Annotated in this window: 35 protein-coding genes, 1 rRNA gene and 1 pseudogene; 13 read left to right on the forward strand and 24 right to left on the reverse strand. The window is 55.8% G+C overall.

Annotated features, from left to right (window positions below; genetic code table 11):
* Positions 1-122, forward strand: a 5S ribosomal RNA gene (gene rrf, locus N5098_RS16030).
* Positions 123-243: 121 nt separating this feature from the next.
* On the opposite strand, the gene N5098_RS16035 is transcribed toward rrf, so the two are convergent.
* The 3 genes from N5098_RS16035 to eif1A form a co-directional block, all read right to left on the reverse strand.
* Complete coding sequence (locus N5098_RS16035; RefSeq protein ID WP_267638856.1) at positions 244-1,194, reverse strand: ROK family protein; 951 nt, start codon at positions 1,192-1,194, stop codon at positions 244-246.
* 1 nt (position 1,195) lies between these two features.
* Positions 1,196-2,053: a serine/threonine-protein kinase Rio1 gene (gene rio1, locus N5098_RS16040; RefSeq protein WP_267638857.1), complete on the reverse strand. Its 858-nt coding sequence runs from the start codon at positions 2,051-2,053 to the stop codon at positions 1,196-1,198.
* Positions 2,054-2,163: 110 nt separating this feature from the next.
* Positions 2,164-2,451 carry a translation initiation factor eIF-1A gene (eif1A, locus tag N5098_RS16045; RefSeq protein WP_267638858.1) on the reverse strand — a complete coding sequence of 96 codons (288 nt, stop codon included), beginning with the start codon at positions 2,449-2,451 and terminating at the stop codon, positions 2,164-2,166.
* 96 nt (positions 2,452-2,547) lie between these two features.
* Here eif1A and N5098_RS16050 point away from each other — a divergent pair, with 96 nt between their 5' ends.
* Positions 2,548-2,736 (forward strand): DUF7470 family protein, encoded by a 189-nt coding sequence (locus tag N5098_RS16050; RefSeq protein ID WP_267638859.1) that lies wholly within the window; start codon positions 2,548-2,550, stop codon positions 2,734-2,736.
* Between the two features lie 45 nt (positions 2,737-2,781).
* Positions 2,782-4,086 carry a hypothetical protein gene (locus N5098_RS16055; protein WP_267638860.1) on the forward strand — a complete coding sequence of 435 codons (1,305 nt, stop codon included), beginning with the start codon at positions 2,782-2,784 and terminating at the stop codon, positions 4,084-4,086.
* Between the two features lie 18 nt (positions 4,087-4,104).
* On the opposite strand, the gene N5098_RS16060 is transcribed toward N5098_RS16055, so the two are convergent.
* Positions 4,105-6,075: a DUF460 domain-containing protein gene (locus N5098_RS16060; RefSeq protein WP_267638861.1), complete on the reverse strand. Its 1,971-nt coding sequence runs from the start codon at positions 6,073-6,075 to the stop codon at positions 4,105-4,107.
* 145 nt (positions 6,076-6,220) lie between these two features.
* Between N5098_RS16060 and N5098_RS16065 the strand changes: the two genes are divergently transcribed.
* Positions 6,221-8,659, forward strand: coding sequence for a heavy metal translocating P-type ATPase (locus N5098_RS16065; protein ID WP_267638862.1), 2,439 nt, complete (start codon positions 6,221-6,223; stop codon positions 8,657-8,659).
* A gap of 12 nt (positions 8,660-8,671) precedes the next feature.
* On the opposite strand, the gene N5098_RS16070 is transcribed toward N5098_RS16065, so the two are convergent.
* Positions 8,672-9,433: a dolichyl-phosphate hexose transferase gene (locus tag N5098_RS16070; RefSeq protein ID WP_497007452.1), complete on the reverse strand. Its 762-nt coding sequence runs from the start codon at positions 9,431-9,433 to the stop codon at positions 8,672-8,674.
* Between the two features lie 235 nt (positions 9,434-9,668).
* Between N5098_RS16070 and N5098_RS16075 the strand changes: the two genes are divergently transcribed.
* A complete protein-coding gene (locus tag N5098_RS16075; RefSeq protein WP_267638863.1) occupies positions 9,669-10,580 on the forward strand; it encodes an ABC transporter ATP-binding protein in 912 nt (303 codons plus the stop codon).
* Entirely contained in the window at positions 10,573-11,358 is a 786-nt protein-coding gene (locus tag N5098_RS16080) for an ABC transporter permease (RefSeq protein WP_267638864.1), read from the forward strand. The genes N5098_RS16075 and N5098_RS16080 overlap by 8 nt, the downstream gene beginning before the upstream one ends.
* Before the next feature lie 25 nt (positions 11,359-11,383).
* On the opposite strand, the gene N5098_RS16085 is transcribed toward N5098_RS16080, so the two are convergent.
* Both N5098_RS16085 and N5098_RS16090 read right to left on the reverse strand, forming a co-directional pair.
* Positions 11,384-12,976 (reverse strand): GMC family oxidoreductase, encoded by a 1,593-nt coding sequence (locus N5098_RS16085; RefSeq protein ID WP_382231261.1) that lies wholly within the window; start codon positions 12,974-12,976, stop codon positions 11,384-11,386.
* Between the two features lie 22 nt (positions 12,977-12,998).
* Positions 12,999-13,502, reverse strand: coding sequence for a gluconate 2-dehydrogenase subunit 3 family protein (locus tag N5098_RS16090; RefSeq protein WP_368408035.1), 504 nt, complete (start codon positions 13,500-13,502; stop codon positions 12,999-13,001).
* A 168-nt stretch (positions 13,503-13,670) separates the two neighbouring features.
* On the opposite strand from N5098_RS16090, the gene N5098_RS16095 reads away from it, so the two are divergent.
* From N5098_RS16095 to N5098_RS16110, 4 genes are all read left to right on the forward strand, one after another.
* Positions 13,671-15,284, forward strand: a complete 1,614-nt coding sequence (locus N5098_RS16095) for an ABC transporter permease (protein ID WP_267638867.1) — start codon at positions 13,671-13,673, stop codon at positions 15,282-15,284.
* Positions 15,285-15,423: 139 nt separating this feature from the next.
* Entirely contained in the window at positions 15,424-16,593 is a 1,170-nt protein-coding gene (locus N5098_RS16100) for an alpha-1 4-glucan-protein synthase (protein WP_267638868.1), read from the forward strand.
* 15 nt (positions 16,594-16,608) lie between these two features.
* On the forward strand, positions 16,609-17,793 hold the full coding sequence (locus N5098_RS16105) for an extracellular solute-binding protein (protein WP_267638869.1): 1,185 nt from the start codon (positions 16,609-16,611) through the stop codon (positions 17,791-17,793).
* Between the two features lie 2 nt (positions 17,794-17,795).
* The gene (locus N5098_RS16110; protein WP_267638870.1) at positions 17,796-19,979 is read left to right on the forward strand and encodes an ArnT family glycosyltransferase; all 2,184 of its coding nucleotides are present in this window, start codon (positions 17,796-17,798) and stop codon (positions 19,977-19,979) included.
* A gap of 15 nt (positions 19,980-19,994) precedes the next feature.
* Here the strand turns inward: N5098_RS16110 and N5098_RS16115 are convergent, their stop codons facing one another.
* Complete coding sequence (locus N5098_RS16115) at positions 19,995-20,837, reverse strand: S24/S26 family peptidase (RefSeq protein ID WP_267638871.1); 843 nt, start codon at positions 20,835-20,837, stop codon at positions 19,995-19,997.
* A 157-nt stretch (positions 20,838-20,994) separates the two neighbouring features.
* Here N5098_RS16115 and N5098_RS16120 point away from each other — a divergent pair, with 157 nt between their 5' ends.
* Complete coding sequence (locus tag N5098_RS16120; RefSeq protein ID WP_267638872.1) at positions 20,995-22,560, forward strand: DNA-directed DNA polymerase II small subunit; 1,566 nt, start codon at positions 20,995-20,997, stop codon at positions 22,558-22,560.
* Position 22,561: 1 nt separating this feature from the next.
* On the opposite strand, the gene N5098_RS16125 is transcribed toward N5098_RS16120, so the two are convergent.
* From N5098_RS16125 to N5098_RS16150, 6 genes are all read right to left on the reverse strand, one after another.
* Positions 22,562-23,851 carry a cytochrome P450 gene (locus tag N5098_RS16125; RefSeq protein ID WP_267638873.1) on the reverse strand — a complete coding sequence of 430 codons (1,290 nt, stop codon included), beginning with the start codon at positions 23,849-23,851 and terminating at the stop codon, positions 22,562-22,564.
* 99 nt (positions 23,852-23,950) lie between these two features.
* Positions 23,951-24,817 (reverse strand): dihydrodipicolinate synthase family protein, encoded by an 867-nt coding sequence (locus tag N5098_RS16130; protein WP_267638874.1) that lies wholly within the window; start codon positions 24,815-24,817, stop codon positions 23,951-23,953.
* 118 nt (positions 24,818-24,935) lie between these two features.
* Positions 24,936-25,382 carry a DUF2391 family protein gene (locus N5098_RS16135; RefSeq protein WP_267638875.1) on the reverse strand — a complete coding sequence of 149 codons (447 nt, stop codon included), beginning with the start codon at positions 25,380-25,382 and terminating at the stop codon, positions 24,936-24,938.
* A 61-nt stretch (positions 25,383-25,443) separates the two neighbouring features.
* Positions 25,444-26,370 carry a phosphotransferase family protein gene (locus N5098_RS16140; protein ID WP_267638876.1) on the reverse strand — a complete coding sequence of 309 codons (927 nt, stop codon included), beginning with the start codon at positions 26,368-26,370 and terminating at the stop codon, positions 25,444-25,446.
* A gap of 121 nt (positions 26,371-26,491) precedes the next feature.
* On the reverse strand, positions 26,492-26,929 hold the full coding sequence (locus N5098_RS16145; protein WP_267638877.1) for a transcription elongation factor Spt5: 438 nt from the start codon (positions 26,927-26,929) through the stop codon (positions 26,492-26,494).
* The gene (locus N5098_RS16150) at positions 26,929-27,102 is read right to left on the reverse strand and encodes a protein translocase SEC61 complex subunit gamma (RefSeq protein WP_267638878.1); all 174 of its coding nucleotides are present in this window, start codon (positions 27,100-27,102) and stop codon (positions 26,929-26,931) included. The genes N5098_RS16145 and N5098_RS16150 overlap by 1 nt, the downstream gene beginning before the upstream one ends.
* A 409-nt stretch (positions 27,103-27,511) precedes the next feature.
* On the opposite strand from N5098_RS16150, the gene N5098_RS16155 reads away from it, so the two are divergent.
* Complete coding sequence (locus tag N5098_RS16155) at positions 27,512-29,467, forward strand: methyl-accepting chemotaxis protein (RefSeq protein ID WP_267638879.1); 1,956 nt, start codon at positions 27,512-27,514, stop codon at positions 29,465-29,467.
* 38 nt (positions 29,468-29,505) lie between these two features.
* Positions 29,506-31,887 (forward strand): heavy metal translocating P-type ATPase, encoded by a 2,382-nt coding sequence (locus tag N5098_RS16160; protein ID WP_267638880.1) that lies wholly within the window; start codon positions 29,506-29,508, stop codon positions 31,885-31,887.
* A 17-nt stretch (positions 31,888-31,904) separates the two neighbouring features.
* On the opposite strand, the gene ftsZ is transcribed toward N5098_RS16160, so the two are convergent.
* From ftsZ to N5098_RS16210, 10 genes and pseudogenes are all read right to left on the reverse strand, one after another.
* On the reverse strand, positions 31,905-33,056 hold the full coding sequence (ftsZ, locus tag N5098_RS16165; protein ID WP_267638881.1) for a cell division protein FtsZ: 1,152 nt from the start codon (positions 33,054-33,056) through the stop codon (positions 31,905-31,907).
* 147 nt (positions 33,057-33,203) lie between these two features.
* Positions 33,204-34,580 (reverse strand): D-aminoacyl-tRNA deacylase, encoded by a 1,377-nt coding sequence (locus N5098_RS16170; protein WP_267638882.1) that lies wholly within the window; start codon positions 34,578-34,580, stop codon positions 33,204-33,206.
* A gap of 520 nt (positions 34,581-35,100) precedes the next feature.
* Positions 35,101-35,891: pseudogene (locus N5098_RS16175) on the reverse strand (IS6 family transposase).
* Positions 35,892-36,010: 119 nt separating this feature from the next.
* Positions 36,011-36,529 carry a hypothetical protein gene (locus N5098_RS16180; protein ID WP_267638883.1) on the reverse strand — a complete coding sequence of 173 codons (519 nt, stop codon included), beginning with the start codon at positions 36,527-36,529 and terminating at the stop codon, positions 36,011-36,013.
* A 245-nt stretch (positions 36,530-36,774) separates the two neighbouring features.
* Positions 36,775-37,314, reverse strand: a complete 540-nt coding sequence (locus N5098_RS16185; protein WP_267638884.1) for a hypothetical protein — start codon at positions 37,312-37,314, stop codon at positions 36,775-36,777.
* 65 nt (positions 37,315-37,379) lie between these two features.
* Positions 37,380-38,045, reverse strand: a complete 666-nt coding sequence (locus tag N5098_RS16190; protein ID WP_267638885.1) for a hypothetical protein — start codon at positions 38,043-38,045, stop codon at positions 37,380-37,382.
* A 2-nt stretch (positions 38,046-38,047) separates the two neighbouring features.
* Positions 38,048-38,650 carry a hypothetical protein gene (locus tag N5098_RS16195; RefSeq protein WP_267638886.1) on the reverse strand — a complete coding sequence of 201 codons (603 nt, stop codon included), beginning with the start codon at positions 38,648-38,650 and terminating at the stop codon, positions 38,048-38,050.
* Positions 38,651-39,090: 440 nt separating this feature from the next.
* Positions 39,091-39,594: a hypothetical protein gene (locus N5098_RS16200; RefSeq protein ID WP_267638887.1), complete on the reverse strand. Its 504-nt coding sequence runs from the start codon at positions 39,592-39,594 to the stop codon at positions 39,091-39,093.
* An 81-nt stretch (positions 39,595-39,675) separates the two neighbouring features.
* Complete coding sequence (locus N5098_RS16205; RefSeq protein ID WP_267638888.1) at positions 39,676-40,170, reverse strand: hypothetical protein; 495 nt, start codon at positions 40,168-40,170, stop codon at positions 39,676-39,678.
* 87 nt (positions 40,171-40,257) lie between these two features.
* The gene (locus tag N5098_RS16210; RefSeq protein WP_267638889.1) at positions 40,258-40,926 is read right to left on the reverse strand and encodes a hypothetical protein; all 669 of its coding nucleotides are present in this window, start codon (positions 40,924-40,926) and stop codon (positions 40,258-40,260) included.
* Between the last annotated feature and the right edge of the window lie 374 nt (positions 40,927-41,300).

A 41,300-nucleotide genomic window follows, 5' to 3' on the forward strand; every position in this document is an offset into this window, starting at 1 on the left:
TAAGGCGGCCATAGCGGTGAGGTTCCACCCGTACCCATCCCGAACACGGAAGTTAAGCTCACCAGCGTTCCGCTGAGTACTGGAGTACGAGAGTCTCTGGGAAAGACGGTTCGCCGCCTCTATTCATCCTATCATTACCCTCATCCAGCAACAGCGCTGGATGGGGGTTTTTTGCATATGTACAGCGTGAGTATATTGTACGGTTACAGTCTCGACACCGTTCTTTAACACCAACGTCGGTTGCTATCCAGAGCCATCAACACAGCGCTGGGCCGCGAGTAGGGCACCAGTTAGCACGATATCAGTCTCACACGCTGCGAGCCCCAGCTGTGGCAGTTCACCGAACACATACTTCGGGAGGCGGTCTCGAACTGGCTCAAGGACTGCTTTCGGATGATTCCGGGCGACTGCACCGCCGACTGCGATGGATGCGGGGGCATAAGCCTGTATGAGGTTCGCGATGCCAATTGTATTCCAGCGTGCGACCCGCTCGACGACAAGCGTCGCGAGTGCGTCCGAACCTGCTTGCTGGAACACATCTTTTGCGGTGCACGCGTCGTTGAGTGTGAGGGCAGTGTCGATCGATTCAGTTCGGGATAGCAAGGCCGCATACCGCGGAATATTCGCTCCGCCACAGTAGGCCTCCCAGTGTCCATTACGGCCACAGCCACAGGCCATTGTCCCCGCTGGGTCAACAGTCATATGTCCAATCTCACCCACGTTCCCGCCGGTTCCGTGTATCAAGTGCCCATCAATGACGATGCCAGCGCCGATACCGGTTGACAGCGTGAGATAGAGCATATTCTCAGGCACCACCTCAGCGATATGTCGCTCCGCAATAACACCACAGACTGCGTCATTGTGGAGAACGACTGCCTCAGTATCGAGTTTCTCTGCCAGTGGCTTGACGAGCTGGATATTTTCACCAGAAATGTTTGCCGGTCCGGTAACAGTCCCGGCCACTCGGTTGAGGGGGCCGACCGACCCGATGCCTGCCGCTGTAATCATCTCTGGTCTGACCCCACTCTCCTCACACACTCTTTTGACGCTGTCAAGAACCGCATTGGTAACTGTTTGGCCGTCTTTGGCCTGTGGCGTCGGGACGACGTGGGTAGCAAGTCGGTCAGTATCGTCAGCTGCAATTGCTGTTTTAATTGTTGTCCCGCCGACATCAATGCCGACAAAATAAGCCATGTTACGTTGCGGGGTCAGCGTTTTCTTTGATGTACGCACGAAGCCGTTCACCGCTGGTTTCGATACCTTGGCTCTCAAAGAAGCGTGCGACATTTTTGCAGTCGCGGTTAAGAAAGTCGTCACTGTTTGGATGGTGGATTGTCACTGCTTGTCCAACGTCAATAACGTATAGCTGTGACTCTTGGACGACAATATTGAACTCCGAGAGGTCGCCGTGGATGATACCAGCGTCGTAGAGGCGGGTCATATACTCTCGAATCACTTCGTAGGCAGTCTCGGGATTTTCGATATGGACTTCGGTAAGCCGTTTAGCCCGGCCTTCCACGGTCCCCAGATACTCCATGATGAGAACGTTCCGCTCGACGGCAACTGGTTCTGGAACGCGGACACCGGCTGCGAGTGCACGATCGAGATTCGAGAACTCTTTTCGGACCCACGCCATCACGATCGCTTTCTTGTCGTTGGCAACCTTCTCGAAACGTGGGTCGCCTTCGAGGTAGACTCCCATCTCGCGGAAATCGGACGCATTGATGCGGTAAATCTTTACTGCAACTTCGTTCTCTCCCGAAAGAGCGCTGTAGACGTTCGCTTCTTTCCCTGTCGAGATTGGGCCACCAAACGCGTCGATGTGTCCGTCCTGAACCAATTTGTACAGCGCGCCGTAGGTCGCCTCGTCAAAGACAGAATCTTCCACCTTAAACTGGTCTGCATCTTTGATCCGGTCGCGGAACTGGCTGAACTTCCGGTCACGCTTGCGTGCGATACGGTCGGCTTCTGTGTCGGCGTAGTCGATTTCTTCCCACTCGTCGCCCGGTGTCTCTGTTCCGTCCGTATCGAGCAGGCCGTACTCCTGGTCCATCTATCACTGGTTAGCAGGGCGAGGATTAAAAGGATAGGCTCTACGAGATACCCGAAAGACTACACGCTTTGGCTTACAGCAACGTGACCTGCGGGACGGAAGAACTGCGATTACTCTTGAATGTGGCCTTCATCACGGAGCTGGTCGGCTTCCTGTTTCTCGTAGCGCCACGTGATATCAGCCTTCTCGTCTTGCCAATCCCATGGCTCGACGAGTACAACGTCGTCTTCGCGTATCCAGATACGCTTTTGCATCTTCCCGGGAATGCGTGCCGTCCGTTCGACGCCATCCATACACCGTACCTTGACTCGATTCGCCCCGAGCATGTTCGTCACGACTGCAAATACTTCATCATCGTCTGGCATCCGAAGGTTCTTCCGTCCCTCGTTGTCGCTCATATTTGGCATTTGGTGATGGGTCCTGTTTAATTCTTCCACTTTTCGATGCGCGGTCGGAACGGCGACGTTTATACTGCCGGACGCTCACATGCCAATATGCTCAAAAACCTCGGCATCGTCGGCATTTTCGGTCTCGTCCTGATGCTTGCCGGCGTTGGAGTTGCAGCGTCTGTGAACCTCCTCCTTGGTGGCGCATTCGCACTGATTATCGCTGGCCTTGGTCTCATCGTCTATGGGATGGTCACGAACCTCCTCAAGTCGATGGGGATGGGCCAAATGATGTAGGTCGAAACCGAACCTTTTTCATTCGTGACTTGTTTTTCGGCATATATGTCTCCACAGTCGTTTTCCCGTCGCCGTGTTTTGAAAAGCGGTGCTGGTATGGCGTCGGCTATCGCCCTCGCAGGCTGTCTCGAATCGTTTTCTGACGAGAAATCGACCACTTCGTTCGATGCTGTCCCGGCCGACGCCACGTTCATCACAAGGGTTGATATCAATCGTGCTCTCGATGATGAGTTGTTCCGTGACAGAATCAAGACTGTGACCGAAGCTGGTGGGCTAGTCGTTCCCGACTCGATGTCGGTTCAGGAGATGCTCAATGCCGTCGAGGCTAATATTGGTCTGGACCTCCGCGATGCTCAGGAGATCGTGGCGTTTGGAAACGAAACTGGGTTTGCTTTTATTATTGTGGCCGACTGGAGTGAAGCCGATATCACAGCGGCTGTCGAGGACGCCCGTGGCGAACTCACGTCGACCACACATGCGTCCCAGTCTATCTACAAGAGTTCTCGCTTCGCGGTCGGCGTAGTGCCCGACGGACGATACGTGATAGGGAATCTGGGTCTTGTTCGTACATCTCTCGATGTCGCGGCCGGTAATGATAACGCACTCTCAGGCAACCTTGCGGAAGGTATGGAGGCGACACCGGATGGATATCTTCAGTTCGCGTTCGAACTATCGCCCGAGATGGTCCCTGAGCAGAGCGGACTGGACTCGTTTGTATTAGACGATATCATGTACGGCTACGGTGGACTCTACAGGTCCGGTGACTCTCGTGGTGGCGAACTCATATTCGAAACGACTGGTACGGATAGTGCTTCCACCCTCGTGGACGACCTTACAGTTGGCCTACAGAATGCCCGTACAGCGGTTGCCGATGACCAAATCGACGAGATATTTGATGGTGACGTGACAGCCGTACTGGAGGCAACGACTGTCACACAGGACGCTGCGACAGTGACACTCAAAACCGACGACGGGCGAGGGCTGCTGGCGAGTGTCCCTCCAACGGTACTTTTGACATACTTCCTTGAGCTTGGCTCTAGTTCTGGACCCGTCCCGCCAACCGCAAATCTCCAGCTCACCTATGACAAGAGCACTGAAAGCCTAACAATCACGCATGAAGCTGGCGATGCGATACCTGCGTCGGATATATTTGTTAGAGGTACTGGAGTCCCCACCGGCTCGTGGGCTGCCCTCGGCGGCGAGACGGATGACCGGAACAGCGAGGCGCTGGTCGTCGCTGGCTCGCAGCTGCAACTCACTGCTGAGAGTGACTTCGACGTGCGTGTCTTTTGGAACGCTGAGGCCTCTGATCCCGTTCTTCTGGGACAACGGGCCGGCCCGGACGCTTGATTCACAGGTGTGTCCAATTCACCCCGGCCGATCCGCTCTGTGTTCGCTGATAAGCCGGTCGACCATCTCGGCGCTTTGCTGTCGCTGCCGCTCCTCGGCGCGCTCCTGCCAGTCAATGATGGCGTCCTCGACCTCTGACTCGCGGGCAACGGCGAGTTCGTCAACTTCTTGAATGGTTACGAGATCTACGGGCGCGACAGGTATCTCGTGGTCGAACAACACTCTGTCGGCCATATCGGAGAGATCTCCGTTCCGAAGGACGATTTTCGGCTCGAATTCCGCCAACAAGTCCGCTGTCGAACGTCCCGCGCCGCTTGCATCCCGGAGCATGACAACGTCGTCCTCGGCAAGCCCAAACTGTTCGTGAGCGTTGTTTATCCCGTCTCGTGTGAACTGCTCGACGACCTTTACTGGGACAAGTCCCGCCTTCTTTTCGGCAACGTCGGCGAAATTTGAGTGGTCGAGCTTCCAGAGCGCTTTCAGCCGTTCGAGCTTGTTCTCAAGCGATTCGACTGTTTCGTATGCCTCGTCACGCTCGCGTTCAAGTCGCCGGCTTTCACGCTCTAGCCGGGTCACTTCGCGGCGCTCGCGTGCCTCTCGTCGCTCCTGTTTGCGTTCTGTTGAGAGTTCGTCTTCGAGTTCCTCAATTCGCTCGTCTTTTTCATTGACGGTCGTTTCGAGAGTTTCAACGTGGCGTTGCAGGCGCTCGACTTGTGTTTCGAGCTGTCGGATCCGGCGTTCCTCCTCGGTAAGTTCGCGCTCGACGTGCTCGCTTTCTTCTTGTTTTTCACCGTTATCGTCAGTGAGGTCCGCGAGTACTGTCTCGACCGATTCTTCATTGGCGACGACGCGGGCAACGACTGTCCCAAGGTCCTGTCTTGGTGGCACCTTGGCGGCGATGCGGTCGAACTGGTCGCTGTGGGCATCGAACGCCCCGAGTGCCGCGGCGGTCGCATCGCGCTCGTGGTCATTATCGTAGCCTGTCTCGCGGGTCCGGTGTTTTTTAGCATCGATTGGGAGGTCACGGTTTGGCTTCCAGCCAGCGGCGTCGAAACTTCGGCGAACTTTCTCGACAGTCTCGGGCATAGGCGTCACGTCGGCAGCGACGATAATTGGCCGCCCACGCTCGATAATCCATTCGATTATGGCGGCCATATCAGCTGTGCGCGTGCTCAGCGTATCGAGTACTTCACCTTCGAGACCGACCGTGGCGGCGGCCGTTGTCGTTCCAGGGTCGATACCGACGATAATCGGGTCGCGCCGCTTTGCAAGCGGGCGAAACTCGATACCGTCTCGTCGAACGCGCTCGATTTCGACACGAATATCGCCTGACCGTTCTGCGGAGACAGGGATATTCTCGGGTCGGGCGTCGACAGTGAAAACAGCGTTCGAAAAGCCGCCATATTTCTCAGTCGCGTCTCGCTCGTAGTCCAGCGCAGCGTCGTCGAGTGTGGATTCAATCTCACGGGTACGTCGCCTAACCGAGCCATGGATACGCCGAGTGTAGCGGTCCTCGCTCCACCCTCCGCTTCCAGTCGACCGACCACGGGACACTTTCACCTCCGTCGTATCGGTAAATGCGGTGACCTCTTGGCCGACGTTTGCGGCAGCTAAGCGGGCAGCGGCTTCTGCTTCGGCCATTGGCTCTTTCGCGTACGGCACGCCATGGCGCGAGGCGACCCGCGAGAGTGGTTCTGGTTCCTCTGCACCGGTGACTTGGACAAGCCGTGTTCCGTCAGGCAGAGAGCCAAGTAGGTGGACTAACGAACTTTTGTCCTCGGCAAGCTCGTACATGTTGTCAGTCGCCACCATTGCTGGGCGCTCGCTGTCGATGCGGCGGCGAAGCTTGCGGTAGCTAACCACGTCACGCTCGATGTGGTCTCCGTCGAACGTCACGACGGCATATGATGGTGCATCACCTCTCACATCTCCGCTCTGGATGTCGACGCCGAAGATGACGGCGTCCAGTGCGGTCGTGCGGTTGCTCACTACCGCTGAATTGGTACGCGATTCTCATTAACGCTACGGGGCAGTGGGTTTCTATGCTATGGCCGGGAGCGTTTTTATCCTCGACTGTGTAGCACAGGCATACTGTTTCACACCACTGTGGAACACCCAACGGGAACGACTCTAGATGACCGAACACACAACAGAGAACTGCCAGTTCTGTGGCCGACCAGTTGGTAAAGTATCCGTCGAGACAGCTGACAACAGCTACTGCTCGTCAGGTTGTCGAAATGCTGAGGAGGCACTCGACGAAACAGCTGACACGTTGGCTGCTTCTGAACCGAGCGCTTCTGACGTGACCGACAGCAACAGCGTCTTTTTTCACGTCGCTGGGATGCATTGTGTGACCTGTGAGACGTTCCTCGAAAATATAGCACGTGACCAGCAAGGCGTCTCCGACGCTAGTGCGAGCTACGTCTCCGAAAGTATCCGTCTCAGCTACAACTCCGACGAGACCGACCCCGAGACGCTCGCTGATATGCTTTCAGTCGCCGGCTACCGTGTTGCCGACCGCGAGCAGACGGGGCAAGAATCGGTAACAACGGAGTTATCTCGGGAGGGTGGGGCCGCGACACGGGACCTCGAAGACCTACTTGGATACCGGTACGCTGCGGGCGTCCTTTTCGGGCTCTTTCTTATGTTTCCGTACGCTATTGTCTTCTACCCGTACCAGCTCTCGGGTCTGTTGGGGTGGTCATTACAGGGGTTCGAGGGTGGCACGGTTGAAAGCGGGCTGATTTTGCTGTTCCCACTGTTTGCGAGTGTCACGAGCGTCGTCGTCTTTTTTACTAGCCTTCCATTGCTTCGGGGTGCATACGTTAGCCTCCGGACACGCCAGCCAAACACTGACCTGCTGGGTGCGCTGATGCTCCTGACCGCCTACGTATACAGCATCGTCGCGTTGCTGCTTGGCCGATTGGATATGTACTTCGACCTGACGATCTTCGTTGGTGCAAGTGTTGTTGCCGCCAGCTTCTACGAGTCAGTTACCAAACAGCGTGCGATGGACCACCTCACTGACTTGACACTCTCTCAGACCGAAACCGCGACACTCTATCGGGAGGGTGACACTGAACCGGTTGCCGTCGAGACGCTTTCTCCAACGGACCAGATCCTCGTTGGCCAGGGTGAGCGGGTTCCGGTCGACGGTACCCTTGTCGAGGGTCCATGTACTGTCGACGAATCGGTTGTAACTGGTGAGTCACTGCCAGTCGTCAAGGAAGCCGGCGACCGGCTTGTCGGTGGCTCTATCGTGACCGACGGCGGGGCTGTTATCAGCGTTGCTGACCCACCGACGAGCAGCATCGACCGACTGACGACGGCGGTTTGGCACCTCCAGAGCGTGACTCATGGTCTCCAACGAGGGGCTGACAGACTCGCTGCCCGGGTCCTCCCGGTGTTAGCTAGCGTGGCGGTCATGGCTGTTGCTGTCGCGGTGGCGCTTGGACACGGAGCAAAAACCGCAGTACTCTGGTCACTGTTGGTCGTCTTAGTTGGCTGTCCGTGGGGACTTGCGCTCTCGACGCCGTTGTCTGTCGCAGCAAACATTCAGGAAGCGATTGGGCGGGGTATCGTCGTCTTCGACGAGACGGTCTTCGAGCGCATCCGCGAAACTGATGTCGTCGTTTTCGATAAAACGGGGACGCTCACACGGGGCCGGATGACCGTCACGTCAGCCGATGCACCGACCGAGGACCTCGCTGCCGTCGCCGAACTCGAACGACGAGCAGCGCATCCGGCAGCCGACGCTATCACCGACGCGTTCGGGACCGCACAGACAGATGGTGGAACACAGGAAACACCGACGGATTCGTCGGCCAAGACGCTCACTGTAACTGACTTTGAGACACACGGCCTCGGTGTGTCTGGGACTATCGACAGCGACGAGTATCTCGTGGGCCACCCAGACCTATTCAGAGAACGGGGCTGGACGCTTCCTCCCTCGACGAAGGCACAGGTTGTGTCGGCACAGGATGATGGAGCGCTTCCGGTTGTTGTCGGCCGCGACGGCGAGGCACGCGGTGTTATCGTGCTAACTGACGAGCCACGAGAGGGGTGGGCAGAAATGCTCTCTCGACTCAGCGAGCGCGATATCGAGGTTATCGTGTTGACAGGCGATGATGAGACTGCGACACGGTTCTTTCGTTCCCATTCGGACGTAACACGCGTTTTTGCCGGAATTCCACCCGAAGGAAAGACTGAGACGGTGCGCCGCTTACAGGATGGGCAAACGGCCACGATGGTCGGTGACGGCACGAACGACGCGCCGGCACTCGCACAGGCCGACCTTGGCATCTCACTTGGCAGTGGGACAGCGCTTGCATCTGACGCTGCGGATGTCGCGATTGCCGACGACGACCTCGCTGGCGTCGAGACGACGTTCGACCTCGCCAGTGTGGCCGGAAAACGTGTCAAACAGAACACTGCGCTCGGTTTACTCTACAATGTACTTGTCATCCCGGCGGCGCTGTTTGGGGTGCTGACGCCAGTTATTGCGATGGCGGCGGCGGTCCTAAGCGGCTCGCTTCTTGCAGTAAATGCTCATCGGACGGTACTCCAGGAGTAATTGCCCGCTGATTCAGAACCGCCGGAACTGCTCTTCGAGACAGACTGTAACAATCGACTTTGCGATAGCCAGTCCACCCTCGATGGGGTCGAGTTTGGAGTCCCCAGCGCGTTCGCCGTAGTTGATTGGCCGTTCCTGAATGTTGTAGCCTCGCATCAGCGGTCGAATCAGCAACTCGGCGGAGAGGCCGGTATTTTCTGTCCAGTCGATTGACTCGATGACCTCACGTCGGTACGCACGCATTCCTGTGGTCGTATCGTGGACACGCTCGCCCATCAGGACACTCGCGGTGAGCGCAAACAGGTGATTCCCGAGGCGGTTGAACGCTGGCATCGCCTCGGCTCCGTGATAGAGTCGGTCGCCGCTGACGACGTCGTACCCTTCGTTGATAGCGGCAAGGAACTCGGGGAGTTGCTCCATTGGATAGGTATCGTCACAGTCGGTGGTCACGACAACTGGCCGGTCGGGCGTCCGAATCGCTTCCTCAACTGCGACACCGTACCCCTGTGGCTCCTGTTCGATGACCCGAGCACCGTGCTCGCGGGCAATCTCTGCGGTCCGGTCTGATGAGCCGTCGACACAGACGACCTCAGCCTGTCCATCGGTTACCTCCTCGATATCTGTGATTACCGTTTTGATTGCTTCTTCCTCATTGTAGGTCCCCATTACGACGCTCATATCTTCGAAAGTAAACCGGTCGCTTTGTTTCTCGCTTACTGCCACCTCGTCGTTTCTATCTTCGTCACTACCGCTGAGACGCTCGTTTTGGCTCATTACGTAGCTGTCACAACTGCTGGGGTTTATGTTTTTAGGTTTGCCTAAATAGAAAAGCCTCAAACTGTCCCAATCACAACTTCGTGGGTTTGTCTCCTTGGTTTTGGCTTATCTGATTGTCGGTCTGGCGATACCGGCTGCCCCAATTTCTGTCTGTCTCATCTCAAAACTACCATCTTTCCCACTCATCTCATGTGCCAAAATGATTATTTACTCATAGCAAGCATAATTTGGTATGGCTCCAATCGAGGTAGAGAACTTGACAAAAGAGTACGGGGGCGTTCTTGGGGTAGATACTGTTTCGTTCACCGTCGAGGATGGGGAAGTGTTTGGTTTTTTGGGGCCAAACGGAGCCGGGAAGACGACGACGATTCGGGTACTGCTAGGGTGTATTGCGCCGACAACTGGGACGGCGACGGTCCTCGGCGCGGATGTCCACGATGAGGACGCTCTTGTCGAGGCCAAACAGCGAATTGGCTATCTCCCGGCTACGCTCGGTTTTGATGAGGAGGTAACGGGTACGACGGTGCTGGACTACCACGAGTCGATAAAAGGTGGGCAGCGCCGCGACGAACTCCTCAATATGTTCACGCCGCCGGTCGACCGGCCAGTTCGTGAGTATTCTAGCGGAAACAAGCGCATGCTCGGTATTGTTCAAGCGTTCATGCACGACCCCGATTTGGTTATTATGGACGAGCCAACCTCCGGGCTTGACCCGCTCAAACAGGAGCGGTTCAATGAGTTCCTCAGGGCCGAGCGCGACCGAGGCAAGACGCTGTTTTTCTCATCGCACGTGTTGAGTGAGGTCCGACGTGTCTGTGACCGTATCGGGATTCTCCGTGACGGTAAGGTTGTCACGGTTGAAGATGTGGATACCCTACTGAACAGGGGTGGCAAACAGGTACGAGTGCAGACAACAGACGCAGGTCGGGCCGCGCTCGCTGACCTCGACGACGTCATCGAGACAACCCAGTTCCCCGATGGCATCCAGTTCATTTACACTGGCGAGTACAACACACTGCTCACTGAGTTGTCTCGATACGACGTCCAGGATGTCGATATCAGTGAGCCACCGCTGGAAGATATCTTTCTCCATTACTACGAGACAGATGCCAACGCACGCGAGGTGGCTGAAGCTGATGTTTGAAACCCTCCGATACGAGTCGCGTCGCCGAGTTCGTGGCACAGCAATCATGACAGCCGCAATTAGTCTGTATGCTGGATTTACTGTCTGGTACTTTTCGGCATTGGAAGGAGTCGATTACGAGCAGCTTGTCCAAGAGGCTCCAGCGACCGTAAAACAGGCCTTTGGGATTGAGTCGCTCACTACTATCGAGGGGTTTCTGAGCGCCCAAGTATTCAATTTCGTGTGGCTCCTCGGTCTCGGACTGTACTTTGCGTACGCAGCGGGAGCACTCATTGCGGACGATATCGAAAGCGAGCGGATGGATCTGTTGCTTTCGTTTCCAATCTCTCGAACACAGCTCCTCGCTGAAACGTTTGCCTCGCTACTGGTACCACTACTCGCCGTCAACATCGTCACAGGGGGCGTTATTTACCTGCTTGTTGGGGCAATCGGACAGACAATCGCTCCGGCCCACCTTGTGGTGGCCCACGTATTCTCACTCCCGTATCTTCTCGTCTGTGCAGCAATTGGTGTCGTCGCGTCAGTACTTGCTGAGCGGGCCGCCATCGCTAAGCGAGCAGCCGTTGGCATCGTCTTTGCTCTCTATCTGGTCGAATCGGTTGTCGGGAGTAACACAGCGTTTGAGTGGGTACAGTATATCAGCCCGACACACTACTACAAACCGACACAGATTCTCGTCCACGGTTCGTTTAATGTGACTGACCCGCTCGTGTTGCTCGTCACGTTTGTCGTCCTTTTGGCTCTGGGTCAGTTTCTGTTCCAGCGGCGAGATATCTAGCGAGTCGTCTACTGTTGGCTCTCGGTTAGAGCGCCTCGGCAAGTGAGTCAGCCGCTCGCACCGCGAGTGCGGCGATAGTTAGGGTCGGATTCATCGCACCGCCGGTGGGAAAGACACTGCTGCCAACAAGCCAACAGTTCGCGAGGTCATGTGTCTGCAGGGTTGGGTCGACAACGCTCTCTGCTGGGTTGGTTCCCATCCGCGTCGTACCCATGTGGTGGTAGGCTGGACCAGTCGAGTCTGGGCCGGCTTGCCACGTAATTTCTGCACCGAGCTCTCTGAGTATCCGTTCTTGAACCTCGTTTGCCCGCTCGATGGTTTGCAGCGCCCGCTCGCCGACGTTCCAGTGCACGTCAGGTACCGGGTTGCCGTGGCTGTCAGTCTGCTCGCGGTCCAGTCCGATGTAGCTGTCCTCGCGGGGGAGTTGCTCGACAAGTCCACCCACCGCAACGTGGTTGCCGTACTCCTCGCCCAAGCGTCCCAGCAGGTCGTCACCCCAGTCGTCGCCCGACAACGCCAGCTCAACCGGCGAAGGGCCAGCGTAGTTGAAAAACTCTAGCTTGAACGGCCCCACATCCTCGTCGGCATCGTCGTAAAACTGGTGTGACCCGCTCGTGAGAAAGCCGACGTGGTTCTGTCTGGTTGGCTCGTCGAGGACACCGCCGGTCCCTGCAAAGAGGTGGTCCATGAAGTATTTTCCAACTAGACCGCTCGAATTCGCCAGCCCGTTGGGGTACTGTTCTGATTCCGAAAGCAAGAGCAGGCGCGGTGTCTCGACACCACCACAGGCGACGACGAACATCTCTGCTTTCTGCCGGTGACGCTCTCCCTCGGGCGTCACGTAGACGGCTGCCTCCACGCTCTCGGACCCGTGGTCCAGCCGCTGGACTGGCGCGCGGTCGATAACAGTCGCGCCGTGGGACTCGGCACGCTCGATATGGACCGTGGCGTCGTATTTGGCGCCTGAAGGACAGACCGGTTGGCAGGTCCCATAGGCAACACACTCGCTGCGTCCGTCGTAGGGTTCGGAGTTGCGGGCGTTTGGAACCGAATGCATGTCGATACCTAGCTCCGCGCAGGCCTCAGCGAACAGACTGTCGCTGTAGGAGGGTTCGAATGGAGCCATCGGGAACGGTCCCTCGCGTGGCGGTGCATAGGGGTTGTCCATCCCGCCGGCAACACCCAACTCCTGTTCAGCCTCGGCGTAGTAAGGCTGTAGGTCCTCGTACTCAATTGGCCAATCGACGCCAGCCCCCCGCTCGCTTGCGGACGCGAAATCGTCTTGATGCAGGCGCATCACCATCCCTTGCCAGTGAAGCGTCGACCCACCGATACCCTTGACACGAGCGTGATTCAGGGGATAGAACCACTCGCCACTGGCGGTGTGGGCATCGCGCTTGGGGTCACCGTCCCACACAGCCGGTCGGTCGTACGCCGGCCGGAGTGCCCGCTCTTGTCGTTTGAGTCGGTCCTCGGGGTTAAACCGTGGGCCGGCATCGAGGACGACCACCTTATATCCTTGCTCGGCCAATCGCGCGGCCACAAGCGCACCCGCTGGTCCAGCACCCACGACACAGACATCCACGTTCTCGCTGGGCTGGCGACGCCGACTCACCACCGGGCACCTCGCATGTCCCTTATCATCTCGACGGCCCCCGTTGGTAGGTATCCGTCCCACCGGGGTGTCCCTGTGGATTCTCGATACCAACCAGTTCTCCGCCCGTCGGTGAACTGTACAGTGCCAACAGGAGTTCGTTAACAACGTAGAACCGAACCCGGGCTGATACTGTTCCGTCAGGGTCCTCATCGGCTTCATCCACACCGAGTTCTCGTAACAGGCTGTCGCGGGTTTCTGGCGCTAGTGACTCGAAGCTACTGTCGTACCACTCGTCGGCGACAGTCTGCAGTTCCGTGACCGCATCCCGCATCGCAGTTCCGCGCTCCTCGCGGTCGAGGCGTGCCGCGATGAACGAGCGAACGAACGTCTCGATGCCTGACAATGTGGTGGGGTAGACAACCTCTGCAACGGCGACGTAGGTCTGGACTGTGGACTCAACTTCCATTCTCCTCTTATTTTCTTTGCCGCCCTCGTCGTCGGAACCCCCTTGAGGAGCACGAGCGCCACATCCGGCTGTCGCACTCATCCCGAGCGCTGACAGTGCGGCCAGTGCGTCACGTCTCGACAGCGAGGACTCTGACCTCGACAGCGAGGACTCTGACCTCGGCTGTGAGGAGTCAGACTGGGACTGTTCCATGACCGAGCCTAGGCAAACCTAAACCTTATAATCGTTGGAGCGACTTCGTTTTACTAGATGCGAGGTCCTCTGACGGTACTTCGCGGGACATCAGCACGCTTTTTGCCGTCCGATATGCCGATTGGGTTAACGTTGCTTTGCGGGGCGATAGCAGCCACCATGGTGTTTCCGGTTTCGTGGCTCTTAATCAGGGCCAGGGATGTCAACCAATCCCGGGCCGTTGACCTCATTGTTCAACAGGAGACGCTCGATATTCTAATCAATAGCCTACTGTTGATGAGCGCTGTCACGGCGTTTTCAATTGTGCTTGGCGTCCCGCTGGCGTATCTCACAACTCGGACGAATCTCCCATTCCGTCGGTTCTGGACAATCGTGGTTGCCTTGCCACTCGTTATTCCCAGTTATATCGGCGCATTCACGTTTGTGTCTGCGTTTGGGCCTCGCGGTGAGTTTCAGGAACTACTCGCACCGCTTGGCGTCGAAGAGATACCCGAAATCTACGGGCTCGGCGGGGCGACGCTCGTTATTACGCTATACACGTACCCATACGTCTATCTAACTGCCCGCTCGGCGTTGTTGACGCTCGATACATCACTCATCGAAGCGGCTCGCACGCTCAATCACTCACGCTGGGAAGCCATTCGCCGTGTTACGCTCCCTCACATTCGCTCGGCAACTGCTGCCGGTGGATTGCTTGTTGCTCTGTATGCTGTCTCCGATTTTGGAACGCCCGCAATCATGCGCCTTCCCGTGTTTACCCGCCAAATTTATGTTGAAAACAAATCCTTTGGACAGGATTACGCAGCGTTGCTCGCATTGCATCTCTTAGCTATTGTGCTGGTGGTGTTGGCGATTGAACGACGGGTTCGCTCCGACGAGAATCTCGATGGCGACACAAGCAACCCTGCGCCGCCAGTTGACCTGGGTCGGTGGCGCTGGCCGGCGCTTGCCCTTCCGATATCTGTCACCGGCCTTGCACTCGTCGTCCCGGTCTGGATTCTATCACTCTGGGTTGTCCGAGCCGACAGCAATACCGGGCGCTCGGAGTTGGCCTTCGAATGGACGTACGCCCTCAATTCTGTTCAGGTTGCGACTGCTGCTGCCGTCCTCGCGGCGGTTGCGGCACTGCCTATTGCCTATTTTGTCACCCGTCACGATTCGTGGCTCGCAGAGTTGTTCGAGCGGAGTACCTACATCGGCTTTGCCGTTCCGGGCATCGTCCTTGCTTACGCGCTTGTTTACTTCGGCACAGACCTGGCCCCCGCTATTTACCAGACACTCCCGTTGCTCATCTTCGCTTACGTTGTCCGGTTCATGTCTCAGGCAGTCGGTATCATCCGTTCCGGTACTGGACAGGTTGACCCCACGCTTGTTGAGGCCGCACGAACGCTCGGTGAGTCCTCGTTTGGCGCCTTCCGACGGATAACATTCCCGCTTATCCGCTCAAGTGTCGTTGCTGGGATGGCCCTCGTTTTCCTGACGACGATGAAAGAGTTGCCGGTCACGCTTGTGCTCCGCCCGACCGGCTTCGAAACAATTGTGACGCAAGTTTGGCGCGCACAAAAGGCCGTTGTCTACCAGTACGCCGCCATCCCCGCGCTTCTGTTAATTGTTATCTCTGGCTTCTCGATGATAATCCTCCTCTCCCAGGACGGACAGGAAGGGTTGTAACAATCACTCAAACTACATTTCCACTCACCGGTCAAACACGCCTGCCCGGGAGCTGACCGCTCTGCAGGCGATTGACAAGTGTTAGAAGAACCTAAATCAACACTCTTTTAGGCAATCCTAAAAAATGGTAAATAGCACGATGAGCGAAGACATTTGCGTCATTGTCCCGACGATACGGGAGTACGAGTGCATTCGTGCGTACGTTGAAAACGCCCGAAAACACGAGTTCGACCTGTCGCGGCTGCATTTTGTCCTCGTGACGGAGGACTTCTGTGAGACCGACGAGATGGAGACGATACTTAACGAGGAAGGCGTCTCCGGGGAAGTTTACGATGGGAGCCGCAGAGAGGAGTTCTACGAACAACACGGCATTGGGGAGTACAGCCACATCGTTCCGGCGGCAAGCCACGCAGAAACAAGCTTTGGGCTGATATATATGTGGGCACATCCCCGGTTCGAGTACGGGGTCTTCATCGACGACGACACACTGCCACACGAGGCCGACGACTTCTTCGGTCGACACCTCCAGAACCTTGCCTACGAGGGGGAAATCGAGTCCGTCTCCTCAGACGAACAGTGGGTCAATGTCCTCTACCAGCAAGCCGATGAACACGGGCTCTATCCGCGCGGGTACCCTTACGCGGCGATGGACGAGCACGTCGAGACAGCGATCACCCAGGTCGACGACATAGTCGCTTCTCAGGGACTGTGGACGAATGTGCCAGACTTGGATGCGGTTCGTATCCTGATGGATGGTGATCTTGAAGGGCAAGCACAGACCCGGACCAGCCGCGAGGACTTCACCGGTGACTTTGTGGCTGCTCCCGACCAGTACCTGACGGTCTGTTCGATGAACCTTGCGTTCCGCCGTGAAGTTATTCCGGCCTTTTACCAGCTTCCGATGGACGACAACGAGTGGGATGTCGGCCGGTTCGACGATATCTGGAGCGGTGTTTTCCTCAAGCGGGCCTGTGACGTGCTCGGCAAGCAAATTTACAACGGCTACCCGCTCTGTGAGCACAACAAAGCTCCGCGCTCGACGTTCGACGACCTCACCAACGAGGTTGCGGGGCTCGAACTCAACGAGCACCTCTGGGAGCTCATCGACGATGCAGGTTCCCACGCAACCACCTACGCCGGCGTCTTCGAAGCGATGGCACACGAACTTGCCGCTGGCGACTTCTCGTCGTACAACAACGGTGCGTTCTTCAATCACGTCGGCGAACACATGCTCGACTGGCTTGATTGCCTTGACCAACTTGACGGGCTGGACCACGGTGAGCCCGTCGCGACGACTGCAGACGACTAAACTGAGGACAATACGATGACATCACAAAACCCTGACGACGGACACGACAGACGGCGGTTCATTGCAGGACTCACTGCACTTGGCGCCACCAGTCTTGCAGGATGTACAGACCTTCTGGGCGATGACAGCAACGACGAGAACAACGACAGCGAAGAAAGCAGTGACGGAGAAGACAACAGCAACGGCAGTGACGGGACTGACAGCGATATCGGACAGATTGGGTCAGGCCGTGCCGGCCGTGATGCACCCGGCGGGATGTCAATGGAAGAACTGCCAGACCTCTCCGGTGAGTTGACTGTCTACTCTGGCCGCGGTGAGTTCCTTGTTGGCCCGCTTGTCAACTACATCGAGAACCTCTACGACGACTTCGAGTTGACGCCTCGCTATGCTGATTCGACGGACCACGTCAACGCCATTCTTAACGAGGGCCAGGGCACACCGGCGGATGTCTTCTACTCCGTCAACTCCGGCTCTCTCGGTGCATTGGCCGATGAGGGCCGCACTCAGGCGCTCCCGAGTGAGGTCGTCGATATGGTTCCTGACGAGTTCCACACAGAGCAGTGGACTGGCACCTCTGGCCGAGCACGAACGGTTCCGTACAACACGGATGCTTACGCTGAGGAGGACCTACCCGACAGCATCATGGCCTACCCCGACTTTGAGGGAGACCTCGGCTGGGCTCCCTCGTATGGCTCCTGTCAGGCCTTTGTAACTGCGATGCGTATTCTCGAAGGCGAAGAGGCAACCAGCGAATGGGTTGAAGGTATCATCGACGGTGGTGTCCAGACCTACCCCAACGAGTTTGCCGCCAGCCAGGCTGTCGCCGACGGCGAAATTGACGCCGCGTTCACAAACCACTACTACATTCAGCGTGTTCTCGACAGCAACCCCAACGCGTCAATCGCGACATCGTTCACCAGCGGCGACGCCGGCTCGGTGTTCAACGTCGCTGGCGCGACGATTATCGACGCTGCAGATAACGCTGACCTTGCGGCAAAGTTCATCCGGCACCTCCTCTCGGCGGAAGCACAGGAGTTCTTCGCCGTCGAAACCTTCGAGTACCCGCTTAACCCCAACGTTGAGCCAGTTGGTGACCTGCCAACGACCGACGAACTTGACGTGCCCGAACTCGATCTTTCGGAGCTTTCAGACCTCGAAGCGACCGTCGACCTCCTTCGAGAGGCTGGCGCGAACGTCTAACCGTGACCGGCGGCGACAGCACACAGCGAAGTCGTGACCAACGCTCCGATTTGTTGGCACGCATCGGGTCGGTTCGCGACCGACTTCGCTCGCTGCCGCCAGAGACGGTTGCTGTGGCAGTAGTCGCGCTTGGAACGGGTGTCGCAGTGTTTGTTCTTGCCTCGACTGTTTTTGAGTACCACTCCAGTAACCACGACGAGGCAGTCTATCTCCAGCAGGCGGCAATGTTGCTAGACGGGCAACTCAAGATGGCTGCTGGCGACCTCACCGATGCGTTTCACCCTTGGTTTTTCATCGAGGATGGCGGTCAGCTCTATCCAAAATACTCACCCGTGCCAGCGGCGATGTACGCCCTCTCGATGGCACTTTTTGATGAGCCACGGGTGACACTCGCGGTTGTCGCCGCTGCTAACACCGGGTTAGTCTACTTGCTCGGAACGGCTGTCGCCGACAGGCGCGTTGGGTTAGTCTCGTCTGTGTTGTTTGCTCTGTCGCCAATGGCGGTTCTTACTGGCGCAACCTTTCTGCCCTACGCCCCGACGACGCTGTTCAACCTCATCTTTGCGGTTGCCTACCTTCGTGGTGTTAAAACGGGCCGACTCCGATGGGGGGTTGCCGCCGGCACCGCTATCGGGATTGCGTTTTTTGCCCGGCCATACACGGCAGTCCTGTTCGCAGTTCCGTTTATACTTCATGCCGTCTACACTGCAGTTCGCGCGCTGTCTCGTGACGGTGTCCGACCGCTCCCTGCAGTCGTTGCCCGACAGGGGGCGACTGCGCTTTCGGGGCTCGTATTCGTCGGCGTTACACTCGCCTACAACGCCCGGCTGACGGGTGACCCGATTCGGTTCCCGTACGAGGAGTTCGCCCCGCTCGATGGCCCCGGATTTGGCCGTCGCCGAATTCTCGGCCACTCTCTTGAGTATACCCCGGAGGTTGCACTCCGCGCGAACGGCTTTGCTGTTCGATATCTCACCACACGGTGGGTTGTTGCGGGCCTCCTCGGAACGCTTCTTGCGGTGTGTGGAGCCGGACTCTTCGTGAGGACATGGCGTCGTCGCAACTCTGGAGCTGTAGCCAATCATCGTCTGTTCACCTCCCTTAGTGAGTTGAACCTCACTGCGGGGACGCTCCTTCTCGGAACGGTCCCCACAGTGGTACTGGGGAACGTGCCGTTCTGGGGGAATTACAACGCTCTTGGGACGCTTTCGGACCCGACCGACGGACTTGTCGCACAGTTCGGTCCGTTCTATCACTTCGACTTGCTCGTCCCGGTCGCGGTGTTTGCTGCGTTTGCTCTCGTGGCTGGCTGGCGGTTGCTTGGACCAGCTCTCGCCGCACGTGTCCCTGCGATTTCCCCGCAGCGGGCCGCTGTTGTCGGCATACTGGTAAGCCTGCTCGTCGTCAGCGGTGTCAGTGTCGCCCTCGTATCCACGCCACTGGACCGAAACGCCGGGCACGCCGAGAAGTACGATATCGCCTACGAACCAATCGAGTCGACGAACTTCGAGAATGACCTTGTCTTCGTCCCAACGCCGTACGGCGAATGGCAGAATCACCCGTTCCAGGTGTTCCGGAACGACCCCGGCTTTGATGGGCCTGTTGTCTACGCTCTTAACCGTGACCCTGCCGAGAACTTTGCCGTACTTGATGCGTACCCGGACCGTGAGTACCACCGCTATACGTACCGTGGCGAGTGGACACCCAACCCCGACAACTATGTCCAGCCAAAACTCGAATCTCTCTCAGTGCGTCACGGTAAGACACTCGACGGTAAGACAACGGTTGGCGTTCCAGCGCGTGTCGAGTACGCTCACGTCAGGCTGACGACTGACGGCGACGGTGTCGCCCGGTACACCGTCGATGACCCGTCCGAATCAGTCGCTACCGCTTGGTCACTTACCGGACAGGAAGCAACCCTCGCCGCGACTGGTGAGTCAGTGCCGGTCGATGAGACCGATACCGTGGTTGTAACTGTAACGCTCGTTCAGCCAGACGGCGCGACGCTCACCTACCGACAGGAAGCGACCGTCCGAACAATGGGCGACCGTGTCGAGGTAATCTGGCCACCCGAACGAATGGTCTGTCCACTGACGACTGATTGTGGGCTGGAAGGAACGTACCTAGCAGATGAGACGCAGTTCGATGGCGTCGGGTTCAAAGTAACGCTGGAAGCTCGCGAGTAATCACAACCGCCCAAATCACTGCGTCTGCAGTCGGAACCAGCCGAGATGCGGTATCCGGACTTCGGCAGTCCCAACAACCCACTCTGGCTTGACTGGATTCTCCGCCTGTATCGAGGCCTGGTCGTACCGGTTGTTGTTGTCCCCTTTCGTGATGAAGCCAGCGTTAGCGGCGACACACTTTTTATCGTCAGTATCGAGGCTGCCGAGATACTCGGGGTTTGCCTGTGCACACCAGTTGTCTCCCGCCCCAACCCAGAACATTGCTCGATGGATTATTGGTGTGGTATCTCCGTTGCCATCAGGAGTAAAAACGATAACATCACCGCTATTTCCGTAACTGCTGTAGCCGGTCTCGTTTCCGACGGCGGCAGTTACAACCCCTGTTTCCTCATGTGCCTCGTCGGGATGGAAGCGGTCAGCGTCCATCAGGAAGACGAGGTCATCGATCTCCATATGTGGCTCCATGCTCCCGCTCTCGATTGCGACCATTGGCGGCCAGACCCCACTTATTGCAAAGAGGTACGCACCAAGTAACAGCACCGCCAGCACGCTGGTGACGAGGTCTCGGGTGAATAACTTCCACGTCGCCCCCGACTCACCGTCTGCTGTTACAGACTGTTGTTCTCTCTGACCGATTGCGGGCGGTCGATGTTTGTCATCCTGTTTGTGCCACTCTGTGATATCCACGGAGTCATTTTGTGTCTCCTGTCTCTCTGTGGACTCCGTGGCGGTGTGCTTGCGTTCGGGCCCGATATCGGCGGATTCGGTGGCGGAATCGTCTTGGTCTGCTGGTGACAGTCCCGTGTCTTCGTTTCTGGATGTGGGGTCGGACTCGCTGTCGTCACCGGGCGCTGTCATTTTCCTACTGTTCTGTGCTCTTGCGTTTGAATGTTCTGGAGTGTGTCCGCACGCGCAACGCCGATGACTGTAACAACATCTGAGACTCTGTCCTTTTTATCACAGCCCAGACGTTGGCTTCGCTATCCTTTTGATGCCGTCGACCCAGTACTGAGATGTGCCTCTCGAAGCGAGTACCCGCATCGTCCATGCGCTCGCCGAGCGTGGTTACAACGCTGACCGTGAAGCAGTCACGCTTCTAGCTGGCGCATCCGACCCACAGGCCGCCATCAACCGTGCAGTTGAAGCGGTCCCTGAGGGGACTGTTGTCGTGACTGCAGCCCATGTCAAAGAGTCCCTTGAAACGCCAGCAGACGAACGTGTACACACACCAACTGGCCAGACCGACGCTGCACAAGATACGGACGAACAACACCCCTCTGTTTCATCTGGAAACGAGCCTGACAATTCGGATGATATGGCCGGTACTGTTCCAGTTGAAACGGAGGGGTCTTCTCGCGGCGCACGCTCGGCAACTCGCTCACCACCCGACCCCGAGTTAAGCGGAGATATCCAGAGTACCGGCACCGGCGAATACGGTGATTTCGTCTCGGTGTTCCGTGACCGCTACGAGAAACTCGCCGACCAGCTCCGTGGTCGCGTCAACCATCGGCCAACGGACGCAGTAGCTGAGATGTCCGGCAATAGCGACGCCGCCATCATCGGGATGGTCTCTGATATCCGGACAACTGCTAGCGGCCACTGGCTGGTCGAACTCGAAGACACGAACGGGACCTTTCCATGCTTGGTGATGAAAGACCGCGACTTTGCCGACGACGCACGGACATTGCTTCCTGACGAGGTCATCGCCGTCGAGGGAACGCTTGCCGACGACGCGGGTATCCTTTTTGTCGACTCCTTGTTTTTCCCTGAAGTACCGCGAACCTACACGCCTTCGACGGCTGACCGTGAGGTCGAGGCCGCGCTCGTCTCGGACGTCCACGTTGGTAGCGAAGAGTTTCGCGGCGATGCTTGGGACCGTTTTGCTGACTGGCTTCATACGGAGGAAGCTGAGTCTGTGGAGTACCTGCTTATCGCGGGCGACATGGTCGAAGGTGTTGGCGTCTACCCCGGCCAAGACGAGGAACTCGATATCGTAGATATCTACGACCAGTACGAAGCGTTCAACGAGTACCTCAAAGACGTACCCGGCGACATGGAAATCGTCATGATTCCGGGCAACCACGACGCCGTCCGGCTAGCTGAACCACAGCCGGCCTTCGATGAGGAACTCCGTGATATCATGTCCGCCCACGACGCCCGAATCACAGCGAATCCATCGACAGTCACTGTCGAGGGCGTTTCGGTACTCATGTATCACGGCACCTCCTTCGACGAAATCATCGCCGAGTTGCCCGACGAGTACGCCGGCTACGACAACCCCGAGGGAACGATGGCACAACTACTCCGCAAACGCCACGTTGCACCGAAGTACGGTGGAATGACCCGCATCGCACCCGAAGAGGAGGACCACCTCGTCATCGAGGAAGTCCCCGATATCGTCCACACCGGTCACATCCACAAACTCGGCTACGGAACGTATCACAACGTGCTCACAATTAACTCCAGTTGCTGGCAGTCCCAGACAGATTTTCAAGAGAGTGTCAATCTTGAGCCTGATGTCGGCTACGCGCCGATTGTCAACCTCCAGACGCTCGACTTGACAATTCGGCAGTTCGTGTAACTCACTTAATTTGGAGTTTGAGGGTTTCATCGACCGACAGTGTTGGCCCTGCAGTAACGGACACTGGCGTTGGTGAGTGAAACTCCGTCTGCTGGCAGATGACGGCAACAGTTAGCTTGAGTACTCTATCAGCCATAGTTGCCCCCAGACAGTACCGGGGTCCGCCGCCGTACGGGATATACGCATATTCGGGTCTGTCCGGCGTACTACCGAGCCAGCGCTCTGGCCGGAACGTTGAGGGCTTCTCCCAGACTGTCGGGTCCCGATGGAGAATCCATGGTGGCACCACAATAGTCGCTCCTGCCGGTACCTGATACCCACCGACTGTTGTCTCAGTCGTTGGCTCCCGGAAAATAAGATACTGGGGCGGGTACAACCGAAGGCTCTCTTTGATGATTGCGTCTAACAGCGGTAATTCTGGCAGCTCCGATGGCGTTGGGGGGCGGTCGTCAACAACGGCATCGAGTTCGTTACCGAGAGCAGACTGCACGTCTCTGTGGTTCCCAAGTAGTCCAAGCGTACACGCTAGTGCAGTCGCCGTCGAGTCATAGCCAGCAAACAGCAGGGCAATTAACTCGTCTCTAATCTCTTCGGCTGCTAGACCGCTGGCGCGCATCAATCCTAGCAGCGACTCCGCCGGTGGTTCGTTCTGTTGTTCAACAATGGTGTCAAGTCGGTCGTGTAGCGTCGAAACTGCCCGCCGAAAGCGTATGTTTGTCGGCGTTGGGACCCACTCGGGAAGATACAGTGAGACCGACCGTACGTCGAGTCGCGACAGAATGTCTCCTGCTGCCTCATGGATTGGTGTCTGTTCGCCACGGAGGTCTAGCCCGAACAGCGCTTTTGCTAGCACTGCAAGTACGAGGCTTCGTGCCGCGTCGACAACCGGGACCGATGTCCCCGAGGTCCATCCGTCGACAACTTCGCGGGCATAGGTGGTCATAAGCGACCCAGCATCTGTTAGTCCGCGTGAACCGAACCCTTCCTGTAGTAGCTTCCGACGCTCGCTCCATTTTTCGCCTTCGAGAAGAACCAGACTATTTCCCTGCAGTGTCCCGAGGCGGTCCCGGACAATATCGGCTTTCTTGTATCGGTCACTCTCTGCTGTGAGGACCTCCCGTACCGCGTCAGGGGACGTGATTAAAGACAGCTGTTGATTTGCAATCCGTACACGAACGAGCGATTCGTCGGTTTGTCCCCACTGTTGTAGTGAGGTAAGCGGCGACCGCAAGACGTGTAGTGTGTGTCCAATGACCGGCTGTCTGCCTGGGGCTGTTGGGGGATTATTCATGCCTCGCCCTGGCCAGCCCGGGAGTGCTGTTGGGTTGGTTGCCTGCTGTCTGTGTTTGCGTCTCCGACGGTCGTGTCGGTCGGAGAACAAGTCCCCCGCTCACGTCTTACTCACCTCGGCAAGCAGGGATGCGAGGTGTTGTTTTGCGTGCTCGTCGGGTGGTTGCTGTGGCGAGCGGGGGTAGCCAGCAGGCGCACCACGCTGTCGCATCGCCCACTTCAGGCCCGGGATACCGTACATGGTAGTCACTGCCGTGTTTATATCCACCAGCTCCGCGTTCAGGGACTGTGCTCGCTTTGGTGTGCTCTCGTACAGTTCGTGAATCTTGACACATTTGCGTGGGTAGAGGTTTGCAAGCGCGAGGACGCCACCACGCGCACCAGCCGACAGCGCCTGACTGAGGATATTTGCCGTCCCGATTAACAGGTCGAACGTACCGTCAGCGACGCGCTGTTGTGTCCTGATAAACGACCCCAGTGACCCGTTGGTGTCTTTCATCCCCGCAATGTTTGGGTGAGATGCCAGCTCCGCAACCGTTTTGGGCGTAAGCTGTACGTCGGTATAGCCTGGGACGGAGTAGAGATAGACCGGTATCTCGGCGCTGTCAGCGACCGCACGGTAGTACGACACGAGTGTATCGTGCCCGTGGTTGTAGTAAAAAGGCGTAACAACGAGTGCTGCATCTGCACCGGCATCGACTGCAGCGGCGGTCGAATCGAGTGTCTCCCGGAGACCGGGATGTCCGGTACCTGCAAGCACCGGCACCGACGCTTCCTCAACAACCGTCTCGACCACACGCTTGCGTTCGGCAGCGGTCAACAGTTCTGCCTCACTGGTGGAGCCACAAGCTAAAAGAAAGTCGACGCCGCGGTTCTCGACCCAGCCGACGAGTTCTCGTAGCGCCGCGTAGTCGACATCCCCCTGCTCCGTACATGGCGTCACGAGCGGTGGCCCGATACCGTGCATAACTGAATCTTGCTCCCTGTAATCTTGAATTGTATGGGAAACTCATCTTTCACATCTCTTTTTGTCAGTTCGCCGCCGGTAACACAGAGTCTCTGTCTGACTACAGAAGGCAGGCTGATTACCGTGAGAAGACGCTATCTGCTGTCGCCGCTCCGACAACGCTAAAAATCGACCCGATACTGATTGCGTTGAACGTAATCCGTGCCAGCTCGGCAGTATCGCCGCCGGCGTTGACGAAGGTTGCCGGCGCGCCAAACAGCACCGCTAGAATGGTGACTGACCCGAATGAGACAGCCATCAAGGAGAGAAACCTAACTGGAATCCCCACAACTGTCTGCTCCTCGTCGGAATCACGTTTTGTATCTGCCTTGTACAGCGTTGCGTATCCAATTGCAAATACAACGGCAACGGTCGCAAATGCCTGCACCAGACGCATATTCTTTGCGAGGGCCCAGACCTCCTCGGTGACGACGAATGGTCCTGCAAGCAAAAAACCGCCGACGACCTGCTGTGCGGAATCAGCTAACCGAAACCGTCGGGGACGCCCGGGTCGTCGTAATCTCATGGTCTGCTGTTCTCTCCCGGGTATGAAATAGCTCCCGGGTACTCTGTTGCCCGGCGAAGAGCTACCTGAGAGTGTTGAGTGTATCGGTTATGTTAGAACGAAGACGCTGGGCAATTTCGTCGGTTTCGACGGGTGTATGCTGGTTCTGGACGTACAGCGACTCGAAAAAGTAGACCAAATGGAGCACCACGTACAACTGCTGTCGGTCAGCAAAGTCATCCGAAAGTGAGCGAACTGACTCGTAGCCAGTCCGAAATGCTTCGACCGGCCCATCCGGTCCAAATGCCGGCATGACCGTCCGCCAGTAGTCGAACTCGCCGGGGGCCGCGATGGCGTGTTCGAAATCGACCAAACAGGCTACTTCGCCGTCCTGTACGGCAACGTGTTCCGGCGTCGCCCAGCCGTGACAGCAGACCGGTTCGCCCGCGCCGGCGAATACGTCGGGGTGGCCCTGCAGGAACCCGATTACGTCGTCCGCGATGTCGGCGTGGCCATACTGTTCGAGTGTCGGTCGGTAGTGACGAACGTAGTCGAGTGCTGCCGCGTGCCACTCTTGATGACCGGTCGTGGCGATACTGCCACAGTCGCTCTTGTCGTCTGGTAGTTGGAACTGACCGTACCCATCGAGGTGGTGGGCCGTCTCTTCGTGGAGTTGTGCCATTCCACGGCCTGCCGCCGTCGCCCACCGTTCGTCAGGGTCGAACTCCCCCTCGGGTTCGGGTGCGTCCGGATGCCACGCGGCGACGTAGTAGTCCCTTCCGCAGTCGAAGACTGCTGGGACCGGAACTGTCGTCTTCTCGCCGACGAAGGCGGTCACCCGTCCCTCCATGCCCGCGCTCCCGGTCGGCCCGGTGTCAAGTTTGCAGACAGCTCGGTCCCCGTCGACGGTCACCTCGTACACTTCGTGGGGTGGCACGTCGTGAAGCTGAGCGACGACGCCGTAGCTGTCGAACTCTGCGTCGAGTCTGTCGCGAATCTCCTCTCTCATGTGTTGGGTGCCACGTGACGGCTGGCTACCGGTCGGAGGATGCTGTAGCTCCGACCGTCCAAACTGAGAACAGGCTGCTTTCAGTTGCTGCCCTTTTCGAGCTTTTCGGGTCTGTTCTTGCTTACCGCTCTTCGCTATCTAACACACGAATCTGGTCGCCGCGCACGGTGACGGGAATCGGGACTGTCGCCTCATAGAGTTCGACGGTCACCTGGTCTTTCCCTTCGTCGATACGCTGGACCTGAGCCTTCTCACCTTTGAACGGACCGGCGATGAGTTCGACGATGTCGCCTTCGGCGATCCCCTCGACATCGGGTGTCGGCGAGAGGAAATGCTCGACTTCGGCCATCGAGGTCTGCCCAGGGACAATCCCATTTGCGTGTGGTATCTCATCGAGGATGCGCTCGAACACCGAGGAGTCCTCGGCTTCGACCATCACGTACGACGTGACCGAGTCGGGGGCCAGCGCCGCATGGATTTCCGGCTCTTCGCGGTTGATAATCATGTCTGCGACCGTCTGTTCTTGACTTGCAGTCGTTTTGACCGCGTAGATTCCCATTACGGACCACCCGGCACGAACGTCATGAACGCGAATATGACGAAGCCGATGAATCCGACCAGCATGATTCCCAGACCCGCAATCTTCGCGACCTGACTGAACTCTTCCCACGCAGGCGTACTTGCCAACTTGAGGACGCGGATGTACGAGCTGAGGTCTGTTGGCGTGTTCATGTCACGCTGTTTCAACTCCGTGCTTTTTTATCTATTGGTACGGGGTGGCCCAACTCCGAACACAAAGCCGTCCACAAAAACACTATCAGAGGTTTTCTGTCCGTTTCTGCTGTGTTCTCCGCTCTTAGCTGTCGTTTTGGCCGCTATCTACTCCGTATTAGTCGGGACAGACACCACGAATCCGAAAAAACAAAGCAATTGAACGCCGCCACAATCCATTCCAAGCCGGCTATCTTGTCGTCTTGCGTTCTTTCGCTCTCGGACGGCGGTATCGTGGCCATGTATCTGGCTCACACTGACGTCTCTAACAACCGGTTACTGTGATGGACTAGTCGTGTCTCGGTTTTTGGGCTATCATCTCTGATAATATCCACACAACGATTAATTACTCCGAAAACGCTGTATTCGTATGAGCGGGACAGACAACTCAGGTATCTTTTCATCGCTGTCCGAACGGGGGGCGACCGTTTACAGGGACTTTGTCCGATATGTCCCACGAGGGACGTCGATTCCCGAAGAGACGTGGCGGGCACGTCATCGTGGACTTCTCGTATTGTTGGTGGCACACCTTCCGTTTTTATTCCTGCTTGGCCTATTCGACGGGCACGACCCATACCTCACCGGAGCCACATTTGACGCCGAGCCTTTCGGCGTTGTCTTGTTCGAAGTTGCCAGCATCGGCGGGTTCGCACTGCTTGCAAGCATTTCCCGTCTTGACCGGCGCGTCCGGACATTTATTGCCGCGTTGGGCTTGATGACCGCTTCTGCGGCGCTGGTCCACTTCTCGGGTGGCTTTATTGAAGCACACTTTCATTTCTTCGTGATGGTTGGCGTCATCGCCATCTACGAGGATTGGCTCCCGTATATTCTGGCAATTCTCTACGTCGCACTCCAGCATGGCGCTGCCGGGATGTACTTCCCGGAGGCCGTCTACAACCACGCTGCCGCCATTGGCAACCCATGGCGCTGGGGGGTTATCCATGCGGTATTCATTCTTGGACTCGCCGGCGCAATCGTGATGCACTGGCGCTCTATCGAGCGCGCCCGTGAGAAGACCCAAGAGACTATCACGAATCTCCGAGAGAATCGTGCCGATATGGAGGCCTTAGAGGAGGCCAAAGCTGAGGCCGAGCGAGCTAAAGCGACGGCCGAAAAAGCACAGCGAGAGGCTGAAACCCACAAGCAGGAGGCAGAGGAACTGAACGAGGAGCTACTCGACCGTGCTGATGCTATCGGCGAAGCGATGGACGCTGTTGCAGGCGGGGACCTGACCGCAATGCCAGGCACAGATAGTGACATCGAGGCAATCTCGGAGATCAATACCGCGTTCGGGCGGATGACACGAGAGCTTTCGGCGACTATCGAAGACCTCAGAACCTTCGTCGGAACTGTCGAGGAGACGACGGCGTCAATTCACGACGATGCAACAACCTTCGAGCGTGAACAAGAGGAAATGGCCACAGAGATTCGTGGATTCGCGGCCGAAATCCGAGAGCAGGCGAACGAACTTGAGTCTTCGACTGAAGAGCTAGGCGACCTCTCTGCGACAATTGAAGAGATTGCCGCCAATGCCGACCAGGTTGCTTCCGAGGCCAGTGCTGCCACAGACACGGCCACGACTGGTGATGAGACTGCTGGCAAAGCTGTCGCTGCAGTCGAAGAAATCGAAGACAGTATCGAAGAGCTATGGACGCTGGTCGAATCGCTCGACAGCAGGATGGACGATGTCGCAGAGAGCACCGGCCTCATCGATGAGATTGCCGAACAGACCAATATGCTCGCGCTGAACGCAAATATCGAGGCCGCACGCGCTGGTTCCGACGGTGAGGGTTTTGCGGTTGTGGCCGACGAAGTGAAGACCCTCGCTGACGAGACACAGGCACATTCTGGGGCAATCGAGCAGACGATAGCCCGAACTGTCGAGGATGTCGAACAGGTGCTTGCGGAGATGGAACGGACCCGAACGCGTACAGAAACCGGGAAAACGACGATTACTGCGGCCGGTGACCAATTTGTCGACCTCTCGGAGTCGGTTAGCTCTGTGGATGGCTCTATCGAAGGGATTGCCACGGCTACCGATGCTGCCGCCCGGACGACCGAGGATGTCGTTGATGCAGTTTCCCGTGTTGCGAATAGCTCTCGGACCATCGCCAAACAAAGCGAGGCGCTTGCCGACCGTGCCGAGACCAACGCCAGCACCATGTCCGATATCCGCTCACGACTCGATACCCTCGCTGACCAGACGACGACGCTACAGGCCAGACTCGATACGTTCGATTGTGACACTACAGGGACCAAAACAGCCAATGGGCGTGACATGAATGGCCCCACCACTGATGGTAAAACAGGCCACGACACGAGCTGACTGCTAATGAATGAGCCATCTCCACCCGTACGGTTCGTATGACTACCTGTCGTCTCTGTGACCTGCCGGTCTCCGATGCAGTCACTGACGACAGTGTTGAGGGGGTCTTTTGTTGCCGTGGGTGTCTCGAAGTCCAGCGAAGTCTGGGCGACGTTGCTGTGTCTGATACTCACACTGGTGAGAGCACTACCTCAATTCCGGAGGATGCTGCGACGACGTACTTCGTAATGGAGGGAATGCACTGTGCCACCTGCGAGGTGTACCTCGAATCGGTCGCAAACGACTGTGATGGTGTCTACAACGCAGAGGCGAGCTATGCAGCCGAGGCGATGAAACTGAGCTATGACCCTGATACTCTCTCCACGGAGACGCTTCGTGATACGCTTTCACGAACAGGGTACACCGCCAGTAGACGTGACGCTGACGGTACAGACACTGAGACGGACACACTCGAAAACAGGCTGATTGTGGGGGCCGCCTTGGGGATGATGGCAATGTTGGCCTACGTGGTCTTTCTGTACCCGCGGTATTTCGGATACGAGCCGCTGGTTGCGCTTGAATCAGAGGACAGCGCACACATATACGGTCATCTGGCTGCGCTGTCGGCGATACTCTTGTTGTATACCGGTGCACCGATTCTCCGCGGGGCGTACGTCAGCGTCCGGACACGCAGGCCAAACGTCGACTTGCTGGTGACGACTGCTGCACTCGCTGCCTACGCCTACAGTACAGGTCGTCTGCTTACTGGCCACGCTGACCTCTACTATGATGTGACTGTTGTGGTCGTGCTTGCGGTCACTGCCGGAACTTACTATGAGGGACGTATTCGGTCGCGGATGAATGGCTTGCTCACTGACCTCACTCCACTCCAGTCCGAGACTGCGATTAGAGAAAATGGCGAGGTTATCTCAGTCGATGCAGTCGAGACCGGCGACCGGCTTCTCGTCAGGGCGGGCGAGCGGGTCCCCGTCGATGGGGTCGTCCGAGACGGTTCTGGGGCTGTCGACGAAGCCCTCGTCACTGGCGAATCACTTCCCGAAAACAAAGCTCCCGGTGATACGGTCATCGGCGGAACGGTCGTTACCGATACACCGCTACTCATCGAAGCGACTGGAACCGATAGCAGGCTTGACCGCATCGTCGACTCGCTCTGGGAGGTCCAGACTGCGCGGTCTGGCGCACAGCGGTTTGCTGACAGGCTCGCAACTGTGTTTGTCCCGCTGGTGTTTTTTCTTGCGGTGGGTGCCAGTGTGTTGGGTCTCTTTGCTGGTGAGTCGGTCCAAACTGCGTTGCTCACGAGTCTTACACTTCTCATCGTCTCCTGTCCGTGTGCACTCGGTCTTGCGACGCCGCTCGCTGTTGCCTCCGGTCTCCGCTCTGCCGCCGAGCGTGGCGTCGTCATCACCACACCTGCACTGTTTGAACACGTTGGCTCCGTCGATACCGTTGTCTTCGATAAAACCGGAACTGTAACCAACGGCGAGATGGCCGTCAGCGACGTGTTTACGACCGACGAAACAACCGAGAACAGACTACTCGCGCGAGCCGCCGCAGTCGAACAGTATACGGCTCATCCAATCGCACGAGCGGTGACGGAAGCAGCACCCGGCGTCCGTTCCGACGGGGGGACCACCGTGCCCACAGACACGGCGGCGACCGACCCAGCGTCACCCGCTGGGGACACGAAGTTGGCCGACAGTGTTGGGTCGGTCGTTCGGCACTCTCGAGGTGTCTCGGCGACAGTTGATGGTATGTCTGTTCTCGTGGGCCACCCCGACTTGTTCACCGAGAAGGGGTGGGAGATAGATGATGCCCTCGCAGACCGGACAGAGAGTATCACGACGGAGGGGAACGTACCGGTGATTGTCGGATGGGACGGTTGCGCCCGAGGTGTCATCGCAGTCGGTGACGAGGCCCGCGATGAGTGGGCAGCAGTTGCTACAGAACTAGGTGACCGGACTGTCATTCTTACCGGAGACGAGGGACCTGCCACACAGCGACTCGCAGAGCATCCCGCCGTCGACCGGGTGTTCGCCGGCATCAGACCCGATGGCAAAGCTGAGACTATTCGTCGGCTGGCAGCGACCGGGACAGTTGCGATGGTCGGTGACGGTAGTAACGATGCACCTGCGCTCGCTGCCGCCGATGTTGGTATTGCTCTCGAAGATGGGACGAAACTCGCAGTCGACGCTGCCGATGCGGTCGTTCTCAATGATGACCTCGGACGACTCCCTACTGTGTTCGATGTCGCTGTAGCCACGCGCCGGCGGATTCGCGAAAACCTCGTCTGGGCGTTTGTCTACAATGGTATTGCAATACCACTCGCACTCTTTGGCTTCCTGAACCCGCTGTTTGCCGCGTTGGCAATGGCAACTAGTAGCGTCCTTGTCGTCGCCAACTCGGCCCGGACGGCCGGCTAACCTCCGAAAAGAGTGTGTTACTCGACGTAGTCGATATCGTCGCCAATCTGCTGGGCAGCGCGTTCTTGCTCGGCTTCGCTTTTGCCGTATATCTGTGGACTCTCGACGCCGGTAACGACAATCATGGTCTCCATCTTGCCTTCGAACTCTTGATTGACCGATGCACCCCAGATGATGCGAGCGTCCGGGTCGATACGGTCGTAAATCTCTTCGACGACGCCTTCTGCCTCTTCGATGCTCATGTCGGTGCCACCGACAACGTTGACAAGCGCGGAGTTCGCGCCGTCGAACTCGACATCGAGGAGTGGGGACCGCAGGGCCGAGCGAATCGAATCCTGGGCTTTGTTCTCGCTGTCGGACTCGCCCAGTCCAATCATAGCGACACCGCCGTTTTCCATAATTGTTCGAACGTCGGCGAAGTCAACGTTGACCAGGCCGGGTTTAGTAATCAGTTCGGTCATACCCTTGACCGAGCGCATCAAAACACGGTCACAGATTTTGAAGGCGTCCTGCAGCGGCATCGAGGGCGCATAATCGAGAAGGCGGTCGTTTGGCACGACAATCACTGTATCAGAGACTGAACGGAGACGTTCGAGACCGGCGTCGGCGTTGGCCCGCCGGCGCTCACCCTCAGCAGTGAATGGGATTGTAACAATAGATATCGTAAGAGCGCCAGAATCCTGTGCGGCCTGTGCGACGACCGGGGCAGCACCGGTACCGGTCCCGCCGCCGAGACCTGCCGTAACAAACACCATATCCGAGCCGTCGATAGACTGCTGAATATCTTCGATGTTTTCTTGGGCCGCCTCCTCGCCGATTTTCGGAACTGAACCGGCTCCACGGCCGCCGGTCCGTTTCTTGCCGATGAGGATTTTTGTGTCCGCGTCTACTTCGTCGGCAAGGTGTTGGGCGTCGGTGTTTGCGGCGACCAATTTTGCACCGTGAATACCTTCTTCCATCATCCGGGTTACAGTGTTGCCCCCAGCACCACCACACCCGACAACGGTAATTTTCGTTTCGAGATCTTGAACGACCTCTGCGAGCTCCTCGTCGCTCATTGTCCCCGACGTAGATGGCTCCTCTGTCGGCGTGCTTTCCGTTGGTTCCTCGCTCACTTCGTCTCGTTCTTCCTCCGCTTCGTCGATTGCGTCATCGATGATGGAGTCCATAATTTAAATAGCCATAGCAGGCCGAGTACTAATTACTTTTCCCTCTCGTCTGACGTTTGTATGACGCTCTTCTCCGGAATTTCCGGTGGAAACCGACTGTGGGTATAGATTACGATGTGTTTATAGCTCCACACGAAGCGAAGGGGTTCATTCAGAGAGCGAGAACCGCGTGGTCTTTTCCTCGTGGACAGCCGCGGGCGGGATTGTTTCACCGTCGACTTCGACAGGCTCGCCAGCAGCGAGTCGACCAAACGCTGGTCCCTGGGGGACGCCCAAGGTCTGTGCCTTCTCACTGTTGAATACCTCCTGTCGAGCAATGACTGTCTCCTTGTCGCGTTCGATGCTGTCGTATTTTTCTGAAAGCACCGCAAGTAGAGTCTCAATGACGACTGCACGCTCGGTTTCCGGAGGGAGGACGACTGTTCCGGTCGGACGAGTCCCTCCTTGGTCGGTTCCAAACGCGAGTGCAGCTTCCGCGACCGCGTTGGAGGCTGCTTCTCTGTTGATGCCCCGAGCTTCGTCCAACAGTGCTGTCGGAAGGTCGACGACGTGATACTCCTCTGGAATGTGATTTCGGGCCGGCTTACCAAAGCGGAGGCCGTCATCGATGGATCCGATATCTGCTTCCATGGCACGGACAAATCCGAGGGGAACGCCGTCGGTCTCTCGGACCCAGGTTTCGCTTACGGCACGGTAGCCAAGCGACTCCACCACCTCCGTGAGTTCGGCACGGTCACCCTCGACGAGTGCGTAGTTGCTGTTAGTCGCTTCGAAGGCCTGCTCGATGACCGTTTCCGTTGCCGGGTTCTCAAGTGTGTCGAGCCCCCAATCGGCAAGAACGTGGCCGACTGCCCAGTCAGTTTCTGCCATCACACGCCTAAACCGTGGTGCGTAGTGGCCGCCGCCGATGCCGACGAGTTGTCGACACCGTCCCCGCTGGTCGCTCGTGCTCCAACTGCCGTTTTCAGGGCGGCAATACGCCGTACTCTCTCGCAGAGCCAAGATTGCCTGCCCAACGGCTCGGGCAGCTTCGGGGTCCTCCCACTGCTCTTTGGCGCTGCCGACCTCGACGAACATCGAGGGTGCGCCCACAACCGACGGACCATGATGGGTCGCCTCGATGCCGACCTCGTATCCCCCAGGCGAGTACGCATCGAGTGCATCGAAGACGGTCCGGAGCGCGTTGGGGCAAGCAGTTGCGAGGTCGTTGTCCGTGCCCCCGTGTTCAGCCGGGCCGACGTTGCCGGTATGGTGAGCTGTCAGCAATGGACCGGTCTGGCCGGAGTGACGGGAGGCAAACACCAGGAAGTCGGGGTCATCGAATGCATCGGCTGGCCGGACGAGGTCGAGATGGAGGGCGTCGAACTCCCGCAACTGCGCGCCGTCAGTTTCGTAGACAGTTCCTCCGCCCGCGGCGTCGCAACGAGTGCCGTCATCGAAGGTGTCCCAGTCCGCGAGCTCACGGAGGTGCTCGCCGATATGGACCGAGGCGCTGTCGGCCCGAGAGACGATAATACCGAGCATGTCTCCTCCTCACGGAAGCGGCGGCAAAACGGTTGTTATCCGTGTCCTCTCTCATACGGGGGTCTGATACTCGCACAGTACCACTGAGTCTGTTTACTGCCGTTTTTATTGATCGTCAGGTCGTCTGAACTGAGACGTGATCAAATACTAGTCTGACCTATTTATACGGGTGATCCCGTGAAGATCTGTTCGGGCCGTCGTGATGTGGACAGTGTCACTAACTTCACAGGACTGGATTAAACGACCGTACTCATCATTTCCACTGAATTCAATTGAAACGGTATCGCCGCTGAGAGCGAGTGGGAATGTTGTATTCTTATTGACACTAGTTGAAGAAATCTCTCCCACGTACGAATGTGATTTCCAATGCCTAGGATTTTCTTCGTTAGGCTCGATTCTCCCTTCTTTCTCACCCACGATTTCGGCACTAGTAATAACAAATGGAACAATTTCTAATTCGACTTCCTTACCGATGTAATCGAGTGACGCATGTTTGTCATAATCGAAGACACAACACTGTCTAGTTTAGAACCTCGTCAGCTGGCGTTCGATCATCGAGGGATTGGTGCGGTCTGAGGCGGTTGTAGTAATGCGCAAATATTGCAATCCATTGGCGAACGCTCCGCCGACTGCCCACCCACGAAGTATGAAAACGGTCGAGCCGCATTTTGAGTGTGTGAAACCATTTTTCGATGAGGTTTCGGTCGGTATAGTCAACCCGACCGTTCAATCTTAATCGTACAAGGGCAGTCCGATAGCCGAACTGATCGACGAGAAACGTCGCATTCGAGAGATCGTGTTTTTCCTGCAGTCCAGACAGGAACGCAGCCGCCGGATCCGTGCCATGGCGTCCGAACAACGCCACGTCCAAGATGAGTTTTGTGTCGATGTCTATTGCAGCGTACAACCAAGACCACTCGCCGTTGATTTTGACAGCGGTTTCGTCAACTGCGACCCGCGACGGCTGCGCCGTCCTCAGAAATCGGATATTTCTGATGGGCTGCGGGAGAGCAAAGCTCTCCCGAACGTCGGCGGGTCAGGAACGCTGTCAGACAGCCGATATACCCACTGCCAGACCGCTTGGTGAGAGCGTTCAACGCCTAATTCCGCGAGAACCGTTGTTGTCTCTCTGAGTGAACAACCGGGCGCATGAAGCCGGACGGCGAACGCCCTGATGGGCGTCCCCAGAAGCCACGGGCTTCTGGTGTGCGAACGAGACGCGAAGCGTCTCGTCAACGTCGCCGTCCGTTCACGCTCCCAAGTTTCTTCTAGATCCGCCGCAAAGCACTCACTGAGTAGGTCTACGAGCATCTGAACCAACCAACTCAATGACCTGCTCACTTCTCAAACTGACTTAACTAGACTGTGTCATGATATCTTCTCTTTTATCAGTTATATATAAATAAAGAAGAGTGATTTAAACAACAATATTATTTCGATTCAAGGGTGTCTTTGGCTTGGGAGAGATTTCCCTCCAGCAATTTGATGTTTCTTGAGTCAGTGAGATTAGGATTGGCAGAAACAATCCGTTTATACAGTTCTTTGCTTGCACGAATTATTTCAGTAATATAGGCTTCCGTCGATATTGTCACACTATCTGTTGTTGGCAATCGCTCCTCTTGATCGTCAATACCATCATATGTTAGAACATTTGCTATAGATACCTCTGTTTCGTTCAACGGCTCAATCACAAAATACGACGGTCCATTCTGATTTGTGATGACTGCTTTTTCAGTATTCACTACATCAGAAATACTCTCTAAAAGACTATTGAGCAGATATGTGACCCAGTTTTTCGGAACTCGATTATCACTACCGTATATATAGCTGTCTTGAGCCAGTATTCTCATTCCTACGTATGGGTCACTCTCACCATCCTCTACTTGTGTCGTGAACTCATCCCCATACTGGATTTCGATTAGCATTTCTTTGTCTATTTTGAAATTCATTCAATCCACCCATATTCAGAATGCCATTTGGAAACACTAGGCCCTTTTTCAGGGATAGCAGTTTTGATAGACCCATCCCCATCTGTGATAACCCTCATTTGAGTGATGCCTATCTCAGTGTAACCTTGGTTTGTTGGCCTCAGCATGTATTCGTGCCTGCCTCCAGATCCTGATGAATATTTGCCCTTTTTTATTGAGTCATAAATCAGGTCCTTAACCTCTGGAATTATATCCTGTCTGTCAAGTTACGCCCTTTGATGTATTGTCCTCCCGGGAAAAATGAGGCGGAATATAAATCGAGTAGATAGTTCGGATCCTTCCTCAGCGGCCCACGCGTATACCGGGCTTGGCCCACCAAATGGACTTGGCTCTCCATGCTGTTCCACACGCTCAAATAGCTCAAGAGCTTGGCCGTACGCATCGTCAGCTCCTTCGATGTCAGCAATCATCCTGAAATCCCCAATGTATTCGTATCCAAGCCCCGTCCATCCGTCATGTTTGACTTGCCGTTCGGGAAGCCGTCCATTCAGTACATCCTCAATCATCAGGACTGCCTGCTCGCTTCGATTGATACAACGCTTTTCTGCCTCAGCTAGCCGATAGCAAACGGCTGCGTATCGGAGTTCATCAACTGCTACCCAGAAGTGCCACTTGTCAAACGCCTTGGCAGAAAGAGCATAGTATGCTGTACGCGTATACCAGTCACCGGCCTGCTCTGACGCGGCGTCTGACCTAGCTTGCTCCGCTTTGGCCCTTATTTCTCGGCGATGGCTGGGTTCGTACATTGGTAATAATCACATTCTGTCTTTCTTTCCTCTTCTACAATTCGTGTACGTATTTACTATTGCAGTCACTCAGATTCGTCTGGTGGAGCCAGTACATCGTCACTCCATTCGAGCGTTTCAGATTTATCCAATAAAGATAGTAATTCAGCTATATATTCATGTCGATATTCTATTCGATATGTGAGTGACAGACTTCGAAGTGCTGTAAAGGAATCCGAATCTATTTTCCAACCTACAGCGTCAATAAGATACAGCAGAAAATTGGTCGAGAAGTGGAATCCATCTTCACCAGCCCAAGCGTAGACCGGATCTGGTGCGCCGGCCTGTTCTACACGCTTATACAATTTCATTGCAGTTTGGTAGGCCTCGTTGGCGTCTTTTCGATTCGCAATCATACGAAAATCGCCAATATATTCGTGGGCAAGACCAGTCCAAGCATCACGTTTGGTCTTATTTTCAGGGAGGTGATTATCAATTACCTCGTTTATCATTAATTCAGACTGTTGACTACGATTCGTACACCTAGAGTCCTCTCCCGACATTCTGTAACATACTGCGGCGAGACGAAGTTTATCAATGCCAATCCAAAGACCTCGGTGATGAAAACAAGCTCTTGAGAGTCCATAATATCCAACACGACTATAATAATCTGCTGCTGAAACTAATTCTCCTGATTGGCGATATTCATCTGCCTTATCTAATAATTCAGAATAGTCGTCGTGCTCTTTCATGGTTAACAATCGTATTCAGTATGTCCTCGTTCTTCAAGTTCCTCTTCAGCATCTTGTCCACTATCGAAGCTTTTCTCTCCATCTTTAAGTAGCGATGTCCTCACTCCCCACGGAGCAAACGGGTAATCTGGGCTAGTCCGTACAATGTGCCAAACTCCGTTCGAGGCTTGGCTAATGTAGTACCGAAGCGTTCCGTCAGTCCAGACTTTGCCATTGAACGGGTTTTTGAGTGCGTCTCTGATATCATTTTTATCGATGCCTTGCTTGTATGGATGGTCGTTTTCAGATTGTTCTGGGATATACACCTTTTGTCCACAGGTATCTTCAACCGTCTCGCCAGAAGACGCGGTAGCTATGGTCCCGCCAATAATTTCGAGGATGGTCTCCTCGCCGTCGGTAACACTGTCACCGATGATATACTGCACTTCGCCATCCTTGGTGACGACCCTGTCTGGATTGTCGAGAATGCTCTCGATTTCTGCAACCGTCAGCCCAGTCGTCGCCTCGATGTACTCCAGACCAAACCCACGGGTGTACTCTGTCCCATCGACAGTGGTTGTTTCGTAGACTGCACCTGCGGGAAGAGTAATCTCCTCGCCGTTCACCTCGTACTTCGCTTCGATGCTGGAGGCAGGGATCTCGTAGGAGATTTCCTCCCTGACAACCTCGTCCTCTATTTCCGCTTCCAGTGCTGCAACGGAACCAAATAGTAACCCACCTGCCAGGATTCCACCTAGTGTCGAGACAGGATCCGGTGATGTTGAACCGAGTGTTCCACCAATCTTCGAACCCTCTGCTGCGGCACTTGCGAAGGCACCGGCATAGACAGTCAGATCCGCCGAATCACCCGTGACATCATACTCGATGCGGGTAAATCCGCCGTGTTCGCCTACTGCTTCGGCGATTATAATATCGGGTTCGTCGTTAGGTAGTACTACGTTATAGGTAATGTCACTTGGAGAGTCTTCCGCTTTCAGGGTTTTGTTCTCTCACGTATCGGTATCGAAGAATGGAATCCAGTTCCTCTCTATGAATATGTTCTATTTTAATTACGAATATCTGATATTCTATTGTCGATCTCTTTGATTACATCATGCTCTTCTAGCTCGGGATTTAGCTCAGTGACTGTTTGATAGAAGTTAGCTCCCATCTCAGTAACCGCATCTTCCCACAGTTCTCTCGTGGTGATATACGACCGTGCGACACCGAGTCGCTCTTCGGGATTTTTTGCTTCTTTTAAGGTGTGGCAGGCTGCAATTTCAACAGCAGTGGTATTTTCTGGACCGACTGAGAGAAAGGATGGTCCCTGATCGAAATGAACCACACTACGGGAATCTGATTTGAGAGCGGTCACCGATTCAAGAAGGTCAATCATGACAATACATGCATCACCAGTCACTGTAGCTCGTGAACCGCCGTAAACATCTTCACCACCAATGGTGAGTGAAATACTTATCCATCGCTGAGGGGCGCCCTGTTTGACCCAGTCTTGATATTTCTGATCGAAATGGAATTTAATCGTAACCGATGAATGATGGTTCCTTTTCATGTTGTGTCTTCGAATTCTCCATCACCAGCATTCAACTCTGGGTGATCTATGGCCGAGATTACGCGCTTGAATGAGAGTCGATTACTCCTCGGAAAAGGAATCTATTCGATCTCGGATATCAGCAATCACCTCCTGATCTTGTAGGTCGGGATTCACGTCAACAACAGTCTCATGGAATTCACGCGCAGTTCTGAGGACCTCACTTTCCCACGCTTCTTTTGAAACAACTGCATCATCATCAATCTCTAACCTTTCAGACGAGTCCATCGCGCCCTTGTAGGTTCGACAAGCAGCTATCCTGACGGCTGTTTGATCCACAGGATCTATCGTCAACCACGTCGGGCCGTACTCCAACTCAATAATAGACCTCTCGCCAGTTTTCATTGCACTGACCGAGTCAAGCAGATTCAGAACAAACCCACATGCAAATCCAGTAACGTAGCTGTCTGGACCGCCATAGATGTACTCTTCCCCGACTCTGATACGAATGTCAATCCAGCTATCTGGTTCTTCATTTTTGATTAATTGTTCCCGATAGCTTCCATCAGATCTGAATTTAATTTTTGTTGGAGCCATTTATTTACTTACTTATCCATGTGAACTCGCTTCCATTTCTCTCTAAAAGTGAGCTTATATCTTCACCGGGCTTTGCATTGAGTATCCCTATTTTGAGAGTGCTAATTTGGCGCGCAATTCTTCCTTCAATGACGGTGTAAAACTGAGAGGATTGGCTGTGGCTACCAGGATATGCCCCCCATCGGGGAGACGTTCATTGAACCAAAACAGGTCTGTCTCGATAATACTTTGATCTAGTCTCTCTACCAGTGTTGGTGGTAACAACAGCAACCAGTACACATCAGTCAATTGTCCTTCCAGCAGTTGATGCACGTGAGATGTATCATCTATAGAAATACTAGAAAATGCAACAGGTTGGTCTAGTACATTATATATCGTGGTTGCAATCTGAATAATTGTGTTTGTAACGTCTTCAGCGTCTTGACGGTAATGAACCGGATCAACACAGAATGAAAACCCACTCAGATCGTTGAACCGTTCCCAGGTTGCGTAGAGACTGAGACTGAAATCAATGTTATCTACCCAGAATGTAATACTGCCTCGTCGATGTTCCGACAGATCCTGGAGGACGTTTTTCTTCGGGTGCCGCTGCGAGGTATAATCATTGAGTGGACCATTATAGAGTAGCCCATTTGTCTCTCCATCATGTGATGTTTCCCATCCCTGTTGGATACCGGACTCGACCAACTCTTCTATAGTCGATAACGAACAGTCCGCTGTTTTTGGGTATTTGATACGATATGGTTCGTCTGCCATTGTTCTATCGAGGTGAGTATGCCTTTATATTATTTCTCGGGAGTATCTGATATCTCTACTTGATGACTCGCTCTGGATCACTCACTTCACCTGTTTCAATACCTGGTTTATGTCTGTATTTATCGCACTTGTTGGTATTCAAATATTTACCTCCGCCCAAGCATAGATATAATTCATTCTACAGAGAGTCATTCAAAAATAATATCGTTCATTCCGCGCTCTCTCAGTGTTTGCTTCGATGTAGTCTCGGAGCTAAACGAAGTCCACATTCGGTACTTCCCGAACGAGTCGGGAGAGTGCCGTCTGAACGCCGCGAAATAGTCACATTCTGTATGATTTGAGGGTTAGTCTCCGTTGCTACCGCTGCGGAGACC

Origin of the sequence: Halovenus rubra, assembly GCF_026586665.1 — an archaeon.
GTDB lineage: Archaea > Halobacteriota > Halobacteria > Halobacteriales > Haloarculaceae > Halovenus > Halovenus rubra.

Coding starts and splice junctions, on each gene's coding strand:
- N5098_RS16170 (WP_267638882.1), bottom strand. CDS start 34,580: ATGCTCGGTATTATCGTCTCTCGGGCCGACAGCGCCTCGGTCCATATC.
- N5098_RS16055 (WP_267638860.1), top strand. CDS start 2,782: ATGTCTCCACAGTCGTTTTCCCGTCGCCGTGTTTTGAAAAGCGGTGCT.
- N5098_RS16035 (WP_267638856.1), bottom strand. CDS start 1,194: ATGGCTTATTTTGTCGGCATTGATGTCGGCGGGACAACAATTAAAACA.
- N5098_RS16160 (WP_267638880.1), top strand. CDS start 29,506: ATGACTACCTGTCGTCTCTGTGACCTGCCGGTCTCCGATGCAGTCACT.
- eif1A (WP_267638858.1), bottom strand. CDS start 2,451: ATGAGCGACAACGAGGGACGGAAGAACCTTCGGATGCCAGACGATGAT.
- N5098_RS16145 (WP_267638877.1), bottom strand. CDS start 26,929: ATGGGAATCTACGCGGTCAAAACGACTGCAAGTCAAGAACAGACGGTC.
- N5098_RS16210 (WP_267638889.1), bottom strand. CDS start 40,926: ATGGCAGACGAACCATATCGTATCAAATACCCAAAAACAGCGGACTGT.
- N5098_RS16080 (WP_267638864.1), top strand. CDS start 10,573: ATGTTTGAAACCCTCCGATACGAGTCGCGTCGCCGAGTTCGTGGCACA.
- N5098_RS16070 (WP_497007452.1), bottom strand. CDS start 9,433: ATGAGCCAAAACGAGCGTCTCAGCGGTAGTGACGAAGATAGAAACGAC.
- N5098_RS16050 (WP_267638859.1), top strand. CDS start 2,548: ATGCTCAAAAACCTCGGCATCGTCGGCATTTTCGGTCTCGTCCTGATG.
- N5098_RS16185 (WP_267638884.1), bottom strand. CDS start 37,314: ATGTACGAACCCAGCCATCGCCGAGAAATAAGGGCCAAAGCGGAGCAA.
- N5098_RS16090 (WP_368408035.1), bottom strand. CDS start 13,502: ATGAGTGCGACAGCCGGATGTGGCGCTCGTGCTCCTCAAGGGGGTTCC.
- N5098_RS16155 (WP_267638879.1), top strand. CDS start 27,512: ATGAGCGGGACAGACAACTCAGGTATCTTTTCATCGCTGTCCGAACGG.
- rio1 (WP_267638857.1), bottom strand. CDS start 2,053: ATGGACCAGGAGTACGGCCTGCTCGATACGGACGGAACAGAGACACCG.
- N5098_RS16135 (WP_267638875.1), bottom strand. CDS start 25,382: ATGAGATTACGACGACCCGGGCGTCCCCGACGGTTTCGGTTAGCTGAT.
- N5098_RS16200 (WP_267638887.1), bottom strand. CDS start 39,594: ATGAAAAGGAACCATCATTCATCGGTTACGATTAAATTCCATTTCGAT.
- N5098_RS16130 (WP_267638874.1), bottom strand. CDS start 24,817: ATGCACGGTATCGGGCCACCGCTCGTGACGCCATGTACGGAGCAGGGG.
- N5098_RS16115 (WP_267638871.1), bottom strand. CDS start 20,837: ATGACAGCGCCCGGTGACGACAGCGAGTCCGACCCCACATCCAGAAAC.
- N5098_RS16100 (WP_267638868.1), top strand. CDS start 15,424: ATGAGCGAAGACATTTGCGTCATTGTCCCGACGATACGGGAGTACGAG.
- N5098_RS16205 (WP_267638888.1), bottom strand. CDS start 40,170: ATGGCTCCAACAAAAATTAAATTCAGATCTGATGGAAGCTATCGGGAA.
- N5098_RS16065 (WP_267638862.1), top strand. CDS start 6,221: ATGACCGAACACACAACAGAGAACTGCCAGTTCTGTGGCCGACCAGTT.
- N5098_RS16190 (WP_267638885.1), bottom strand. CDS start 38,045: ATGAAAGAGCACGACGACTATTCTGAATTATTAGATAAGGCAGATGAA.
- N5098_RS16125 (WP_267638873.1), bottom strand. CDS start 23,851: ATGAATAATCCCCCAACAGCCCCAGGCAGACAGCCGGTCATTGGACAC.
- N5098_RS16075 (WP_267638863.1), top strand. CDS start 9,669: ATGGCTCCAATCGAGGTAGAGAACTTGACAAAAGAGTACGGGGGCGTT.
- N5098_RS16140 (WP_267638876.1), bottom strand. CDS start 26,370: ATGAGAGAGGAGATTCGCGACAGACTCGACGCAGAGTTCGACAGCTAC.
- ftsZ (WP_267638881.1), bottom strand. CDS start 33,056: ATGGACTCCATCATCGATGACGCAATCGACGAAGCGGAGGAAGAACGA.
- N5098_RS16150 (WP_267638878.1), bottom strand. CDS start 27,102: ATGAACACGCCAACAGACCTCAGCTCGTACATCCGCGTCCTCAAGTTG.
- N5098_RS16095 (WP_267638867.1), top strand. CDS start 13,671: ATGCGAGGTCCTCTGACGGTACTTCGCGGGACATCAGCACGCTTTTTG.
- N5098_RS16180 (WP_267638883.1), bottom strand. CDS start 36,529: ATGAATTTCAAAATAGACAAAGAAATGCTAATCGAAATCCAGTATGGG.
- N5098_RS16105 (WP_267638869.1), top strand. CDS start 16,609: ATGACATCACAAAACCCTGACGACGGACACGACAGACGGCGGTTCATT.